Source organism: Carboxylicivirga caseinilyticus (assembly GCF_050589785.1).
GTDB classification, from domain to species: domain Bacteria; phylum Bacteroidota; class Bacteroidia; order Bacteroidales; family Marinilabiliaceae; genus Carboxylicivirga; species Carboxylicivirga caseinilyticus.
This window is the reverse complement of sequence record NZ_JBNGOX010000028.1, coordinates 1-57,671: the sequence shown is the minus strand read 5'-3', so window position 1 is coordinate 57,671 and position 57,671 is coordinate 1. Positions and strand designations below refer to the sequence as shown.

Annotated in this window: 44 protein-coding genes and 1 pseudogene (1 of these 45 running past the window's edge); 22 read left to right on the top strand and 23 right to left on the bottom strand. The window is 34.9% G+C overall.

Annotation, left to right across the window (positions count from 1 at the left end):
* From ACRD62_RS14440 to ACRD62_RS14430, 3 genes are all read left to right on the top strand, one after another.
* Positions 1-1,213, top strand: the end of a protein-coding gene (locus ACRD62_RS14440) for an RICIN domain-containing protein (RefSeq protein ID WP_430820817.1). It extends 1,352 nt beyond the left edge of the window; the window shows 1,213 of its 2,565 coding nt (coding positions 1,353-2,565); its start codon lies off the left edge, out of view; it ends in the stop codon at positions 1,211-1,213.
* Positions 1,214-1,967: 754 nt separating this feature from the next.
* Complete coding sequence (locus tag ACRD62_RS14435; protein ID WP_430820816.1) at positions 1,968-3,026, top strand: C10 family peptidase; 1,059 nt, start codon at positions 1,968-1,970, stop codon at positions 3,024-3,026.
* Between the two features lie 149 nt (positions 3,027-3,175).
* Positions 3,176-3,664, top strand: coding sequence for a hypothetical protein (locus tag ACRD62_RS14430; protein WP_430820815.1), 489 nt, complete (start codon positions 3,176-3,178; stop codon positions 3,662-3,664).
* Between the two features lie 66 nt (positions 3,665-3,730).
* Here ACRD62_RS14430 and ACRD62_RS22570 read toward each other — a convergent pair whose 3' ends face one another.
* Positions 3,731-3,943, bottom strand: a complete 213-nt coding sequence (locus ACRD62_RS22570) for a transposase (RefSeq protein WP_489672246.1) — start codon at positions 3,941-3,943, stop codon at positions 3,731-3,733.
* A 310-nt stretch (positions 3,944-4,253) separates the two neighbouring features.
* On the opposite strand from ACRD62_RS22570, the pseudogene ACRD62_RS14425 reads away from it, so the two are divergent.
* Positions 4,254-4,741 (top strand): annotated as a pseudogene (locus ACRD62_RS14425) (hydrolase).
* 66 nt (positions 4,742-4,807) lie between these two features.
* On the opposite strand, the gene ACRD62_RS14420 reads toward ACRD62_RS14425, so the two are convergent.
* Complete coding sequence (locus ACRD62_RS14420; RefSeq protein WP_430820814.1) at positions 4,808-5,527, bottom strand: hypothetical protein; 720 nt, start codon at positions 5,525-5,527, stop codon at positions 4,808-4,810.
* 192 nt (positions 5,528-5,719) lie between these two features.
* On the opposite strand from ACRD62_RS14420, the gene ACRD62_RS14415 reads away from it, so the two are divergent.
* The 4 genes from ACRD62_RS14415 to ACRD62_RS14400 all read left to right on the top strand — a co-directional run bounded on the left by ACRD62_RS14415 (position 5,720) and on the right by ACRD62_RS14400 (position 13,091).
* Positions 5,720-6,667, top strand: a complete 948-nt coding sequence (locus tag ACRD62_RS14415; protein WP_430820813.1) for an aldo/keto reductase — start codon at positions 5,720-5,722, stop codon at positions 6,665-6,667.
* Between the two features lie 101 nt (positions 6,668-6,768).
* Positions 6,769-7,767, top strand: a complete 999-nt coding sequence (locus ACRD62_RS14410; RefSeq protein WP_430820812.1) for an alpha/beta fold hydrolase — start codon at positions 6,769-6,771, stop codon at positions 7,765-7,767.
* 37 nt (positions 7,768-7,804) lie between these two features.
* Positions 7,805-8,644, top strand: a complete 840-nt coding sequence (gene prmA / locus ACRD62_RS14405) for a 50S ribosomal protein L11 methyltransferase (RefSeq protein ID WP_430820811.1) — start codon at positions 7,805-7,807, stop codon at positions 8,642-8,644.
* A 37-nt stretch (positions 8,645-8,681) separates the two neighbouring features.
* On the top strand, positions 8,682-13,091 hold the full coding sequence (locus ACRD62_RS14400) for a hypothetical protein (RefSeq protein ID WP_430820810.1): 4,410 nt from the start codon (positions 8,682-8,684) through the stop codon (positions 13,089-13,091).
* 60 nt (positions 13,092-13,151) lie between these two features.
* On the opposite strand, the gene ACRD62_RS14395 is transcribed toward ACRD62_RS14400, so the two are convergent.
* Together ACRD62_RS14395 and ACRD62_RS14390 are read right to left on the bottom strand one after the other, a co-directional pair.
* Positions 13,152-13,856, bottom strand: a complete 705-nt coding sequence (locus ACRD62_RS14395; protein ID WP_430820809.1) for an SAM-dependent methyltransferase — start codon at positions 13,854-13,856, stop codon at positions 13,152-13,154.
* Between the two features lie 23 nt (positions 13,857-13,879).
* Entirely contained in the window at positions 13,880-14,488 is a 609-nt protein-coding gene (locus ACRD62_RS14390; RefSeq protein ID WP_430820808.1) for a hypothetical protein, read from the bottom strand.
* Positions 14,489-14,600: 112 nt separating this feature from the next.
* Between ACRD62_RS14390 and ACRD62_RS14385 the strand changes: the two genes are divergently transcribed.
* Positions 14,601-15,506, top strand: coding sequence for a hypothetical protein (locus ACRD62_RS14385; protein WP_430820807.1), 906 nt, complete (start codon positions 14,601-14,603; stop codon positions 15,504-15,506).
* On the opposite strand, the gene ACRD62_RS14380 is transcribed toward ACRD62_RS14385, so the two are convergent.
* Entirely contained in the window at positions 15,503-16,681 is a 1,179-nt protein-coding gene (locus ACRD62_RS14380) for an MFS transporter (protein WP_430820805.1), read from the bottom strand. The genes ACRD62_RS14385 and ACRD62_RS14380 overlap by 4 nt on opposite strands.
* Positions 16,682-16,880: 199 nt before the next feature.
* Between ACRD62_RS14380 and ACRD62_RS14375 the strand changes: the two genes are divergently transcribed.
* Positions 16,881-19,088: a DUF3352 domain-containing protein gene (locus tag ACRD62_RS14375; RefSeq protein ID WP_430820804.1), complete on the top strand. Its 2,208-nt coding sequence runs from the start codon at positions 16,881-16,883 to the stop codon at positions 19,086-19,088.
* A gap of 44 nt (positions 19,089-19,132) precedes the next feature.
* Here ACRD62_RS14375 and ACRD62_RS14370 read toward each other — a convergent pair whose 3' ends face one another.
* The 12 genes from ACRD62_RS14370 to ACRD62_RS14315 all read right to left on the bottom strand — a co-directional run bounded on the left by ACRD62_RS14370 (position 19,133) and on the right by ACRD62_RS14315 (position 36,700).
* On the bottom strand, positions 19,133-20,035 hold the full coding sequence (locus tag ACRD62_RS14370; RefSeq protein ID WP_430820803.1) for a DUF6263 family protein: 903 nt from the start codon (positions 20,033-20,035) through the stop codon (positions 19,133-19,135).
* Between the two features lie 125 nt (positions 20,036-20,160).
* The gene (locus ACRD62_RS14365; protein WP_430820802.1) at positions 20,161-21,222 is read right to left on the bottom strand and encodes a uroporphyrinogen decarboxylase family protein; all 1,062 of its coding nucleotides are present in this window, start codon (positions 21,220-21,222) and stop codon (positions 20,161-20,163) included.
* Positions 21,223-21,412: 190 nt separating this feature from the next.
* Positions 21,413-22,147 (bottom strand): 23S rRNA (guanosine(2251)-2'-O)-methyltransferase RlmB, encoded by a 735-nt coding sequence (gene rlmB / locus ACRD62_RS14360; RefSeq protein WP_430820801.1) that lies wholly within the window; start codon positions 22,145-22,147, stop codon positions 21,413-21,415.
* 3 nt (positions 22,148-22,150) lie between these two features.
* The gene (locus tag ACRD62_RS14355; RefSeq protein ID WP_430820800.1) at positions 22,151-24,100 is read right to left on the bottom strand and encodes an ABC-F family ATP-binding cassette domain-containing protein; all 1,950 of its coding nucleotides are present in this window, start codon (positions 24,098-24,100) and stop codon (positions 22,151-22,153) included.
* A gap of 64 nt (positions 24,101-24,164) precedes the next feature.
* A complete protein-coding gene (locus ACRD62_RS14350) occupies positions 24,165-25,223 on the bottom strand; it encodes a hypothetical protein (RefSeq protein WP_430820799.1) in 1,059 nt (352 codons plus the stop codon).
* A gap of 75 nt (positions 25,224-25,298) precedes the next feature.
* Positions 25,299-28,784: a sensor histidine kinase gene (locus ACRD62_RS14345; RefSeq protein ID WP_430820798.1), complete on the bottom strand. Its 3,486-nt coding sequence runs from the start codon at positions 28,782-28,784 to the stop codon at positions 25,299-25,301.
* A gap of 150 nt (positions 28,785-28,934) precedes the next feature.
* A complete protein-coding gene (locus tag ACRD62_RS14340; protein ID WP_430820797.1) occupies positions 28,935-30,113 on the bottom strand; it encodes a TolC family protein in 1,179 nt (392 codons plus the stop codon).
* Complete coding sequence (locus tag ACRD62_RS14335) at positions 30,110-33,220, bottom strand: efflux RND transporter permease subunit (protein ID WP_430820796.1); 3,111 nt, start codon at positions 33,218-33,220, stop codon at positions 30,110-30,112. The genes ACRD62_RS14340 and ACRD62_RS14335 overlap by 4 nt, the downstream gene beginning before the upstream one ends.
* 14 nt (positions 33,221-33,234) lie before the next feature.
* Complete coding sequence (locus ACRD62_RS14330; RefSeq protein WP_430820795.1) at positions 33,235-34,734, bottom strand: efflux RND transporter periplasmic adaptor subunit; 1,500 nt, start codon at positions 34,732-34,734, stop codon at positions 33,235-33,237.
* A gap of 118 nt (positions 34,735-34,852) precedes the next feature.
* Positions 34,853-35,113, bottom strand: coding sequence for a hypothetical protein (locus ACRD62_RS14325; protein WP_430820794.1), 261 nt, complete (start codon positions 35,111-35,113; stop codon positions 34,853-34,855).
* A 72-nt stretch (positions 35,114-35,185) separates the two neighbouring features.
* Entirely contained in the window at positions 35,186-35,599 is a 414-nt protein-coding gene (locus tag ACRD62_RS14320) for a DUF6769 family protein (RefSeq protein ID WP_430820793.1), read from the bottom strand.
* Between the two features lie 84 nt (positions 35,600-35,683).
* Complete coding sequence (locus tag ACRD62_RS14315) at positions 35,684-36,700, bottom strand: DUF2027 domain-containing protein (RefSeq protein WP_430820792.1); 1,017 nt, start codon at positions 36,698-36,700, stop codon at positions 35,684-35,686.
* A 76-nt stretch (positions 36,701-36,776) separates the two neighbouring features.
* Here ACRD62_RS14315 and ACRD62_RS14310 point away from each other — a divergent pair, with 76 nt between their 5' ends.
* Positions 36,777-37,985 carry an S-adenosylmethionine:tRNA ribosyltransferase-isomerase gene (locus tag ACRD62_RS14310; protein ID WP_430820791.1) on the top strand — a complete coding sequence of 403 codons (1,209 nt, stop codon included), beginning with the start codon at positions 36,777-36,779 and terminating at the stop codon, positions 37,983-37,985.
* Positions 37,986-38,024: 39 nt separating this feature from the next.
* Here ACRD62_RS14310 and ACRD62_RS14305 read toward each other — a convergent pair whose 3' ends face one another.
* A complete protein-coding gene (locus ACRD62_RS14305) occupies positions 38,025-38,219 on the bottom strand; it encodes a (2Fe-2S)-binding protein (protein WP_430820790.1) in 195 nt (64 codons plus the stop codon).
* A 26-nt stretch (positions 38,220-38,245) separates the two neighbouring features.
* On the bottom strand, positions 38,246-39,100 hold the full coding sequence (locus tag ACRD62_RS14300; protein ID WP_430820789.1) for a histidinol-phosphatase: 855 nt from the start codon (positions 39,098-39,100) through the stop codon (positions 38,246-38,248).
* A gap of 385 nt (positions 39,101-39,485) precedes the next feature.
* Here ACRD62_RS14300 and ACRD62_RS14295 point away from each other — a divergent pair, with 385 nt between their 5' ends.
* From ACRD62_RS14295 to ACRD62_RS14260, 8 genes are all read left to right on the top strand, one after another.
* Positions 39,486-40,481, top strand: coding sequence for an AAA family ATPase (locus ACRD62_RS14295; protein ID WP_321410659.1), 996 nt, complete (start codon positions 39,486-39,488; stop codon positions 40,479-40,481).
* Positions 40,482-40,594: 113 nt separating this feature from the next.
* On the top strand, positions 40,595-41,461 hold the full coding sequence (locus tag ACRD62_RS14290) for a DUF58 domain-containing protein (RefSeq protein ID WP_430820788.1): 867 nt from the start codon (positions 40,595-40,597) through the stop codon (positions 41,459-41,461).
* On the top strand, positions 41,461-42,501 hold the full coding sequence (locus ACRD62_RS14285; RefSeq protein ID WP_430820787.1) for a hypothetical protein: 1,041 nt from the start codon (positions 41,461-41,463) through the stop codon (positions 42,499-42,501). The genes ACRD62_RS14290 and ACRD62_RS14285 overlap by 1 nt, the downstream gene beginning before the upstream one ends.
* A 10-nt stretch (positions 42,502-42,511) precedes the next feature.
* The gene (locus tag ACRD62_RS14280) at positions 42,512-43,504 is read left to right on the top strand and encodes a vWA domain-containing protein (protein WP_430820786.1); all 993 of its coding nucleotides are present in this window, start codon (positions 42,512-42,514) and stop codon (positions 43,502-43,504) included.
* 25 nt (positions 43,505-43,529) lie between these two features.
* Complete coding sequence (locus tag ACRD62_RS14275; RefSeq protein WP_430820785.1) at positions 43,530-44,585, top strand: vWA domain-containing protein; 1,056 nt, start codon at positions 43,530-43,532, stop codon at positions 44,583-44,585.
* Positions 44,586-44,609: 24 nt separating this feature from the next.
* Positions 44,610-45,572: a tetratricopeptide repeat protein gene (locus ACRD62_RS14270; protein ID WP_430820784.1), complete on the top strand. Its 963-nt coding sequence runs from the start codon at positions 44,610-44,612 to the stop codon at positions 45,570-45,572.
* A gap of 32 nt (positions 45,573-45,604) precedes the next feature.
* Positions 45,605-47,431, top strand: coding sequence for a BatD family protein (locus ACRD62_RS14265; RefSeq protein WP_430820783.1), 1,827 nt, complete (start codon positions 45,605-45,607; stop codon positions 47,429-47,431).
* Complete coding sequence (locus ACRD62_RS14260; protein ID WP_430820782.1) at positions 47,431-48,177, top strand: tetratricopeptide repeat protein; 747 nt, start codon at positions 47,431-47,433, stop codon at positions 48,175-48,177. The genes ACRD62_RS14265 and ACRD62_RS14260 overlap by 1 nt, the downstream gene beginning before the upstream one ends.
* 1,182 nt (positions 48,178-49,359) lie before the next feature.
* On the opposite strand, the gene ACRD62_RS14255 is transcribed toward ACRD62_RS14260, so the two are convergent.
* Positions 49,360-50,337 (bottom strand): hypothetical protein, encoded by a 978-nt coding sequence (locus tag ACRD62_RS14255; protein ID WP_430820781.1) that lies wholly within the window; start codon positions 50,335-50,337, stop codon positions 49,360-49,362.
* 160 nt (positions 50,338-50,497) lie between these two features.
* On the opposite strand from ACRD62_RS14255, the gene ACRD62_RS14250 reads away from it, so the two are divergent.
* The 3 genes from ACRD62_RS14250 to ACRD62_RS14240 are packed head-to-tail and all read left to right on the top strand — an operon-like array spanning position 50,498 to position 53,493.
* Entirely contained in the window at positions 50,498-52,111 is a 1,614-nt protein-coding gene (locus ACRD62_RS14250) for a sensor histidine kinase (RefSeq protein ID WP_430820780.1), read from the top strand.
* 5 nt (positions 52,112-52,116) lie between these two features.
* Positions 52,117-52,815, top strand: a complete 699-nt coding sequence (locus tag ACRD62_RS14245; RefSeq protein WP_430820779.1) for a response regulator transcription factor — start codon at positions 52,117-52,119, stop codon at positions 52,813-52,815.
* A gap of 51 nt (positions 52,816-52,866) precedes the next feature.
* Positions 52,867-53,493, top strand: coding sequence for a DUF4097 family beta strand repeat-containing protein (locus ACRD62_RS14240; RefSeq protein WP_430820778.1), 627 nt, complete (start codon positions 52,867-52,869; stop codon positions 53,491-53,493).
* Between the two features lie 58 nt (positions 53,494-53,551).
* On the opposite strand, the gene ACRD62_RS14235 is transcribed toward ACRD62_RS14240, so the two are convergent.
* From ACRD62_RS14235 to htpG, 3 genes are all read right to left on the bottom strand, one after another.
* Positions 53,552-54,466 carry a CPBP family intramembrane glutamic endopeptidase gene (locus ACRD62_RS14235; protein WP_430820777.1) on the bottom strand — a complete coding sequence of 305 codons (915 nt, stop codon included), beginning with the start codon at positions 54,464-54,466 and terminating at the stop codon, positions 53,552-53,554.
* Between the two features lie 167 nt (positions 54,467-54,633).
* Positions 54,634-55,209, bottom strand: coding sequence for an acetate uptake transporter (locus tag ACRD62_RS14230; RefSeq protein WP_430820776.1), 576 nt, complete (start codon positions 55,207-55,209; stop codon positions 54,634-54,636).
* 159 nt (positions 55,210-55,368) lie between these two features.
* Positions 55,369-57,423: a molecular chaperone HtpG gene (gene htpG, locus ACRD62_RS14225; RefSeq protein WP_430820775.1), complete on the bottom strand. Its 2,055-nt coding sequence runs from the start codon at positions 57,421-57,423 to the stop codon at positions 55,369-55,371.
* Between the last annotated feature and the right edge of the window lie 248 nt (positions 57,424-57,671).

The following is a 57,671-nucleotide window of genomic DNA, read 5'->3' as shown; positions in this document are numbered from 1 at the left end:
GATGAGTGAGGTGGGTGCCGGAGGTACCGGCATATATGGAAACCTTAATCTGGCTCAAAAAATAATGAATGACATTCGCTACATTCGTCCTGAAGCCTGGCTCGACTGGCAATATATTGAAGAAAACAACGACCAATGGTGCCTGGTACAAGGCGATTTTGCAGCACAAACGTATGCGCGCGTGAAGAATTTTTATATCCGAAAGCAATTTAGTCATTATATAAAACCGGGTTCTAAATTTCTATCCGTGCCTAATGACCAGATGCTGGCGGCTTTGAATGAAACAAATGATACCATTACCATTGTTTTATTGAATAATTCGTCTTTAACTACTTGTCATGATATAGATTTATCACTGTTTGGCTCCGTAGGAAATGAAAGTTTTGTTACCAGAACTTCTGAAACAGAAAATAACGTTGCTGTTTCGGCAGCAGAAAGAAATGGTGATAATCTTTTGATTACGCTTCCGGGTTATAGCATAACAACTGTTGTACTTCCGGTAAGTTACGCATCAAACGAAAACCAATTACAAACCAATGTTCCTTATTTAATATTATCACGTACTGCTAGCCATGTTATGCAATCTGTTAACAATAATGTTCAAATCAATAATTATCATTACACAGATTCCTCGCAACTCTGGACATTAACCTCCAATGAAAATGGATATACTATAAAGAATAAAAATGATGAATATCTGACCGATTCAGGTTCGTATTTTGCTTCTACATCAACAAATAACGATCCGACAAATCAAACTTTTCAAATAGAAAGCGTGGGCGATGATTGTTACAGAATTGTTTCAGTGAGATCAGGAAATTCATTGGATCTGGAAGGAGCCAATAATACAGCTGGAACCAATATTGGATTTTATGCATATGGTACCAGTCAGGCTGCAAGCCATCGTCAGTGGATGTTTGTATTGCCACCTTCCTACTCTGCTCCGGATATTCCTAACAGTATTAATGAGTTTGGAACAATAGAAGAAAAGGATTTAGCCCGTATTTTTGGTACTGAAGGAGCTGTTGTTATTTTACAAGCATCTGATTTAAGTGGCCAGGCAACGGTTTATTCATTATCAGGCATAGAAGTAACCCGCAAAGAAATTAGTGGATCAACAAATCAGATTGCCGTACAAAGAGGAATCTATATTGTGAAGTATCTATTAAAAGAGCAAAACAAAACAATTACTTCCAAGGTATTTGTGAAATAAAACATTCAATAGATCTTTAAAAATTAAAATAAATCAGACTGAGGACATAGAATATCCCTTGATAATTTATCTGCTTTCGTATAAAAATAAGGTTAGAGTATAAGTTTTCAACTAACCAAACGTGTAATTTATTATAATAATTTGACTTCACTATAAAAGAGTGACCTCAATAATCCTTAATCTTGCTTTCAGTATTCAGTCCAGACTATTATTCAAATGACCTAAACAAACAGGATTAACATGATCACACTATACCATATGTTAAATTAATAGCAAGAAAATACCAAATTACTGATTTTTTTGAGATAATATTATTAATGTAATTTCTAATTCTTTTTTCTTAAATGATTAACATATTTAATAGGTATATTAAGTGTAGCACTATCATTATATAAAAAAAATTGCCTAAAATAATCAGATTAATAATTAGTTGCAAAATTAGAAAATACTATTTATATTACATATGAGAAACATAATGGAATTTTGAAGAGATTAAAGTAAATTACCAAAACGTAATATTATAAATTCTTTCAAAGATGTTAGCTTTACTAATTTTTACTATACTTAATCTATATCGAGATAAGCATCAAAACGTATAATTAAAATGAAATTTACCACATTAAAATGTTATTGTTTCAATTTTAATCAACCAAAATAGAAATTATTAAATAGTAGTAATATAATAAAGTGTTCTTAATTTCAATGCACAAATTATTATAAAAATACCTTTAGTAATAACCAAAACCTAAACTCTATGAAAACAAACAAATTAGTTTTATATATCCTTATTTTATTTTTAACCATTTCATGCTCAAAGGAAAAAGAAATAGAAGATTCTGTTAACGTTATTGATAAGAATTTTATAGAATTATCGCTAGTAAGAAAAATTGCTGAAGAAGTTAATTTTGATAATAAAGATTATCCCAATTGTGTAATAAAAAGTACATCTTCTAAATCTACAAAAAGGACTATTATGACTGTGAACGAAGTGAAAAATGAAAATGAAAAAACTTCGTTTTATGTGATAAATTACATTGAGGGAGGTTTTATTATAGTGTCTGCAGATAAAAGAACCACACCTATACTAGCGTTCTCTGAAAATGGAGATTTTGATTTTAAAGAAAGTTCATTCCCGCCAGGATTGATACTTTGGATAAATGATACAAAAAAGCAAATTTCAACCATTCAAAATTCAGACCTAGAACAATCTAAAAAAGTTAAATTAGCTTGGGAAGAAGTAGAAGATGCACTTGGTATTTTGAGCCAAAGTACGTCGGTATTAGAACCACCAGTTGTATGTTATCAACATACAGAAACGGTTACTGTTGGACCTTTTTTGAATTCTACTTGGTATCAAACAGGAGGTTTTAATGATGCATTACCCTATATTCAATGTGATGGATATAATATGCAAGCTTTTGCTGGATGTGTGATTATTGCTATGGGACAGGTGATGAGATATTATGAATATCCAATAGATTATGACTGGGCATCAATGCCATTAACCTATGGAACATCTACAACTGCGAATTTTATTAATGATATTCACAATGCTATAAGTAATTCATATCCTTCTTATCCTGAATATTATTGTGATGGTACTTCTGTTTATACATCTGACATGGGAAATGTTTTAAAAAACCAATTTGGTTTTAGCTCTGCAGATTATTCAAATTACAACTATAAAACGGTTCTTAATAACCTAAATAATAATCGACCTGTTATTTTACGAGGTGATAATGGAGAAGTTGGTCATGCATGGGTATGTGAAGGCTACAAGCAAACATCTTATCAGTTTGATGATTGTACCTGAGGAACTTATTCTCCGTTTTTATATATGAACTGGGGCTGGGAAAATATTTCATTTAATGGTTGGTATCAATACAATGATTTTACCCCAGTACTTATAATTTTAATATTAATAAAGGAATGCTATATAATATAAGACCTTAAAAAAGAGTTATGAAAAAAATAATCATTTTAATAGCTATAATTACACTTTGGAGTTGCAGTAAATCAGATGATCAGACAGCAAGTGATGATCAATTTAATTTATATTCAGCCATAGAATTTTCACTTTATAATGCTAATCATGAAGATTTATTAGACAACACAACTACAAATCATTATAAGGAATCCGAAATTAAATTGTTCTATGTTATTGATCGACAAACAGAGGAAGTTTATAATACGAACTCTACATATCCACGAGGTATTATGATTTATAAACATGAAAATGAATATCGAATTAGAATTGGTTTAAACCATACAGAAACAGACGATAAACCAATTACTTATGTTCAATGGAATAAGAGCGATATTGATACCATTGAGGTATCATATAAAAGAACGCAATATTCAATAATACAGAATAATATCTGGTTAAATGGAGAACATATCTGGGAGTTGGGTGATAATATAATTGATCCTTATTTTGTTTTAACAAAATAAGGATTTAATAATATAAAAAGAAACTTCTGACTGAATCAACTAGGGCACTGAAAATCCCTTGATAATTTATGTGCTTTCGTATAAAATTAAGGTTATAACAAGAGATCTCAACAAGACTAAAAGTTGTAACCTTTTTAAAAGTAAATACTTTAACAATCTTTTAGGACTTTCTGCATTCCGCCAGTTATCGTGATAGTATTTCCTAAAGAGTTCACCATAAACAAAACTGAAGTTGATTAATTCAAAAAGTCGACGATGAATATTATCCTCAGGTACGATCTAAAAAATAACGATCTGATTATTAAATCAATGTAAGGCTTTGTTATTGAAATAACACATAAAGAATGTCTTGATTAATATTAAAATACGAAAAATCAGTAAATGGTTATCAATATACTTTTCTTTTACTGATTTTAATTAATATTTTCACTGTTATCATCAAACCTTAGTGGGATTTTCTTAATTAAGTTCCTTACGAACCATTTTCAATATTAATAATCTGTTACACTTGACATCGGCACCATTCTTCATAACTTGTAATATTAAAGATTAAACACAATAAAACTGCCTAACTAATCATAAAGAAGCTATGAAAACTCAAGAACAGGAATGCTGTCCAAAATTTGAGGTAACCAAGTGGGACCGAAAAACTTTTTCGTGGGATCATAAACCTTTTATTAAAGAGTCAATCCCTACTTTTCTCCATATACCTTTTCCTCCGATGATTGGTAAGAAAATGAAAAAGATGTTTGATTTGGCTGATAAAGCACATGCAAATTATCCCGATTTATCAGATGCTCTGGTTCTATTTCACGATCCTTCAGCATTTAAATCAGAAATATTTTATTCGGTTAATCATCCCATTGAAGGAGCAAATAATACAGATTTAACAGGTGAATTTATTGCTGGTGTCTTTGATGGACCATACAACACTGTTCCGGTTCATATAAAGAAATGGATCAAAGACTTTCTGATCAAAACCTAACTGCTAGTGACTATTTTGTGCATTATGCGTACTGTCCGAAATGTGTTGAAAAATATGGACACAACTATATGATACTATTTGCCCAGGTTTAGTTTTATCAAAAAATAAACATTTCCACTATAGCTTATGAGAGTATCATTTAAACGAAGGAATAAAACTTATTTGTTTAACGAAGATTCAAAGCTAAAACCCAAGGCTATTTCTACAGTTTGATACGGAGCTTTCACAGGCTTATAACTGATTCTTCTACTGGAAACAATAATGTTGTCCTTTTTAATGTATTCAAGTGAAGGACCAAAATTATACTTTACTTGTATAGATATGAGTTGTTTAATAACACAACCAACACCTAACATTGTATTGTAATTAGTATCGTAATGCTCAACCAGGGTCACTGTCTCAATCTCATCTTCCGCATTTAAAAAGAATTGTTCCAAAAATGTTGCTTCATCAACTATTTTGGTTGTAGTTGATGTGGCACCAAGATTAAGCCCAAACGCAGTTTCGATAAACGGACTAACCATAGCACCTTCGTAAAACTTGAATCGTGTAAACAAATTGGCTTTTATAATTGCACCTGTTGTGTTAATACGTGCCCCTTTCCATGTTTCATTTTTAACAACAGGAAACAGAAATTCAAACTGGGTGCCGGGTTGAAAAAAAGTGGCATGTTTAAACGGTCTGAATGCTGTATCGAAATTAAAACCCCAGATGGTATTTTTTTCAATAGCCTCACTAAACTCTGTTGATGGAACTGCCGTGAGTAAATTTAACGATGGGTACCACCATGAATGTCTTTCTGACTGTTCCGTAATCTCTTGTGCTAATATTCTATTACCAACAAGCAATAGCAAACATATTATACAGATAGTTTTCACATTAAATCCTTTTAATTAAAGTTACAACCAATCAAGTCTTAAATCAATTAAAAATATCTAATTCATTTTAAAAATGAAACAATTGATTCGTTAGGTTTCTGGTAAAGATATTGTTGAAGAATAAACGAACAAACACCGATATTAATCCTTTAATATTACATACCTATCCTTTAAAAATAAAAGAATAACATTATGAGTGAAAGAAGAAAAATTAAGAATACCGAGCTCATGGTTAGCAATATTAACCTGGGAGGTAATGTGTTCGGATGGACGCTGGATGAACAGCAATCGTTTAAGGTTCTTGATGCCTTTATTGATGAAGGTTTCAATTTTATTGATACGGCAGATACTTATCCCTGGTGGGTAAATGGTAAAGGTGGACTTTCAGAATCTATCATTGGTAAATGGATGAAGAAAAAAGGTATTAGAAGTGAATTAATTATAGCAACTAAAGTTGGATCAGAAACAAAAGAACACGGTTTTGATATTAGTAAAAAACACATTCTTAAATCAGTTGATGAGTCACTTCAACGACTACAAACCGACTACATTGATTTGTATTATACCCATTTTGATGATAATAAAACTCCCATAGAAGAGACCTTATCTGCCTATGATGAAGTTGTTCGAGCAGGTAAAGTAAGACATATTTCTGCTTCGAATATATCCCCAACCAGACTGATCCAATCATTAGAAATTGCCGAACAGAACAATTTCCCGAAATATGTTGCTCTTCAACCTCATTATAATTTGGTTGAAAGAACTAAATATGAAAGTGAATATCTACCACTAGTTAAGAAATATGATTTAAGTGTTTTTCCATATTGGTCGTTGGCATCCGGATTTTTAACAGGAAAATACAGAACAGATAATGATTTAAGCAAAAGTGTTCGAGGCGCAGGAGCTAAACAATATATGAATTCGAAAGGTTTTGCTATTTTGGATGCATTAGATCAAATAGCTGAAAAACATAACACGCAGCAGGCGGCAATATCTTTGGCATGGCTTCTGGCTCAAACCAATATTTTAGCACCTATTGCCAGTGCCACAAGTCATGTTCAACTTGAAACATTGTTTGAGTCTGCTCAAATTCATCTCGATAAGGAAGACCTTCAACTATTAGATAGTGTGAGTAATTAAGAACATTACAAAACAAATGGTTGTCGAAATTATTTGGCAACCATTTTTAATGAATTCATAGGCACTTCAGAATAAAAACAAAAAACATTAAACTACACTATATGAAACACTTCCTTTTCATACTCATTACATTTTTCACTTTCGGATTTACTTCTTCACAAACCAAGCAATTACAATGGCTTGACATAGAATTATCCAACTACACCTATCCATATCCTGTCTCAACCATTAATTTGTTTGTTCAAAATCAGGAGCTAAAAATGTCGTATATGGATGTTAAACCGGAAAATCCCAACGGTAGAAATATTGTTTTACTGCATGGTAAGAATTTTAATGGGGCTTATTGGAAAACAACAATTAATGCTCTTACAAAAGAAGGATACAGAGTGATTGTTCCTGATCAGATTGGTTTTGGCAAATCGTCAAAACCAGATCATTTTCATTACACTTTTCAACAATTGGCAAACAACACAAAGACTCTACTGGATTCATTGAATATTAATAAAACAGCAATACTCGGACATTCAATGGGTGGTATGTTGGCAACCCGATTTGCCTTAATGTATCCTAAAATTACCGAAAAACTAATATTGGAAAATCCTATTGGTCTTGAAGACTGGAAATTAAAAGTCCCTTATAAACCTGTTGAATGGTGGTATCAAAATGAATTGAAAAAAAACTATGAAAGCATTAAAAAATATCAATTGGTAAGTTACTACGATAACAAATGGAAAACTGAATATGATGAATGGGTAAACTTACTGGCTGGCTGGACTTTGAACTCAGAATACAAAACCATTGCCTGGAATGCTGCCTTAACATATGACATGATTTTCACTCAACCTGTTGTCTATGAATTTGGAAATGTAAGTTCTCCAACTCTTCTTATTATTGGAACACGTGACCGAACAGCTCTTGGCAAACCATTGGTTAGTGAAGATGTTAGAAAAACGATGGGGCTTTATAATATACTAGGTAAAGAAACAATGAAAGCGATCCCTAACGCTACACTTATAGAAATTGAAAACATTGGACACTTACCACACATCGAAGCTTTTGATCAGTTTATTCAGCCTCTATTAAAATTTCTAAAAGAATAATAACAAAGAATCTTTTCAGTACTTTTGCAAAAAAACGATGGAATATACAAAAGTAGCGGTAACACTTACCCCAGTCAATGAAATTGCCAGTGACTTGTTAATGGCACAAATGGGAGAACTTGGATTTGAAAGTTTTAGTGAAACTGAATATGGTTTCGATGCCTTTATTCCTTCAAAAGATTACAACTCTTCCTTAATAAAATCAATTCATAATCCACTAGAGGGCATAAAATTAAGTTTTAAAGACGAAGTTATGCCTGATATTAATTGGAACGAAGAGTGGGAAAAAAATTATTTTCAGCCAATTGTTATTGCAAATAAATGTGTTGTTCGAAGCCCTTTTCATATTTTAGAAGGCAACTATAAATATGAAATTTTGATTGAACCCAAAATGTCATTTGGTACGGGCCATCACTCAACAACCAGTCAAATGTTGCAATACATATTAGAATCTGATGTAAAAGGTAAATCGGTTCTTGATATGGGTTGTGGCACAGGTATTTTAGGAATGCTTTGTTCTATGAAAAAGGCTTCCTCAATTGTTGGAATAGACATTGACGAATGGGCTTATAACAATGCCGTTGAAAATCTTAGTCTTAACAAAATAAAAAACATGTCCATCGAAATTGGTGGAGCTGAAAGATTAGTCAATAGAACTTTCGATATTATTTTAGCTAATATCAATCGTAACATTCTACTCGAAGACATTAAACACTACCAGTCTTCACTTATTAAAGGTGGTCAATTATTACTAAGTGGATTTTACCAGGAAGATCTGGATATTATCAATCAGGAATGTGAAAAGTACAAGTTAAAGTACATTTCACATAAAAATGACAACAATTGGGTTGCAGCTTCGTATATATTGGCTGAATAGTTAGATTTATATGCCATTGCTGAAAAGTTATTAACTTATGATTAAACGTTTATTAGCACTATCTTTATTTCTATTTATACTTTTATCAATATCGGCACAAGTAACAAAGTTCAGTGATTCTCCTGATGTTTTTTTGGAAGAGCTGAATGAAAAGTTTACAAATGTTGCCAACAAAAAGGAAGCAAAAGAATACATGGAGAGTTTCGAATTATTCTGGAACAATCCTGAAATAGATGACTCCCTTAAGCATCTGGTTATTAAAACATGTAACAAACTGGCTGTAAAAAGAGCTCGCCCTTACCCTGATTACTATTCATACCTTTCAACAATCATGACATTTAAAACAAATGAGCATGATTTAAACAGCTTTAATGTATGGCATAGTACTGTTGATAGTCTTTTGGCAACACCACGATACGCTTTACGTCATTTAATCAGCTTTCTTAGCATTAGCAAAGATTTGATCTCCAGCAATATCATTTTCTCCACTCCTGCAGTAAATTGGCAATGTAATACAAAAGACTATCGATACTTTTTTGATGGCGACAAGTTGGCAATTAAGGTTGGCGAAACAGATCTTGTTTGTCACTCTAAAAATGATAGTATTATAATATTTGACACTAAGGGAATTTTTTATCCTTTAGATAAAATATGGAAAGGAGATAAAGGTAGAATTACATGGGAACGATCAGATTTTAAACCGGATATGGTCTATGCGACCTTCGATAGTTATCAGGTTGAGATGGATAAACCGTCTTTTGAAGTTGATTCGGTTCTTTTTTATAATAAACATTATTTCGATCATGCTTTGCATGGTAGAGTCTCTCATAAGGTAATGACGGTGACTTCACCGGCAAGTACTATTTATCCAAAATTTATTACAACCAAACAGCGATTTACCATCGAAAAAATTCACCCCAGCATTGATTACGAAGGTGGTTTTGCCCAAAATGGTGCAAAATTCTTAGGTGCAGGTACCGAAGATAATCCGGCAACAATTACCATATCGCGAAACGATACAGTTTTTATGACTGCCAAATCATTATACTTTGCTCTACGAAAAGATCAGATTCTTAGTAACGACACTGAGATTAAGATTAAGTTGGATACAGCCTTTGTTTATCATCCGGGACTGATTTTTAAATATATGGCCGACTTAAATGAAATCCATCTGATCAGGAATGGTGAAGGTCTTGCTTTAAGCCCCTACTTTGATACATTCCATAATATCAGTATGGATGTTGAGCTTATTAAATGGGAGATTGGAAGTCAATATATGGATTTACGAATGATCTCAGGAGCTGCCCAGAACCAGGCCTTTTTTGAATCATTAAGTTATTTCAGAGAAGAATTCTATAACCGACTCCAGGGAATGGATGCCATCCATCCATTACAGGGCCTTAAAAACTGTAGTAAATATTACCACGGTAGACCTTTTACTGCATCAGAATATGCTCAGTATATGGGTTTACCAGAGAGTCCTATTCGTCAGCAAGTTATTGAGTTATCGTTTTATGGTTTTATTGGATACAATGTAAATACCGATGAGATAACCATTCGTCAGCGACTGCAGGATTATTTACTATTCCGAATAGGTAAGAAAGACTTTGATGTGATACGTTTTAATTCTATCACTCCAGGAGAAATTGTTAATGCCCAACTCGATTTAAAGAATTACGACCTTAATATGAATGGTGTTGAATCCATTTCTATTTGTGATCATCAGAATGTTGTTTTCTTCCCCGAAAACAAGGAAATCATACTTAAGGAAAACCGGAACTTTGTCTTTAACGGAACCATCAATGCTGGTATGTTAAACCTCTTTGGTAATGGTTTTAAATTCTCTTACGAGGACTTTAGGATTGATATGAGTAATATTGATTCATTACGTATGAAAGTATTATCAGGTGAAACAGACTACTTTGGTCAACCACTCCTTAAAACAGTTAATAATACTATTGCTCACTTATCCGGCTATCTTCAAATTGATGATTCCGATAACAAATCCGGTGCGAAGAAAAATCCCCACTACCCTATCCTTAACAGTAAAATTGAATCGCAAGTATTTTTCGATCGAAAAGACATTCAGAATGGAGCATATGACAGGGAAAACTTTTTCTTCACACTCGATCCTTTCGAGATGGATAGTATCAATACCCTTACACCAGATAACTTTAATTTCGGTGGGGTTTTTGAATCAAATATATTCCCCACATTCAGAGACAGTTTAACCATTCGTCCTGATTATTCACTTGGTTTTACACGTAATACACCCGAAGAAGGATATCCGATTTACAATAATAAAGCAACCTTTACCAACCATATCGACCTAAGTAATGCTGGTTTAAAAGGTAACGGAATTCTTGCATACGTAACAACTACATCTCACTCAGAAGAATTTACATTTTTACCAGATAAAGTTACCGGTCAGGCTCATAAGTTTACCGTGGATAAACGTGTTGAAGGAACAAAATATCCCGATGTTCAGGCTAACTATGTTGTTATTGAATACTTGCCTGAGCAGGAAGAGATATGGGCTAAAACACAGGAAGAAAACTTCACGATGTTTAACAAAGAAGCCCAGTTAAAAGGCCGAATGAAGGTAACACCATACGGATCAACCGGAGCCGGTACTTTCTATATGCGAAGCGCAAACCTGGTATCAAAAGAAATGGACTTCAGCGATCATGTTGTGGTAGCTGACTCATCTGACTTTAACCTGGCTGGTGCTGAAATGGAAGGAGTTAGTTTCTCAACAACCAATCTTATTTCGAATATAGATTTTGAAACCCGTCAGGGTACATTCTCATCACGTAGTGGTGGTAGCCGTGTAGATTTTACCGATAACCGATACATTTCATTTATCAGCGAATTCTCATGGGATATGGACAAAAATGATATCTACATGGGAGCCCGGGGATCAAAAGGAAACCGCTTTATTTCAACACATCGCCGCCAGGATTCACTGTCCTTTTATGTTCCAATGGCCAGATACGATGTTGAGTTGAAGACCATCTATGCTGAAGAAGTCAAACAAATTGATGTTGGAGATGCCAACCTTATGCTGAGTGACGGTTTCGTTACGATTCGTGAAGATGCAGCAATTGATCCACTCGACAGTGTACAGATAATTTTACAGCAAGACAGTGCTTTTACTCATGTTTTATATGATTCAAGAGTGAATGTTATTGGTAAATATGAATACAATGGGTATGGTAAATATGACTACTTCAATGGCGACGGAAAGAAACTAACCATTGATATGCATAACATTGGTCTGGATAAAGAAACCAAAACTTTTGCAGAAGGTAAGATAACAGAAAAAGACCTGTTTACTTTTAACAGTCATTTTGCCTTCAAAGGCGACATTAAACTGGAAGCATCTTATAAGGACTTAAACTTCAGTGGTGGAGCACAAATGCTACATCGTTGTCCAACAGGCCCGCAAACATACGTACGATTTGATTCACGTATGGATGCCAATAATGTTAGAATTCCTATAACAGAAGAGTCTCAAAGTTTTGAATACAGTAACATTTACAAAGATTTCTTCATCACAAAGGATAGTACGCATGTTTACAGTTCTTTTCTCGAAAGCAGGGAAGATTACAGCGACATTCCTATGATCACAGGAGATGGATACTTGATTTATAATGATAAGAACAAGTCTTTCGACATAGCCTCTGAATACAAGCATGCAAATCCTGATTCAATAGGCAAAATTATCAGTTTCCGTGAATCAGACTGTAACATATTGGCCGAAGGTAAATTTGATATGGGTATAGATCTGGATCAGATAAAACTTTTATCATCGGGTACTTTACTGGACCAAAGAGACAAAGAAGAAATAACTGTCAGCACTATGTTAGGAATTGACTTCTTCTTTAATCAGGAAGCTTTAGATGTACTTTATACAACCATATTGAATTCATCAGCTAAAGAATCAAAACTTACTAAAGACACCTTTACAAAACGATTGTCTGAACTAGCTGGCCGAAAAGAAGCTGAAAAACTGGAAGCTGAACGTAACGGTACAGGTGCTTCAGAGAAAATACATGAAGAATTAAAACAAATGCTGTTCTTTAGTAATATTGATTTTATTTGGGATTCTGGAGAAAGAGCTTTTAGAGCAGATGGAGAGGTTGATCTTGCCTATTTGAAAGAATATATCGTTAATCGAAAAGCAAAAGTTAAAGCTGAAATAATGCGAAAAAGAAGTGGTAATTCACTTGATATGTATATTGAATTTGATGAAAATACGTGGGTTTATTTCACTTACAAAAATGGTATGATGCAAACCTTATCATCTAATAAAGAATACAATCAGATTGTTCAGGCTTTAAAGGCAGATGATCGCAAACAAAATGTTGGTATTGGGGAAAAATCATTTACCTTCATTATGGCACCAGAAAGTAAAAAGAGTCGATTCCTCGCTCGTTTTGAATAAAAACTAAATCATTATAACAAAAAACTCCGTTGAAGAATCTCAACGGAGTTTTTTGTTATGTTATGCTAAAATTAAGAATATTGCGGGCCGCTTATTAATATCAGGAACCTTGCCTTTCCATTGCGCAATACTTTTTGTAACGATGTATTCTGTTTCCAGCGAAATGTCGCATGCAATACACAAACGTGTTTTAGGACTACAAGTCTGAATTATATCCTGTAACATTCTCATATTTCTATATGGAGCCTCAATAAAAAGTTGTGTCTGATTTTCTTTTCTCGACCGGTCTTCCAAAGCTTTTATTGCTTTTGGCGCCTCTCCCTTTTTAACAGGTAAATAGCCATGAAAAGCAAAACTCTGACCATTCAATCCCGAAGCCATCACCGACATCAGAATAGATGATGGTCCAACCAAGGGTATCACTCTAATATTACTCTCGTGTGCCAACTTAGCAATGTCTGCACCAGGATCAGCCACTCCCGGACAACCAGCCTCTGAAATCATTCCCATATTTTTACCATCATGTAATGGCCTTAAAAATGATGGAATATCATTCGTTTGTGTATGTTTATCCAGCACAAAAAAAGTAAGTTCTTCAATTTCAATCTCCTTATCAACTTTTTTCAGGAAGCGACGGGCTGAACGAACATTTTCAACGACAAAATATTTTAGCGACCTTATAATCTCGATCACATCGGTTGGCAAATTGTATTCAATCGGACTCTCCCCTAATGTATTGGGGATCATATAAAGCTGACCTTTCATTCGTAAATTGTAATTTTGTTGTACTAAAAAATCATTGGTGTTCGTGTCTTAAACAACTCCCTGTACTGTGGTGGCAAATCAATTATATCCGTCATTAAGTCATTTAAAATATCCAGACTTTTATTTGATAACAATTCCATTACTTCTTCAATAGCTTCTCCACAAACCATATATGGTGCCTGATGAAACAACAACTCGTTGCCAATACATAAAGCATAAATCTGAAACTCATCAACCTCGTCGATTGATTTGTTTTTGACTATACAATTGTTAAGCCATATATCTATTTCAAATAACTCATACTTCTTTAATTCCTTATCTCTTTTATCCAGATTTGTATGTGTTTTGAAATAATTACTTATCCTCTCTCTGGATTCTTCCGATAAGGATTCATTGATCTCCTGTATACAATCCAAACAATATACCACTTCGAAAATCATATCACGCTTACCTTTGATCAAATCCTGGCCATAAGCCTTTTCGATTATATAAGGTTCACCCGTCTGAATGACATCCTTTTGACAAACTTTACAGTGAGTAAATGGCTTCTTTGTTGAATCAGAATAAAAAATTTCAGGTATGGAAGAAGTATGAAAAGTGTTTTCAGACATATTGGTTGATTTATTCTTCAAAAATAGGAAAGGTTTTGCAATAACTTCATAGGAACAATAGATATATATCATGTTTTCTTGCCTGCAAAGCCATTTTCAATTTTGTAAGTTTGTTTATACCAATCATCATAAAATGAGAAAAGTTCTTTCATTCATTACCAATCGGAATGTAATTCTAATATTAGCAGTTATACTTGGACTATGGATAGGCGATTATGCCATTCATTTGAAAAAACACACCACTTATATACTGGCTCTGGTAATGACTTTTTCAATGACAAATATACGTACCCAAAGCCTCTACCCTTTTAATAAACTTTTGTTTCCGATGTTGAAAGGAGCTTTATTAAACTACATTTTATATGCTGCCATCATGCTTGCATCAGCGCGTTTATTGATTTCTGATGAGGAACTATTTTATGGTTTTGTGATCATCGCAACAACAGCGCCCGGGGTAGCTATAATACCTTTCTCTTCCATTTTGAAAGGTGATATTGAGTATTCGATTAAAGGTGTTTTAGGAGCCTTTATCTTCACCATAATTCTCACTCCATTTGTTGTAGGATATTTAACCGGCAATAATGAAATATCATCTTCCAAGTTGTTTTTATTAATGGTTAAAACCATCATTATACCATTGGCTCTATCACGGATATTACTGATTGGAAAAATCAGAAACCCGGTTAATGAAGTAAGAGGTAAAGTTGTCGACTGGGGTTTTGCCATACTTATTTTTATTGCTATTGGCGTCAACAGAGCAGTGTTCTTCCATCAAAGCAACATGCTCATCGGTATCTCAGCAGTACTTCTTATATCCCATTTTATAACAGGCATATTACACGAAAACCTATTCAACAGAATTTCAAAAAACAAAGCAATTATAACTTCCGACAACCTTTTAATTACCGTTAAAAGTTCAGGCTTTGCTGTTGTTACAGCACTTGAGTTGTTTGGCCAAAAAGCAGCAATTCCAACGGCAGTTTTACCTATTTTTGTATTGTTTTATCTGCTTTATCTATCATTTCGAAAAGGAAGCTAATCGTTCGAACCTTCTTCCAGTGATTTTAAGAAAAGAAAAATACTGGAACTTGTAAGAACCATAAAAACTGCACCTATAATCATAAAGGCCTGACTCAATGACAAACGGTCTGTTACATACCCAAACATTGGTGCAAGAATAGAAAAGAATGCCCTGATCAACAAGCTTCGGATAGACAACACAGTGGCCCGAATTTCAGATGATGTTATACGATTGATATAATCTTTCAGCACAGGAGTAGCAATTCCTCTCGAGAAATAAAACACTACTAAAACCGGCAGTACCCAATATGAATGGATTACTCCTGCCAGGATAAAGGCTGCAGTTATAATTATTGTGGTTCCAAAAACAGTTGATTTTGGTTTAAGTTTTCGTTCAATTTTATATGCCGCCAGGGTTGTAAAACCAACAATAAGATTTAATACTGTACTGGTGGTTCCAATGTGAATCTCTCGAAACCCAACTTCTTTAAGATATAGTGGATAAACCCACGCCATGCTTAATGTTGCAGAACCAATTATAGAAGAATAAATTATATTGTATCGAAGACTCTTGTTTTTAAGCATCGCATATTTTACAACATTCCAGATATCCGCCCAGGTAGCTTTTTGCGTGCGTGTATATAATTTAGGTTCTATCAGCATAAAGGCCGCAGGCACAGCTATAAATGCAATACCTGTCTGAAATACAAAAGGCATCCGCAAACTCCATTCAGCAAGTGCTCCTCCCATAAACCCTGCAATAGCCTCACTAAAATTACCAACCGAAAAGTTTCTTCCCTCATACTTCAGATATTCTTTTTCTCTCCCATCGGCCTTTAAACTGTCGTACAACAAAGCAGAGTCAGCACCGCTAATAAAGCTTTGACCGACACCTAAAATTAACTCGGCTGCCATAAAAGCATAAAAAGAACTGGTTACAGAATAGATTGCAAAACCTAATGTGCCCAATATACTTCCTATAATTAAAGTTTTCTTTCGCCCTAATACATCGGCTGCGTAACCTGAAGGTATTTCAAATATGACAATGGCAATACTGTAAATAGCTTTTAACTGAAATGACTCTTCAACTGAGAAACCTAAATCCTGGTAAAAAAGTAACAGAATAGGCATGGTCAGCATAAACCATTTGGCTATTTTAATCAGATATAACTTGGTGATATTGCCTGAATACATTGAAAAAATTTTCGCAAAAATAGTCTTTCAGAAACTTCTATACAAAATCAAACTATTACAACTCATTCTAAATAATTAGCTAGTTTCAGTAAACCATTCTGTATTACAAATAAAAATGTTTTATTTAATGTAGCCTTTTAGCAATCTGTTAATTCAATGATTAACAAACTTTAAAACCGATTAGAAAACTTAATATCGAATGAAAATAGTAAAATACTTCCTTCTTTTCATTGCAATAATTGTGTTAGCCATCTTAGGCTTTTTTATTTACCTGCAATTTATTAAAGTTGAAAAACTCACACCGCTTCAAGCCATACAACCGGAATCAGTTATCGTTATTGAAACCAAAAATCTAACTTCTGCATGGCGCGAAATCAAAAACAGTGAGCTTTGGGAAAGCATGATAGAAGCAGATTATTTTGATGAATACGAAGCCAATATGATGATCTTTGATTCATTAATGACAGAAAACGCACTGATTAGAAGTATTTTTAAAGATCGTCCGATGGCTTTATCTATTCAGATGCTGAATGATAAAGATTTTGAAACCGTTTTTGCTGTTGATATTGGTAAATATGGAAAGTTATCCATTCTTCCACAACTTTCTAACTTGATGAATTATCAGTTAGAAGAACGTATTGTTGACAGCACTTCTGTTTATACCTTGTGTTACGATCAGCCAACTGACATCATTCATCTATGTATTCACGAAAATCTTTTGATTGGTTCATTGTCATCACAATTAATAAATAAAACTGTTAAGGCAATTAATACAGAACAATGGTTCAACCATGATAAATTCAATGAAGTTCAAAACGAAACAGCAAGTGGGATGGTTAATTTTTATATTAACTACAGTCAGATCGCAAATTTTGCCGGAAGCATTGCACCTGAATTAAAGGAATCTCTCAAAAGTATTAGTAAAGTGCTTGCATTCTCTTCATTGGTTACCCATTTAGAAGATAAAAACATTCGTCTTTCAGGTTATACTAATTATTATGACTCTATTCCTTCCATTGTAAATGCGCTTGTAAAAGCTGATGGTGGCAAACTTGAAGCGCAAATTATTTTACCAGCTGAAACAGCACTTTTTATGTCGATCAACACATCTAATTTTCAATTATTTTATAACGACATATTAGCTCAGTACAAACTGGTTGATTCAATTGGTTATAAAACCTACCTATCAGGAATTGAAATGACTGAAAATTGGTTAAACCTGGAATTCAACGATATACTTTTCTCATGGATGGATGGTGAATTCGCCTTAGCAAAATTACAACCTCAATCCAACGCTCGTGAACTTGATGTTCTGATGGCAATTAAAGCCAATGATATTGACAATGCTAAGGAACAAATGAACCTCTTTTTAAAGCACATCAAAAAACGCACTCCTGTTAAATTTGATGAAGTCGAATATCGTAATCATCAAATTCACTTTCTGCAAATGAAAGGTTTCTTTAAAATGTTTTTGGGTAAATTTATGAATGGCATTGAAAAGCCTTATTTCACTTACATTGATAATTACGTTGTATTCTCAAACTCAGTAAACACATTAATGAATACCATCGATGATTATTTGGTTGGAAATACAATTGCACGTTCGGCTTCGTTTAAATCGTTTTTTGAAGAATTTAATGATGAAAGTAACTTTTCGTTATTTGTGCAGATGCCTAAAGTATATCAGCATTTATACTACTATAGCGATGCAAATACCAAGAAAAGTCTGAAGAAAAATAAGAATCTGTTGATCAACTTTACCAATATAGGTTGGCAGCTTAATGCCAACGGGCAAATGTTTGAAACAAAACTTTTGGCTCAACATGATGAAGATGCCCTGTTGTATGAAGAATTGGAAGCTATGCAAAATGCTGCTGAAGATTTATACATTGATGAATACAGAGATCTTAAATTTAAAATGCGATTAGATGATACCTTCCCCTGGAATGAAGGAACCATTAATTACTGGCTTACTCATCCACAAAATGTTCAGGATAGTGTACTTATACATGAGGGCGAAATGAAAGACAGCTTACCACAAGGTTTATGGCGTAATTATTATTTTTCCGGCAATATTTCATCCGCAATACCTTATGATGACGGAAAAGCTGATGGTACAGCTATTTTCTATTTTGAAGATGATGAACACACTGTGAAAGCTGAAGTTGATTTTGATGATGATGTATTAGATGGCAAATACATTGAATATTACAGTAACGGCCGTAAAAAGGCAGAACTAATACTTGAAGATGGCTTATTGGATGGTGATGCTTTCTATTATTATAGAAATGGACAAATTAAAATAGAAGGTAGATACAAAAACGGTTTACGACATGGTAAATGGAAACATTATACCAAAGCTGGTGATCTCATTAATAAAGAGAGTTGGAACAAAGGCAAAGAATAAGGGGCTTAAAGCCCCTTTCTTTATTCTTATTGTAAGCTATTCTTTTACAATGCTGTATATGTCGACTCTCCTTTAATAGACATTGGCACTTCCATAGGAGCAGGCAATTGTGGCGATTCAATTGAAATATTCCCTTCCAAAGTCTGAGTTTGTTTAATGCTCACTGGCCAACCCGTTTTTGCATCAATTTTTGCTGTCATTGAAATATTACCATTCAAATCAAAATGCTGAGTCATACCCATAGTTTCCTGTGAAAAACCTTCTTTAGTTGTCATAGTTCCCGTGCCTTCCATTTCAACAACTGTACCAGTAGCTGAAGTAACTTTATAATTAAACACACTCGTAACAGGCAATGCTCCGCTCTGTTCCATGGTTTTATTCCAGGTTAATCCCGCAGCAGGTTTATCATTCGGATATACGATAAGCATTGTGCCCATATTTTGCTTCATGCTTTCATCACTAAATTGTCCTTTCAGGCTTTCCTGAACTGCGCCAGCCATTGACTGACCAACAGCTTCTGATTGCATCTTTTCCAGAACATCAGCAAAACCAGTTACCTCCAGTACTTCACCTTTATGATTAAATTTCATGGAAAACACATGACCCACCATGATTTTAAACATTCCCGACATGGCATTTTCTTCCTGATTTTCATCGGTTGAATCATACCCCATTGAAAACATAGGGCTTTCCATTTTAAATATCAGACTTTCATAAATCAAATCCGATGTATAAACATCTCCATCTTTCGATTTAATGGTTACAGTAATATCACCACCAAATGTGTTTTTTATATTCTGGGCCATACCCTGAATTGATTGTGTGATGTTTTGGCTGGTTAGTTGCTTTAACCCATATTTCTTTCCAACCTCAAGATTATAACGAAGTTGGGCTGATCCCACCAACGAAATAGAAAACAAGCTTAAAGCCAAAATAAGTTTCTTCATAATTTATAGGTATTAATTTATTAGAATACGAATCTAATACTTATTAAACAATAATTCTATAGACAAAAACATAAAAAAAGCCTTATCCCAGTGAGATAAGGCCAAGTAATGCGATTATTCAATGACTAATAGGTCCATTCTTTTGCTGCCTCATACATGGCAACCACATTTTCTACCGGAGTTTCTACCTTTAGTTTGTGCGACGGACCTAACACAAACCCACCTTTAGGAGCCATCATATCCAAAAGGTGTTTAACTCCGTCTTTTACCTCTCTTGGTGTACCTTTTCTCAGAAGCAATTCTTCATCAAGTGCACCACAGAAAGTAATGTAATTACCAAAATCCTCTTTCAATCCTAACGGCTCCATACCAAAGGCACGGGTTTGTATCGGATCGAGAATACTTGCTCCCAAGCTGATAAATTCTGGTAATAATTTACGCACTCCCCCGCAGGAATGCATGTAAAACCTCACTCCATGTTGTTTTGGGATTTCGGTAAAAGCCTCAATTGCTGGTTTACAATATTGCTCCCAAATATCGTTGCTGATTGCTAACCCACTTTGGGTTCCAAAATCATCAGCGATACGAATGAAATCGATTTTATCACCTCCATTATCAAAGAACTCAGCAATAAAATCAGTGTAAAAACCAACAATCTTTTGAGATAATTTCTCGAAGAATTTGGGATGATACATAATGACATCCAGAAAAGCTTCACGTCCCAGCAAACGCTGTATAATACGGAACAGGCCAGGCGAAGAATAACCGGGTGCGGTCATAATAGCGTAGTCTTTATACTTTTCAATCTTGGATGACAATGTTGTGAAATCAAACAGACTTGTGGTTGGCCAGTTATAATCATCGAGAAAGGCAGGGTCAGTAATTCCTTCCAAAGGAAATTTGGTTGCTTCCCAATATTCAAAATCACCATTTTTAACTTTTGAATATCCAACACCCCATATATCAACCTTCTTCTTGCCTTCTTCTTTTATTAATTTTTCGCCAACATAGTCTGGTTCCACCCATCGAAAATCAACATCTAAATACTCAAGTAATTGATCACGATTTTCTAACCCCAGGTGTTTCATCAACTTAACACCAAATTCGGGTACGTCCCAATAAAAAAACGGCACTCTATCCGGTTGCTCGTTATTGAGGGCCTTTAGGACTCTTTCCTTGTGGATCATAAACGATGTTTTTGATTAAAAAATTTGATTTTTCTTCATCGCAAAACCTTTCGAATTTAGAAACATTATGAGAAAAATCAAATTTATGGTGACAAAATTCATGAAACCTTACACCAAAAACACCGTATAAGTTTGCCTTTTTACCAGTATTTACAGGTATTACTAACAAAAATAACGTTAGTCAAAAAAATTACTGTCTCGATTTTAGGATCTCATACATTAAAACCCCTGCTGCAACAGATACATTCAATGACTTAATATCACCTTTAATAGGTATACAGCTCTTATAATCAGCTATTTTCAATAACTGATTAGAGATACCTGTATCTTCTGAGCCCATAATAAGTGCTACCGGACCGGAATAATCTATTTTATCGTATGCCTCAGCACCTTTTTCGGTAGCAGCAACTAATTTTAAACCACTATTTTTTAAATACTCAACTGTCTTAAACAAATTAGAAGTACGACAAACAGGTAATGTATGCAATGCTCCGGCAGAAGTTTTTATGGCATCTGAATTAATAGGAGCACTTCCTTTATCAGGAATAATAATAGCATCTGCACCAACACATTCGGCAGTTCGTGCAATGGCACCAACATTACGTACATCCGTTAACTGATCAAGAACTATTACAAAAGGTTCTTTTCCTTCATCATATAACATCTGAATTAATTGCTCAGCATCCTGATATACTACCGGAGAAATAAAAGCAATTACTCCCTGATGATTTTTACGGGTAATTCGGTTTAATTTTTCAATAGGAACAAACTGAAAAGGTACATTATTAGCTTTCACTTCATCCAGAAACTCCTGAAAAAGGTCGCCCTGTAATCCTTTTTTTATAAATACCTTATCAACTTCTTTACCTGCTGCAATAGCTTCAATTACTGCACGTATACCAAATACCATTTGATCTTTAGCCATATTTTAATCCAGTTTATTTTTTTGTTCCTGTAAATCCTCTAATTCCAGTTGGGCATTTTCCCATTCCTCCATTTTCGATTCCAGCTGCTTTTCCGCCTGATGGTAATCTTTGAACAATTGCTCATCACCTGCATTATCAGGCAGGTTCATAGCTTCGGTCAATTGCTCCAAATCACCCTCCAACTTAGCAATCTTAACTTCATAATCAGCTACCAAACGTTCAGCTTTTTTCACTTTCTTATTGAGTTCTTTTCTTTCCTCATATGATAGCTTGGAAGCAGTTTCTGTTTTTTCATCATTCTTTTTAGAAGAATCAGTTGACTTAAGATTTAAATCATTCAGATTTTCAAGCTTTTTCTTTTCAAGGAAATAATAGATACCACCCAGGTATTCTTTTATTTTTCGATGACGAAACTCATATACTTTATCCACCAATCCATCCAGAAATTCACGATCGTGAGATACCAGTATTACTGTGCCTTCAAAATCGCGTAGAGCTTCTTTTAGAATATCTTTTGAGCGCATGTCAAGATGGTTGGTTGGCTCATCAAGAATTAGCAAATTAACCGGTTCTAACAGCAATTTTACCATTGCCAATCGAGTACGTTCACCTCCTGATAAAACACTAACTTTTTTATCAACCGTTTCACCACTAAACATGAAGGCACCTAACAAATCCCTTATTTTGGTGCGAATGTCTCCAACAGCTACTAAATCGATGGTTTCAAAAATAGTATGATTGTCATTTAGTCGTTCGGCTTGATCCTGTGCAAAATATCCGATTTTCACATTATGTCCTAAATCCAACTTTCCCTGATGAGCAAGTTCACTCATAATGATGCGGGCCATGGTTGTTTTTCCTTCACCATTACGACCCACAAAAGCAACTTTTTCACCTCTCTCAATGGCAATATCAACCTCATCCAAAACCAGCAAATCACCATACGCCTTACTCAATCTATCAGCCTTTATTACAACTGTTCCAGAACGTGGTGAAGGTGGAAATTTTATATTTAAAGCAGCTTTATCAAACTCATCAACCTCAATCCGATCTATTTTCTCCAATTGCTTAATACGCGACTGAACCTGAACCGACTTAGTGGCTTTGTATCTGAATCGCTCTATAAACTTCTCGGTATCTTCAATTTTCTTTTGTTGATTTTTGTAAGCGTTTAACTGCTGCTCTCTCCTTTCCTGTCGTAATTCCATAAAGCGCGAATAGTTAGCCTTATAGTCATAAATACGTCCCAACGATATTTCGATACTTCGTTTGGTAATATTATCAAGGAATGCTTTATCGTGAGAGATTAGAACAACTGCTCCACTATAATTTTTCAGGAAATCTTCAAGCCACTGTATTGAATCAATATCCAGATGGTTTGTTGGCTCATCCAGAAGAAACATATCGGGCTGTTCCAAAAGAATCTTAGCCAACTCAATACGCATTCGCCAACCTCCACTAAACTCACCGGTATTTCTTGTAAAATCGGACTGTTCAAAACCCAATCCTTTTAGTGTAGATTCAATTAAACCGGTATGATTAGCCCCACCCATAAGGTTGAAACGTTCTGTTTTTTCGTTTAATCGGTCGAGCAACTTCATATACGATTCTGATTCGTAATCAGTTCGTTCCCCAATCTCTATATTAATTGATTCAATCTCTTTTTCCAGATCTTTAATTTCAGAAAACGCCAACTCAACTTCGTCAACAACATTGCGGGTATCAGTGTAATTCATATGTTGAGGCAGGTAACCAATTTTAAAATCCTTCGGTTTAGTTACCAAACCCGAGGTTGGTTCCATCTGACCTGCAATGATTTTTAACAAAGTTGATTTACCTGCACCGTTCTTACCAATCAGACCAATACGATCTTTGGGATTGATCAAAAACGAAACATCCTCAAATAATTTAAAACCTCCAAAATCAACAGTTAACTGATTAATCGATACCATTCGCAAAAAAATTTGTGCAAAGATAGTGCTTTTAAAGGCATATAGAGAATAACGGGGTGAAAGATTAATCTTCCAATATTTCCTTTCTATTTAAAAACTTCAGATTCCAGATTTTTTCAGCATTGTTACCTATCAACCAGAATGTACCTGCTAAAATTAAAAAGAAGATGGCTTTATGCATTGCATCCCAGAAGTATTCAAAATATTTGGTATATAAATTAATAAACAGGAACGTAAGACCAAAACTACGACTCGTATAATCATCCTGTTTTAGTCCCCACCAAATGGCTATGATTGCAACCAAACCAAATATTACACCATACCAAATCAAACTGATTTGCTTTACATCAAACCATTCATCAACATCTCCATAGTTTCCAAAAATAGATAGAATCCACAATGCAATGAAAAGATAAAGAAGTCCCAATATGTAAGTACTTTTTCTAAAGGTCTGTAAAAAGCTTATCCGATCAAACAGGAAACTTAATCCTGTAAGGATAGCACCAAATACAACAAATCGCAGCGGATAGTTCATTCCTAAATAATAGGCTCCCCAACCGGATACATAACCCGTTTCGGCACCAAACCATGCACCTAGCGAAAGTATTGCAAATATCCAAACCAGTTTAGAAGGAAAAAGAAGGCCAATGAGTGCATATATGATAGCTGCAATCAATAACAAAACCGAAAAATGACCATTTCCATTATCCAATGTCATCCCCAGGTATCCAATAGAGGTTGCTGTCGATAAAATGGCCATTATTAAAATAAATTCGTTGCTATATACTTTATTTGGATATTTATGGCTGCGTTTATAAGCCCAATAATAAATTGCAAGTGCAATAACAGCAAACAGAATACACAATGTAAAGTTTGAAGAAGAAAATATCTTTTCTACTAAATCAATCAATAATTTATCAGCAAACATAGCCCCGAAAGCAATAACAATGCAAACCATTGCAATCCAAAATGAATATTCAGCCAGTTTTTTCCATTCAAATGAGCGAATTTCGATGGAGTCTTCAAGCTTCTTTTTCTCCGACTCATTTATCACCTCATCCTCTTCCCACTGATCAATTACTTCTTTTAGAAATTTTCCTTGTTTTTTACTTAAGCCTATCATGATAATCAGGTAAATAATAAACTTAAATCTAGTTTTTTTGATTGAACTTTTAAAATAAGTCAAACAAAATGATTGTTAGTCATTCAGATTGATAATTGTTGAATCGAATTTTTTATTTATTTTCCGATAATTTCTTACAACAAAACTAAAATTACTACCCGCTCCCGGTACTGATTCAACTTCAATTGTACCACCCAATAATTCAACAAGGTACTTTGAAATAGACAAGCCCAATCCACCACCTCTGTAAAGATTTTGGGTATTTTCTTCTATTTTTCGAAAACGATCAAAGACTTTTCCCTGATCAACTTTATTAATTCCTATTCCGGTATCTTGCACATAAAATCCGAAATACCACTCAGATGCATAACATACCCCAAAAGTTATTTCACCCTGATGTGTAAATTTAATGGCATTACTCAGTAAATTACCGATAATCTGTTTTAATCGGGCCCTATCAGAGTAAACAACATCACCAAAATCATCAACCAAATGACTGATTTTTATTTGAACTGATTGCGCCGAGTCTTTATTGTGTTTTATCAATTCACTTTCATAAAATTCGAGTAATTCACCCAATAAACTTTGTACTGAAGTTGGTTCAATATACACACTTATCGCATCGGTTTCTATTTTAGCATAATCAATCACATCTTCTATTGTTTTCATAAGAGTGTAACCACTGGATTTGATAATTTCAAAATAGTTTTGATTATCCGGATTGCTTAAATCATCACCAATCACATTAATAAAACCGATAATGGCATTAAGTGGAGTACGTATTTCGTGACTTATATTCTTAAGAAATGATGTTTTTAAACGATCGCTTTCCTCTGCTTTTTCTTTAGCCCTATCAAGATCTGCAGTACGCTGAGCAACTTTATTTTCAAGTTCATTGGCATACTCTTCCAACAATCTGTTGTTATGAAAAATGGTATCCCGCTGACTTACTATTTCTTCTTTTTGTTCTTCTATCTCTTCCTTTTGTTTACTCAACTCCTCGTTTCTTAAAACCAACTCTTTTGTTTTCAGTTGAACTATCCTTTCAAGGCGTTGTTTTTGTTTTATCAACCGTCTTTCCCGCAAATAGATGATAACAAACACCATTACTGTAAGTAGCACAACTAATAATAAAATAAACCAGGTATGACGCCAAAGAGGCGGATGTACAACAACTATTAAATCAACAGGATGTAAACTTTCTACACCATCTGAATTGATTCCATAAATTATCAAGGGATGAGTTCCGGGGGCCAGTTTTCTGAATGTTATGTAGTTATTGGTTGCATCGGCATATGTCCATTCTTCATTCTCATCAATTTTATATTTATAGCGATTGGATTTAGCATTTGCAAAATGTAAAACATCAAAAGACAAGGTAAATGATCTTACCTGATGACTGAGATATATCTTTTTTGTTTCATAAACAGATTGATTTATAATGACTTCTCCTTTTAATTTGGAACCATAAAACACTTCTTTGCCCTCAATATTAATTGAAGACAAATATATTTCAGGTGGATAAGGGTTTACAACAATACTATCAGAATGAAAGACATTAAAACCGTTATCTCCACCAAAATAGCAATATCCATCTTCATCTAAAAAATATGCATTATAGTTAAATTCCCTGCTTTGCAAGCCATCATCTGCAACAAAAGTATTTACTGATTTTCCTGAAAGATGCTCAATATCATTTATCCTTATCAAACCATTGTTTGATGATATCCAAAGTGTATTTTGTTTACCTACGATGCCATAAATCTCTTTTGCTCCAAGGTCGAGCTCCTTTGATACATCAATAAACGTGTCCGTTTTAAAATTGTATTGGGATAAGCCTTTGTAACTGCCCACCCAAATAATATCATTGTTATCAACAAACAGAACATCCGTCCTGAATATTAACGTATCGTTCGTAAACGCAATAAAATCATCAGACTTCCTATCATACTTATAAAAGCCTCTATAGCCACCAACATATAATTCTCCTGAAGAAGATTCAGTAAAACCCATAAAAAATGGCTTACGGTAATGTATAAAACGATCATTTTTCCTGTCATATCTGCTTACCACAGAACTTAACCTATCCCAATCGTCATTAGAAAGAACCCAAATATCCTTTCTACTATCAAGAAATACATTGTAAATATTATCCGATGGCAATGAATACGGATTGGATTTATCATGTCTGAAGAGTTTAATAACTTTGCCCTTACTATTTAATAAATTCAATCCACCCCGATTGGTAGCCACCCAAATCGAATCTTTTGATTCAATGGCTATATCTTTAACATCATCATAGCTTAATGAATTTGGATCTTCTAAATCATTAACCCAGTAACTAAATCTTCTATTGGATTTATCAAATACATTAATCCCTTTTTCTGTGCCAATATATAGTTTATCACCATACTTTGAAAAGCAATGAACTGATCCTGAATTTAAAAACCGGGAATCATTTTTTACCTGCTTTACATGATTAAACTTTTTTTGAAGCGTATTAAAATATGACACACCACCAGAATGAGTTCCAAGCCAGACATTATCATGCTTATCTACAAAACTACAAGTCACCGAATTCTGACTTAACTTTGAAATACTGTGATCCTCCAATGCATAAAGACTTGATTTACCTGATACCTTATCAAAAAGAAACAGACCTGACCGACTACCTATATACATATTGCCTCTGGTATCTTCAAAAATAGTTCGTATGCGCCTGGTAAACTCTTCCTTCGGATTAATGAAGTAATGCGTAAAGGTACTATCTGATGGATTAAACCTGGCGAATCCTGTATTATAGGTTCCAACCCAGAGACTATTTACCTTATCGATGTATAAATAATGAATCCAGTTATCCGGTAAACCTTTTTCATCAGTTAGTTGATATACATAACTTTTAATGCTGTTTTGCTTTCTGTTATAATAATGCAAACCTGATTTATAAGTAGCTATCCAAAGATTATTTTTATCATCTACTCTTATACGATAAATAGAATCATTAGGTAATCCTAGTTGTTTCAATTCTATTTTTTGAAATTCACGAGTATCTGTAGAACCTGTATAAAGTCCGCTTGAAGTGCCTACCAACAATTGATTATCCAAATCTTCAGCTATACAAAAAACTTCGCGTGAGTTTATACCATCCGGAATTGGAACATTAATGAAATTTTGTGTTTGATAATTAAATTGTTGAAGACCTTTATCAGTCCCAATCAGTAATTGCTTTTGAGAATCGATAAACAAAGACGAAATATAATTTGAGTTTAAAGAAGATGAATCTGATTCTGAATGATAAAAACATTCGATACTTAACCCATTAAAGCGATTTAACCCAAAAGTTGTGGCAATCCAGATATATCCATATTTATCCTGATTAATAGCCTGCACAAAGTTATTGGATAATCCATCGTCTACTGTTAAATGATTAAAATGCCATTGCTGATGTATCGTATTCTGAAACTCTTGTCCATGAGCACTAACAACTCCAAGGCTCCACAGTAATAAAATACTGCAAAAAATATCTAGTCGGTATAAAAATGTGGCAGGACCGATTTTCATATATTCAGATACTATTATACTTTTCTTAACAACTTTAAACTACTATAAGTTTAAGTCAAAACTCTCAATTAATCAATCCTTTCCATTTTCTAATAAAAAATAAAGGCCCATTCAAAAAAAGAACAGGCCTGAATTATCATTGGGATTTATTTATTTGTAATGAAAATAATTCAAACGAGCCATTGTTGTATCGTATTGAAGTTGAACAGATACAAAGTTTTCAATTGCTTCGTAATAAATAGATTGTTCAACAATAAAATCAAGTACAGATATTTCTCCGGCATCCAATGCAATCTTAAGTAATTCATTACTATGCAATTTATCAAGCACCTGCTGATAATCATCAATCGTACTCTTCAAACTCTCGGCTTTATTATACAAAGATTTTAATCCATGATAAGCCTGTAATTGTAAATCTTCCATCTGATTCTCCAATGAGACAATCTTTAACTGCACCTGTTTAACTGTATTTTTATTCTCCCACAACGGAATACTAATCCCCATATTAATCCCTTTAAAACTATCCGTTAATCCTTTCTCGGAGCTATAACCTCCTGAAAGCTTGGGTAAAGACAATGCCCTATTCAATTGTTCCTTTTTTCGGTTTGCTTCAACACCTTTCTGCAGACTAATCATTTCAGGCATTACCTCTTTCATATTTGTAAACCATGTATCAAAATCTTCAGGTAATGTTGCATGAACAATCAATAGTTGGGTGATATCAATAGGTAATCCGCCATTTATACCTGTGAGTTTTTCAATTACTGCTTGTTGATCCGCTTTTAAAACAACCAGATTATTCTTTGCATTCAGCAGATTTAACTGAGCCTTATTACTCTCAATAATATTAACATCACCAGTTTCAAGCTTGTACCTATAAACTTCGGCAATACTCTCTGCATGATCTAACCGCTTTTGATATTCATCTATTAACATTTTGCCATAAAAAGCCCGATAGCAAAGCTCAACAGCATTCAACATTACTTCATTAAAAGCAATTTTATAATCTATGTCAGCTTTATTAATTAATGCATTAGCCATTTGTCCCCGGTACAAATAAGCAGTTGGAAAATCTAAAGTTTGAATTATACTTAACTCACTTCTGGTTCCCATTGATTCATTCTTTCCCCACTGATATGTATACTGTACTTCAGGATTTGAAGGATTTAGTCCGACTTTATTCTGCATTTTAACAACATCTGCTTCAGCTCTTAATACCTGTAGTGTTTTATTATTATTTTCGATATTTGCCAAAACCTCCTCAATTGTATTCTGCGCATTGGAACTTATCGCATAAATACAAGCCATTACAATCAATAGTATTCTCATGCTTTAACTCCTTTCATATTGTCAGCTTCCGACTTTCTATTTACCAAATAATAAACTATCGGAATAACATACATATTTAAAAGTGTTGAGCTTAATAAACCGCCCAATATTACTTTTGCCATCGGACTCTGTATTTCGTTACCGGCAGCATTGCCATAAATAGCTAATGGAATCAATGCCAATGCAGCGGTTAGTGCAGTCATTAGTATAGGATTTAAACGATCAATGGAACCTAACCTGATCTGTTCGCTTAACAAATAATTCTGTCCTTTTAAATGCTGATAACTCGACACCAATAAGATTCCATTTCTGGTAGCAATACCAAACAAAGTAATAAACCCGATTATGGCAGGAATACTAATTATTCCGGAAGTAAACTGAATAGCAAAAACTCCGCCAATTAAAGCCAACGGTAGATTAAGCAAAATTATACCTGCCAGCTTACTGTTTTTAAACTCCTGATAGAGCAATAAAAAGATTATTCCAATGGCCAAAAGAGTTGTCAACAATAATGTTTGTGAAGCTTTGGCTTCACTTTCGAACTGACCACCATATTCAACTCGATAACCTTGAGGAAGGTGTACCTTATCGTTTACAACCTCTTTAACATCATTCACAACACTTCTCAAATCTCTTCCTGCAACATTTGCAGAGACAACAATTTTACGTTGCACATTTTCGCGACTAACCGATCCTGGTCCTGCAGCTGAAACCACATCGGCAACCAATTCCAATGGCACTTTCTTTCCGTCTTCAGTATCTATCAACGCTTTTTTAACACCTTCAATGGTTTGAGTATAATCCTCATTATATCTCAGATAAAGATCAAAACTGCGCTGTCCTTCGTAAATATCAGCCATTTTTTCACCTGCAAAGGCAACTTCCACAAACTCATTAAACTCCTTTAGACTGATACCATACATGGCTAGTTTACCACGATCTGCTTTTATCTGTAATTGTGGAATTTCTCTTTGTTGCTCAACATTAACATCCACTAAGCCATCCACACCATTAATTGCTGAGGAGAGCTGATTGCCAAGCAGGAATAATTCATTCAGATCCTGACCGAATATTTTAATAGCTATATTAGCCCGCGTACCTGATAGCATATGATCAATCCGATGCCCCAATGGCTGACCAACGGTAGTGGCCACGCCAGGTACATTTGCCAGTTTATGACGAACTTCTTCCATAAATTCTTCCTGGCTCCGATCTTTTAATGTGAAGTTAACATCAATTTCAGCGCTATTAGTAGTTTGCGAATGAGCATCCAATTCTCCTCGTCCGGTTCTTCGTGCCGTACTTTCCACTTCCGGAATGGATAATAATTCCTGCTCCAAAAGATTACCCAGCTTATTACTTTCTTCTAACGAAACCCCTGGTTGACTGACTGCAGAAATGGTTAAAGCTCCTTCGTTGAATTCAGGTAAGAAACTTCGTCCCATACCACTCATCAACAAAACAGATACAATAAACATAGCTACCGAAACAACTAATACTGATGTTTTATGATTCAATGCCCAACCTAATGATTGATGATAATGCTTTTGCAACCATTGTGTTAATCTTCCTGATTTTTCTTTCTTGCCCAGATACTTATCATCTGATAACAATAAACGACATAACAACGGTGTCAGCGTCATGGCAATGATAAGCGACATAAATAACGATACGATGTAGGCTATACCTAATGGACGCAACATACGTCCTTCCATACCCGAAAGGAAAAACAATGGTATAAAGGCAACTATAATGATAAATGTTGCATTTAATATAGATGCTCTGATTTCTTTCGAAGCTTCAAAAACAATGGTAACTGCACTACCCCTGTCTTCCCTTGGCTTTTCATGGTTTTGTTTCAACCGCTTATATACATTCTCTACATCAATGATGGCATCATCTACCAAAGAGCCAATGGCAATAGCCATACCTCCCAAACTCATCGTATTAATGTTCAGGTTAAGGTATTTTAATGTGATTATGGCACCCAGCAACGACAATGGAATTGCCAGTAACGATATAATGGTAGTACGAAAGCTTCCTAAAAACAGAAATAAAATAACTACAACAAATAAACCTCCTTCAATCAACGATTTCTGAACATTATTAACGGATGTTTCAATAAAATCAGCCTGACGAAATATTTTGGTATCAAGAGTCACATTCTCAGGTAATGTTTTTGCCAGTTCATCAAGATTAGCTTCTATCCTTTCTGTCAGGTCCAGTGTATTGGTATTAGGCTGTTTGGATACAGATATGACAATAGCTGGATTGGCGTTCTGTGATGCATAACCCATCTTTACGGCACTGCCAATTTTTACCTCTGCGACGTCATCCAGATAGATGGGTAATCCATCGTTTTGCTTGACTAATGTTCTGCCTAATTGATCTATATCAGCAGTACGCGCCATTCCCCGAACTACATATTCGTTTCCATATTGACGAACCACTCCACCCGTGCTATTTCTGCTTACCGATTCACAAACTGCAATCATATCATCTAACGAGACATTGTACTGCATCATTTTATATGGATCGGCCAACACCTGATATTGCTTATAATCGCCACCAATAATTGTAACCTGAGAAACTCCTCCGGTCGCCAACAACAAAGGCTTAATTTGCCAGTCAGCAATCGTTCTCAAAGTCATCATATCTGTAGAGTCAGAATGTAAACCGATAAATAAGATCTCGCCCATAACACTCGACTGGGGTGCAAGCACCGGTGGCGATATCCCAAGAGGTAACTCTCCTGCCAGAGTCACCAATTTTTCACTCACTATCTGTCGGGCTTTAAACACATCTGTTCCCCAATCAAACTCAACCCAAACAAAAGAAAAACCATGTGAACTATTGGAACGAACCCTACGGACATCTGTGGCTCCATTAACAGCCGTTTCGATTGGAAAGGTTACCAAACGTTCTACTTCTTCAGCAGCCATCCCATGTGCATCTGTCATCACAATAACCGTGGGTGCTGTTAAATCAGGAAATACATCCACGTCCATTGTTCGGGCACTGTATAGGCCCCATATCATCAAAAGGACAGCTCCCAACAACACAATCAATTTGTTATGAAGGGAAAAATAAATAATTCTATTCAGCATTTTTCTCCTCCTTTCTAATGAACATGTCCTGCATGTGGATCAATAGAATTTGAAACCGCAGCCAGCTTAACTAACACAGCCCCTTTTGTTACCACTCTTTCCTCATCTTTAAGTCCTTCGGTAATTGCCCTGTATCTACCATCACTTGCACCTACCTTAACCTGACGTTTTTCGAACAGCTCAGGAGTTATCTGAACATAAACAAAAAATACACTTTGCTCTTCGGTTAATGCTGTTTCGGGAATAATGAGCGATTCCTCACCTTTTGTTTTGATATACACATTGGTAAATCCACCACTTAGCAATTCATTGTGCAAATCAACTTCAAAAATAACCGGTAATAAATGATTCGACTGACTGATGGATTTACCCACAGAAAGAATCTCTCCATTCAATTCAGCTAAGGTTAAAAACTGATCTCCTACCTCAATATAAGCGTCAGAAATACCTTGCAACTCTTTTAAATATCGTTGGCTGACCATGGAAGTTATCATTAAACGTTGATTTTCAACCATACTAAAAACAGGACTACCAGCCTGAACAAACTCACCATTATTCACGAACACCTCATTCACATAACCTGAAACAGGTGCCATTATTATTTCACCCTCTTCAGTGATGGTTTTAATAAGGTTATTATACTCACTTTGTGCTTTCTGATAACGAGCTTGCGTCTCAAGCATCTCTTTATTGGAAACAATCTGCTTTTCTGCCAACAGTTTATCTCTATCAAATTCTGCTTTCGACAATTCCAATTCAGCTTTAGCCTTTTTCAGCATCACCTCTGCGTTGTTGTCAGAGATTCCATCGCCCTTTACCAAAAAAACACGTTCACCTTTTTTAAGCTCTTTACCAACACTTATGATTCCGTTGGAAAAATTTACAAAACCACTTGTTTTAGCAGAAACAACAACCCCGTCGATAGGTGAAACATCAACCGATGCTGTTGTTTTAATTACAGTTCCAAATTCTTTAAAAACTGGATTAGCTGTTGCAAAATCAACTTTCCAGCTTTTTTCTTTAGTAAAAGAAATGGCACCTGCCACATGTGGTACTTCCTCTTCTGCTTCATGAATAGCATCATGAACATCGGGGTAAACCTTTACATTATCAATTTTTATTTGTTGATTTCTGCCTTCATATTCTAATTCAACCAACAAATAACCATGGCCACTCTCAACAGGTTTTAAATCAAATTGGTAAATACCAACTGAGTTTGCTTTATCCTGAGTTTGCTTAACTCCTTGTGAACCAACTACAAGTTTGACAATTACCTGATCAGTTGATATGGGTTTGAAATCCTTGAGACTTGTTAAATGCACCAAAAGTGTTGATACACCATCTTTGCCTAACGGTTGAGCATCAATAAAGACTTCCACATCATCATTATAACCTGTATATGGAATCATAACTGATTCATGATCGTGTTCATGTTCATCCTCAGAATGAGAGTGATTTACACAAGCATTGGCAAGAAACAATAAACTCAGGAGAATACATAAATTCTTCATCATAGTTTATGCACTTTAAAATGGATTCTATAAATCCTTTATGTTTTTTTTTGAGAAATTCAATCATAAAATCATTAGGAAAGGTGCATGACTACACCTTTCCTCGAATACCTTTGGCTAATTAGTTTGTATGTTCACATCCACTACACGAATGATCGCAAGACTCTTTGTTGTCAGAACAAGCCGCTGATGTTGCTGCACTGTCAGGTGTAACCTCAAAAGTTTCTTGTTTACCAACAGTATGCTCATGATCACTGTGATCATGCCCTTCATGCACTGATCCATCTGCATGTGTATGCGTTTCTTCAGTAGATTGCTGTTTTGATCCGCAAGATGTTAATACAAAAGCCATCACAGCTAAAGCCATAAATAAATTCTTCATGATTTGTCGATTGAATTGATTATTAATAGAATCAGTCTTTTCTTCTACAGAATGACTGATTTAAACAAAGAATCATGAAATATAAGGTGGTGCGCGCAGCGGTACTGCCGAACGATAACTCTCAAGGAGTTTTTGAGGATAATATTGACAATTGGTTTTTACATTTTGGTTCTCTGGAGTATTAAATTCAATAAACTGAGAAACCAAATAATATGCGGTAAAACTTAATTCATTGTTAACAACAGGTTTAACATCAAACTCACAAACATGATGTGTTTCACCCTCACAATTATCATCAGCTATTTCAATGTCGTGATGATGATCACACAAGCTGCTATGGCTATGCTGCTGACTAATTACTGTTTGAACATCACAGGAATCATGTCCACCCTCATAGTGATGATGATGTGGAATAATATTATGAGCAAATACAACACTATAGACCGCTAATAATATTATAGAGAATATTTTTCTGTAACTATTCATTGCTACAATGATACAAAAAATGGATAAGTAATTTAACTGTACTTATCCATTAATTGTTAAAACCCCAACAATTTGGGATAATTTCTATATAATTACCATTGTTGCACCAAATCCATATTCACGAAATGATGCATCCTGATAGGTATGTTTTTTATATTGACGTTCCAACAAACGACGAATTTCATTTTTAAGCGTACCGGCTCCAACACCATGAATGAATACTAGTTTCTTACCTTTAAATTTCTCGTTCTCTTTCATTACTTGTTTGAATTTATCAACCTGAATATTCAGAATCTCTCCCTTACTTAAACCAGCAGTGGTATCAATCAATTCATCAATATGCAAATCCACTTCCAGTATTCCGGGTTCGTCACGACGAGCAAATTTCTTTCTTGCAGGTTTAGCCTCTTTTTCTTTGACTACCTGATCCACCTCCTTCTGACTTAACTGTTCGAGCTTCATTTCAAACTCGCCTTTGATAATGGACATTAATACAGCTTTCTCGTGGTAATAATCATTATCAGCAAAACTATTTTCTTTAAAGAAACGTGCTGCTTTTATCTTGATATCTGTTGAAACAGATGGTAATTCTTTATATGCCCGCCCTTTCTTAAACATCATTATATTCACCTTCCACTGACGATCATCCAGTTGTAAAACAGTCATCTTATCCAAACCAATCTTAGTATTAGGCTCTATCAAACCGTTAAACATCAGTTCCAGAGTCGCATCCTTATTGACTTTTGATATCGTGTAATATGAAAAATAATTACTGTCGTTAATTAACTGAACTCGTAAATGACCTGATTCAACTCCCTGTTTCTCTCCTGGTAAGAATGCAACAAAGAACTTCGGATTATCATCATTACCTTCTTCTTCAATATATTCGTAAGACTCTTCCTCAGCTTCATCCACAGCACCTGTCGAAGCATTTGATACAGTAGGTTTTTCGTCTTCAATAACAACCACCTCATGTGTCATTACAGGAATCTCAAAGCCATCCTCATCTTCCACAAAGGCCAGTTTACCTTCCACTCTTGTTACGGTTCCGCCTCCACTGATATTTAAAAATCGAACTATATCGCCTGCTTTTACTTTCATGATTGTATTTTAGAATTATCATTTCAAAAAATCGCATAAAGTTAACTAAATTTGCGGCCTCAAAAACAATAAAAAAATGATTAAGCCGGATATTGCCATTGAAGATTTCAATTATAACCTTCCTGATGAACGCATTGCCAAATACCCGCTTGAGAATCGTGACTTGTCGAAGTTGCTAATTTTCAGGAATGGTGCGATCACTCAGAAGCAATTTCCGGAAATAAAATCAGAACTACCAGATAATGCACTATTGGTATTTAATAATACCAAGGTGATTCAGGCAAGGTTGAAATTCAAAAAGGCCACTGGCGCCGAAATAGAGATTTTTTGTCTTGAACCATTAAGCCCTGTTGAAGTACAGATGGCTTTTGACAGCAGAGAAACAACTACATGGAAATGTATTGTGGGTAACGCCCGCAAATGGAAGAACGACCCCCTTACAAAGAATATAGAGATTGAAGGAGAAACAGTAAATATTAAAGTAGAAAAAGGTGAACAACTAACAGATGCCTATTCCATAGTATTTAGCTGGGATAACTCTGATTATTCATTTGCTGAGATTATTGAAAATATTGGACTTACTCCTATTCCTCCATATTTGAATCGTGAAACAGAGGAAATTGATTTGGACCGCTATCAAACTGTTTATTCCGAACACAAAGGATCTGTAGCTGCCCCAACTGCAGGATTACATTTTACCACCGGCATACTAAATAATCTTAAGGCTGACGGACACGAACTTTTATATATTACTTTACATGTGGGTGCCGGCACCTTCAAACCTATTAAATCAGAAAAGATTGCCGGACATGAAATGCATACCGAGCATTTTGTAATTACTCAACAAGCGATAAAGAGTCTGATCAATAATACAAATCCAACCATTGTAGTTGGAACTACATCCGTTCGAACACTCGAAAGTCTTTATTGGTATGGTGTACGTCTTTTGGAAAAATTACCTATTGATCAAGGTGTTCAACAATGGGACCCATATAATCTGAATGGTGCATATAGTCGATTAGAAGCTTTGGCTGCACTACTTGACTTTATGAAGAAAAATAAAATTAATACTCTTTCGGGTCGTACATCTATTATTATCGTAACAGGCTATCAATTTAAAATGATAAATGGATTGGTAACTAACTTTCATCAACCACAAAGCACCTTATTATTGTTAATAAGTGCTATTGTCGGAAAAAGATGGAAAGAAATTTATCAATACGCACTGAATAATGATTTTCGCTTTTTAAGTTACGGAGACAGTTCTTTATTAATGATTGACTAATAAATAGCTGCTGGCTATTGGCTAGCAGCTATCAGCTTATTAGGAATCTCTTTTTGCTATCTCTTCTTCCAGAATTTCTTCAATATCAGCAACACAGCTTCCACAGATGGTGGCCACATCTGTTTCGTCCTGTAAATCATCAAATGAAGTAATATTCTTTTCGCGGATTACTTTTATTATTTCAGCTTTGGTCATTCGCATATGGCGACAAACAAAATCATTATCTTCAAACATATCGTATTTAATTTTTTAATTAGCTATTAAACATCACCAATTGGTAATTGTTCCCAGTAACCTTTATTAAAGAAAGAGACTGAAGTACCCCCACACTTTTTAATTGTCTCCACTGCATTATCAAATTCACTTTTTAATTCATCCGAATGATGAGCATCCACCGAAACAGTTAATGGTATTTTTAATTCAATACATCTTTTAATAATTCTTTCATTCGGAAAGAAAGTATGGTATTTACCTCTGTAAATTCCTCGGGTATTCACTTCTACAATTGTACCCTGCTTTGCTATTTCCAACAAAGTTTCTTCAACCAGTTTTTGATACCAATCATCCTCTTCTGTAAAAAAACGATTTTTGTTGTTCATCACAACTTTATCCATATGTGCAATTACATCAGGCTTTTGTGTGATAACCATCTCCTTTAACTGGTTGTAGTATTGAGTAACTGCTTTACGGATATCACCACCAAAACACTCAATTACACCTTTTTCATAATTTTCTGCAGGTCCATCCAGAAACCAAAGTTCATTAGGAACTTCAGGATTAAAGACCAGATGTACTGATCCAATTATATAATCTAAATCAAGCATCTTTCGCCAGGTATCAAAACTAAGCGACTTATTCAACGGAATATAATCTGCTTCCAAAGCAGCATATATTTCCATCCGATCGGCATATTCCAACTTTAACTTTGTAATCTCATTCCTGTATTTTAATCCGTCTTCAAATTTTAAAGCCCACGAAGTTTCAAAAGGAACAGGTGCATGACTGGAAAAACCAATAGCTGCTAATCCAATCTTTGCTGCCTCTTCGCATACTTCTGACATGGGTACTTTTCCATCACAATAATGTGAATGGGTATGAAAACTAAAATATTTCATTATTAATTCGTTTTATAACTTAAATTAAAAGGTATTTAAGAATGAAGAGTTTAACCGAAAGGCAAAAGTGTTAATATTTCCTTAAAAGACCAATCATCTTTAAATATGATTTGTTTTTATCCAAATATGACTATCTATTTTGTATGAACTATCTTAAAATCCTGCTATTTTTGTTCGATTTCCAAAAAACGAAATGTTAAAATCTACCTGTTTTATTGAAAATAATAATCGTTAAAGAGAGGTTAAAGTCCTTTTGCATTAACATATTTTAACGAGCTTCGAATACTGAAATCACCTGACATATTGTTATTTTGAAGAAGAAGGCTTATTAAAGCAACTAAAATTAAAATCAGAATTAAAAATTAAAGTATAAAACCATATTATCATGGATCAGAACGTAGATATAAGAGCTATCAATGAAAAGATTCAACAAGAGAGTTCGTTTGTTGACATGCTAACCATTGAAATGAACAAGGTTATTGTTGGACAAAAACACCTGGTTGAAGGTTTGTTGATTGGGTTATTATCAGATGGACACATCTTGCTGGAAGGTGTTCCCGGGTTGGCAAAAACATTAGCCATTAACACCCTGGCAACCATCGTTGATGCTAAATTTTCTCGTATACAGTTTACTCCTGATTTGTTACCTGCCGACCTTTTAGGAACCATGATTTACAGTCAGAAGAAAGAAGAATTCATTGTTAAGCATGGTCCTATTTTCACAAACTTTGTTTTGGCTGATGAGATTAACCGTGCCCCGGCAAAAGTTCAGAGTGCTTTACTTGAAGCAATGCAGGAACGCCAGGTTACCATTGGTGAGAATACCTTTAAATTGGATGAACCATTCCTGGTAATGGCAACACAAAACCCGATTGAACAGGAAGGTACTTATCCATTACCTGAAGCACAGGTTGACCGTTTTATGCTGAAACTTGTTCTGGATTATCCTAAGAAAGATGAAGAGCAAATGATTATCCGTCATAATCTGGCTAAAACATTCCCAAAAGCTTCAACCATACTTAAACCGGAAGATATCATCCGTGCACGTAACGTGGTGAAAGAAGTTTACATGGATGAAAAAATTGAGAAATATATCGTTGATATCATTTTCGCTACCCGTTTCCCAGAGCAATATGGAATGGAGAAATTCAAGGATATGATTTCGTACGGAGCTTCTCCTCGTGCAAGTATCAGCTTGTCGATGGCAGCCAAGGCTTATGCTTTCATCAAGCGTCGCGGATATGTTATTCCGGAAGATGTACGTGCTGTTTGTCATGATGTAATGCGTCACCGTATTGGATTATCATATGAAGCTGAAGCCAACAACATCACTTCTGTGGAGATCATTAGCGAAATCCTTAACCAGGTTGAAGTACCTTAAAAAGAGCTGATAGCTGCTAGCTTTCAGCTGCTAGCTTTCAAACAACTAACTATTGTAAAATTATCTGGCTAATAGCTAAAAATCTAGCCACCAGAAGCTAAAAATACAGAGACTTGGAAGCAACGGATATCATAAAAAAAGTTCGTCAGATCGAGATAAAGACGCGTGGTTTATCCAGCAATATTTTTGCCGGTGAATACCATTCAGCCTTTAAAGGTCGTGGTATGACTTTTAGTGAAGTACGAGAGTATCAGTATGGAGATGACATCAGAAATATTGACTGGAACGTTACTGCCCGCTTCAATCATCCATTTATCAAGGTTTTTGAAGAAGAAAGGGAGTTAACAGTTCTATTAATGATTGATGTTTCGGGTTCGCGTGAGTTTGGTACTTCTTTCAAATTCAAAAAGAATGTGATAACTGAAATTGCTGCTGTTTTAGCATTTTCGGCTATTCAGAATAACGATAAAATTGGGGTGATCTTTTTCAGCGACAGAATTGAAAAATTCATTCCTCCTAAAAAAGGTCGTAAGCACATTTTGCACATTATACGCGAACTGATTTCGTTTACTCCTGAACATCGTCAGACCAATATTTCGGAGGCATTAAAATACCTTACCAACGCCATCAAAAAACGTTGTACCGCTTTTGTTATCTCCGATTTTATTGATGATCGTTTTGAAGATGCACTTAAAATTGCCAATCAAAAGCACGATGTGGTTGCCTTAAAGGTATATGACAAGCGCGAAACGGAGATTCCTTCTATCGGTTTAATTAAACTGAAAGATGCCGAATCAGGTCAATATCATTGGGCTGACACATCGAACAGAGCTGTAAGAGAAGCTTATTCGAAATGGTGGCGCGATACCGATGCTGCTACGAAAACATTATTCAGTAAATGTGGAGTAGACAATGTATCGGTAAGTACTGACGAAGACTATGTTAAAGCACTGATTGCTTTATTTAAAAAGAGAATATAATGGTTAATGCTAAATTGACATATTTCAATATTAAGGTTCGCTTACTACTGGCGTTGATTGGATTGACTTCTTTCATTCAATCCAACTATGCACAGAATGTAACAGTATCGGCCGAAATGGACTCGACTATGATTTTTATCGGTGGTCAGATTGATTTGCGTCTGCAAATGAGTCAACCTGCTGATTTAGAAATCGCGTTTCCACTACTGACCGACACTATTATTAAAGAAATAGAAATTGTAAAGGCGGGTAAACTGGATACACTCAGTCGAGAAAATCAGCGACTACTGATACAACAGACCTTCACAATTACCTCTTTTGACAGTGGTTTGCATTACATACCACCAATTGTTTTTGAAGAAGCGAGTAATAAACTGAGCCAACAAATCGAAACCAATCATTTGTCGTTAATGGTAGTTAATCCATTTGAAGAAGTGGATCCTCAAAAGGGCATTACCGACATTAAAATGCCACTAAATACACCTTTTCATCTGTCAGAATTATTAAAATACTGGCCATGGATTTTAGGTATGTTTGTTTTGGCTGGTATCATAACTTTGGTTATCATGAAACTGACCGGCAAAAAAATGCCTGTTAACATCTTTAAGAAAGAAGAACCACAATTGCCTCCTCACGAAATTGCTTTGAAAGAATTAGACAAGATTAAAGAGGAAAAATTATGGCAACGAAACCTGGTTAAGGCTTATTATTCGAGAGTTACAGATACGTTACGCCATTACATTGAAGAACGCTACGAGATTAATGCAATGGAACAAACTTCTGATGAGATCATGTCTTCATTTAAAGGTAGAGAAGATATTGATAATAAATCATTGGATAATTTGAGAACCATTTTAAATACAGCCGATCTGGTAAAGTTTGCCAAACACGAACCCCTTCCGGATGAAAATGACCTGAATATGATTAACGCCTATTTCTTTATCAATCAAACAAAACAGGAAGAAATAAAAACGTTGGAAGAGGAGAAAGAAGCCTTAATGAAAAAAGAAGAGGAAACAGAGGCTGTAACAAATAAATAGAAGAATTATCATGAGTGATATAACATTTTTACATCCCTATTTTTTCTGGTTACTACTGATAGTGCCATTATATATTGCTTGGTATGTTTGGAAACAAAAAGGCTTACAGGCCTCTTTGCAGATTTCGAGCATTAAGGGATTTGCTAAGGCTCCTACCTCAAAAAAGGTATACCTGCGTCATTCACTTTTTGTATTTCGTATGCTAACTATCATGTTGCTGATAATTGTTTTGGCTCGTCCACAATCAAGCAATAGTTTCCGTAACGAAATAACAGAAGGTATTGACATTATGATGGCTCTGGATATTTCAAGTAGTATGCGTGCCGAGGATTTCAAACCCAATCGTTTGGAAGCCGCCAAAGATGTTGCCAGTGATTTTATCAAGGGACGACAAAACGATAAAATAGGTATGGTTATTTATGCTGCCGAAAGTTTTACACAATGTCCGCTGACAACTGATCATACTGTGTTGCACAACCTAATGAATGACATCAAGTTTGGTATGCTTGAAGATGGTACAGCTATTGGTATGGGACTGGCAACAGCTGTACAGCGAATTAAAGACAGTGAGGCCAAGAGTAAGGTAATCATTCTTCTTTCAGATGGAGAAAACAACCAGGGAGAAATTGCTCCACGCACAGCTGCTGAGATAGCCAAGACCTTTGGTGTGAGAGTTTATACCGTTGGTGTAGGTACTATTGGTATGGCTCCGGTGCCATTCGAAACTGTTTTTGGGACAAAATACCAGGAGGTGGAAGTTAAGATCGACGAAGAACTTTTGCAGGATATTGCAGATATGACCGATGGTCAATATTTCAGGGCAACCAACAAAGAAAAGCTTACTGAAATTTATTCTGAAATCGACAAAATGGAGAAAACACGTATTGAGGTAAAAGAATATACCAAACGAAAAGAAGAATATCTGCCTTTTGCTTTACTGGCCGGTTTATTTCTTTTATTGGAAATATTCCTTAGAAATACAGTTTTCAGAAATCTACCTTAATTGTTAACGAATTAAAGTATAAAAAATGGATATTTTCAGGTTTGAACATCCCATATATCTCTATCTTCTGGTTCTTATACCGGTGTTGGCTTTTATTCATTTATTTTTAACCAACCGCCGAAAAAAAGCACTGGAAGAATTCGGAAATTTGGAATTATTGGATGAACTAATGCCAAATGTAAGTTTCAAGCGTCCGGGTGTTAAGTTCTACTTCCTTTTGTTGGCGTTTATAATTTTGATTTTTGCCATTGCAGGACCACAATTCGGATCGAAGTTGCAAACAGTCAAACGCAAAGGTATTGAACTGATCATTGCTCTTGACGTTTCGAACAGTATGATGGCTGAAGACATTCAGCCGAACCGCCTTGACCGCGCTAAAAGAGCTATTTCGAGACTGGTTGACAAATTGCAGAACGATCGTGTTGGGTTTATCTTATTTGCAGGTGATGCTTACGTTCAGTTACCCATTACAACTGATTATGCATCAGCTAAAATGTTTCTGAATTCAATTACAACCGATGCTGTTGCCAGGCAGGGAACTGCTATTGGTTCAGCAATATACAAGGGGATTAATTCTTTTACCTCTGACGAAAATGTTAATCGCGCTATTATTGTAATAACCGACGGAGAAAACCACGAGGATGATCCGATTGCTGCTGCTGCCGCTGCCGCTGAAAAAGGCATCAAAGTATATACGGTTGGAATGGGATTACCCAAAGGAGCTCCTATACCGGCACTAAGCGGGAAAAGCAACGACTTTATGAAGGATAAAGACGGCAATGTAGTGATCACCAAACTGGATGAAGCCACCTTACAACAAGTTGCGATAACAGGTAATGGTGCATATATACCAGCAAACAACATTCGTAATGGAATCAACAACCTTATGGATGAACTAAGCGGAATGGAAAAGACCGAATTTGAAGCAAAAGTATATGCTGATTATGAAGATCAGTTCCAATGGTTTGCAGGTATCGTGTTATTATTGGTGATTGGTGAATTCCTGATACTGGAGCGTAAGAACAGAAAGTTGAAACACATCAATATTTTTGAAGTGAAGAAAGAAAATAAGGAAAACTGATGATGATTCAATAAAGATTAAGATATGAGATATTTTATAGTTACAATATTACTGGCTCTTTCGTTCACTGCTTTGCATGCACAGCAGGAACGCAAACTGATACGTGAAGGTAACGCACATTTTAATGATGAAAATTACCTCGAATCAGAGATTGAATACAGAAAAGCCCTGGATAAAAAGCAGGAGTCATATGAAGGTCAGTTTAACCTGGGTGATGCTTTATTTAAACAAGAAAAGTATGATGAGGCATTAAGTCAGTTTCAGGCGCTGGCCGGAACCGAAAAAGATCCGCAAAGGTTAGGGTCCTTATATCATAACATTGGTAACACGTACATGGCAACCGGAAAAATAAAGGAAGCCATTGAGGCATACAAAACCAGCCTTCGTAATAATCCAACAGATAATGATACCCGCTATAACCTGATTGCTGCTCAAAAAATGCTTCAGCAACAACAGCAGGATCAACAGAATCAAGATCAACAAAACCAGGATCAGCAAAATCAAGACCAACAACAAAATCAGGATCAACAGCAACAGCAGGATTCAGATAACGATGGTATTCCGGATAAAAAAGAACAGGAAAATCAACAAGGTCAGCAAGATAAAAACCAAGATACTGATAAAGATGGTATACCGGATTATAAAGACTCTGATTCCGATAATGACGGTCGACCAGATAAGCAGGAAGCTGGTCAGGATCCAAACAATCCGCAGGATACTGATAAAGACGGAATACCTGATTACCGTGATTTAGATTCAGATAATGATGGAACACCTGACAAGGATGAACCTCAGGAACAGAACCAGGATCAAAATCAGCAACAACAACCGAACCAACAGCAACAGCAGCAACAACCACAGGATCAAATGTCGCAAGAAGATGCTCAACGTTTGCTGAACGCTATCCAACAGGATGAAGATGCTTTACGCAAGAAATTAGAAAAAGCGAAAGCAGCTCAACAAACAAAAACTGAGAAAAATTGGTAGAAGTACTATTTTTGCACAAACGAAAATAAAAAATGAGAATAATCTTCCTTTTAACACTACTTATTGCCGGCATATCAAAGCCTTTATACGCACAAAATGCTGAATTCACAGCACGTGCACCTCAGGCCGTTGTTGCCGGTGATAAATTTCAGTTGGTGTATACGTTAAATAAAGAAGGATCTGACATTAGACTTGGGAATACTGATAATTTCCAAATTCTTATGGGTCCCAGTACGTCCTACTCACAAAGTACCTCCATTATTAACGGTAAGGTAACCCGCGAAACAACCTATTCATTTACATATGTTTTAAAAGCGGAAAAAGAAGGATCTTTTACCATTCCTTCAGCCACTATATTGGTTGATGGTAAAAAAGTATCATCTAACGCTGTTGATATTGAAGTTATAAAATCAGGCACAACGAATCCGCAACAAGGTCAGCAAAACGACAACGTACCGGCCAGTGCTGCTTCGGAGGACGAATTATTTATAACTGTTACACCTTCTAAATCTTCGGTTTACCAAAACGAATCATTGGTATTAACAACCAAGATATATACGAAGGTTAATTTGGATGGATTATCAGATATTAAGCAACCCAACATGAGTTCATTTATAACCCAGGAGCTTAAACAACCTGATGGTATTAAATGGACAATGCAAAACATTAACGGTCGAACTTATAATGTTGGTACCTATGAACAAAAATTATTGTTCCCTCAAAAATCGGGTAAGATAACCATTGAGCCAACCGAAATTGAATTTTTGGTTCGTCAGAGAGTGGCGCGTCAATCACGCAGTATTTTTGATGATTTCTTTGAATCAAACTATCGCAGTGTAAAAAAGAAGGTCAAATCAAAACCTGTAACCATTGATGTAAAGCCATTACCTGCAGGCAGACCGGAAGGTTTTTCAGGCGGTGTTGGTAAATTGAGTATGAACACTTCTGTTACTAAAACAGAAGCCGAGATTAATGATGGTATTACGCTTAAGGTAACAGTTAGTGGAACAGGAAATCATAAATTTATTGAAAATCCGGAAATTAAATTCCCGGCTGATTTTGATGATTTTGATCCGAAAATTTCCAACTCAGGTATTACTACTTCCATTGCCGGAATGAAGGGTAGTAAAACTTATGAGTATTTGCTGATTCCCAGACATGCCGGAACCTTCACCATACCATCCATTAAGTTTAGTTATTTCGATCCTTCATCCGGAACCTACAAAAGCAGTAATTCGAAAGAAATTACCATTACGGTTGCGAAGGGAGAAGGTGGTGAAACCGGTAACAGTACTGTAGTAAGATCTACAATTACCAAAGAAAATGTTAAATTTATCGGTAAGGATATCCGTTTTATAAAAACAGGTGATTCAAATCTGAAACCAATCGGCACTTTTATAATAGGTAGTTTAAGTTTTTACTCACTTTTATTGGCCCCATTATTCTTGTTTATTCTGTTATTCATTATTTATCAGAAACGAATTAAAGAGAATGCCAATATTCAGTTAACCAAAACAAAACGAGCTAATAAAGTTGCCAAAAAACGATTAAAGCAATCCGCTCATTTCCTTAAAACAGGCGAAAAAGAAGCTTTTTATGAAGAATTGCTACGTGCCCTTTGGGGGTATATGAGTGATAAACTGAGTATTCCATTATCGAGTCTGTCAAAGGATAATATCAGCGATGAATTGGGTAAGTCGAGTGTTGAGAGTGGATTAATTTCTGAGATTATTGATATCATGGATACCTGTGAGTTTGCCCGTTATGCTCCGGCTTCAGGAACCAGCGAAATGGACAAGCTTTATCAGAAAACCATCGACACCATTAGTAAGTTGGAAAACCAAATAAAAAGAAAGTAATGAAACGATATATTCTATCCATACTCTTAATGCTTCCGCTTGCTGTATTTGCTCAGGACGGAAGATTTGAAAAGGCAAACAGCTTATACATCAATGGTGAATTTCAGGAAGCCATTAGTGCCTATAATGAAATAGTGCAGACAGGCATGGAAAGTGGTAACTTGTATTTCAATTTAGGTAATGCCTATTATAAGAATGGTGAATTAGCTAATGCTATTCTAAACTACGAAAGAGCTTTGTTACTGAAACCACATGATAAGGACATACAATATAACCTGGAGTTAGCTTACAGTCAAACAACCGATAAAATCGAAGATGTTGGTGAATTCATAATCTCAAGATGGATTACTGAATTTAGAAATAAGGCAACATCCGACTTTTGGGCATACGTAGGTATTGGTTGTTTTATTTTAACGCTGATAAGTGCAGCCTTATTCATTTATTCCCGCTCAGTAGTTGTGAAGAAAGTTGGCTTCTATTTTGGAATTATTTTCCTTTTTCATGTTATCGTAACCCTTTCGTTTGCCTACAAACAAAAAAGTAAACTTATTAACCGTGATCATGCGATTGTTTTTAGTCCTTCGGTTACCGTTAAAAGTTCACCTGACGAAAGTGGAACAGAAATATTTATACTTCATGAAGGCACTAAGGTAAAAATAATAAACACTTTAGGTACCTGGAAAGAAATAGAAATGGGTAATGGTAATGTTGGTTGGATCAAAGAGGATGCCGTAACTATCATTTAACAAATTGCCCTAAAGCATAATAATTTCAAGATTATCTGAAAGCCGAAACTACAATGAACAGTTTCGGCTTTTTTTATGAAACCTCTAATAATAAAATATGGATGATCAAATGGATTTAAATAGAAATAGTTATTAAAAGCAAAAAACCTCTTTCATCCGTTGATGAAGAGGTTTTTCATAAAACACCCAAACTACCGATTGAGGGACCACGAGCGTGGTCGGCCATCAATCTAATTATCTTCGTTAATAATCAGCTCGTCTATTAAGTACCAACACACACACATACCTAAAACTATACTGACTATTGTTATTGCAATCATTCTATTATTGTTTGATATCAATTAATCAATAGCCTTGCCAAATATTTTATATCATTGATTATCTATAACATAGCTATTTTCACTCTTTATGCTACATCCATTTAATGGAAACCTGTTTGAAATTTGGAATTTTTATAAAAAAAACATGTTGATGAAAAATCTTATTTATTTAATACCCAAATTAATAAGAGATAATAGACTGCATTAAAACAAATATAAATCTGATTACCATCTCATTAAAGAGCATGCGAACGAATATTAAAATGATTAGAGAGAAAAATGGAAGGTTGTGAATCCACTACCCACCGAACCTTGCTAACGTAATATAAATTTATCCAACTTGAGCTGTAAGTTTGTAAAACTTCATCTAAATAACCATATTTCCAAAGTCAATATGTTTCAACACCTTAGAAAAACATTAAAATGAAAATTCAGAATCATTATAGCATATTACCATAAGTTCGACCTTATAAAGAATAACCCTGAAACAATTATTGAGCATACCCTTTACACATCATATTTAATTGTTATTTAAACACTTATTTTAAATTCCATTTTTCGGAATTTAATTCGATCTCAATATCTGGTCTAATTGATTATTGAAATGATTTATTCCTTTATCAACTTCATACATATAGAGACATCCTCCTGAACCATAGGATCAGATAGACATGATTTATAAAACTGTCTTAGAATCAATGTTTTCATATTTCAGTTCCTATTAAAATAAAGCTTGAATGTTTTTTTGAACGTGCTAATTCGAATGAAAATGGAATTAATTACTTCAATTAAACTCATAAAAAAACGTTTGTAAATTCCACTAAGGATTCACAAACGTTCTTTCTAAACTTAAACCAAAAACCTATAATGAAATTTTACGTCCGAATATTTTGTTATTTTTTGATAATATTAAATAGTAAGGTGCTTCTTCATCTTTCACTTCATACTCCTTTTTCAATTGCCCGGAGGGAATGTTTTCTTCTTTATCAGCTATCTCACCATCCTTTTTAATCATTTCTATATCATACTTCCCACCTTCCGATAATTCACACTCAATCTGCAGTAATGTATGTTTTAAATCATTTTCAACAGTCTTTTTCAACTTCACCTTAAAATCTTTTACCTCTAACGGCTCGTTAAGTAATTTTTTAGTTGAAATACCAATCTTCTGTAGAAAAGCAACTTCTTCAATTGGAATCGGTTCAACCATTATTGTTGCCTTGGTATGCCATTCAACAGGTTCACCATCTTTTAATGACTTAATGATAACCTTTTTTTCACTACCATCATTGTCTCCTTCTTCATCATGGCCTCTCACCACAACGCTTTTTTTAATCACTTTTACATGATTACCATTTTCATCAATAAAACTCTCAACGTCAACAGTATTCTCCCCCTTTCCTTCTCCAATAAAAATCATCTTATGTGGATCATCAAAATCAAAACCTTCCAGATCTTTCAGCTCAATTCCCTTCTCCTTCATAATCCTTTCAATTTCTTTATGCATTTCTTCCATATTTCCATCGAAATCAAAATTGAAATTAAAATCCATGTCGGCCAGAGAATCCATTTTAAAGGCCATGACTTTCATCTTTTTATCCAGATCTTTCGTATGAATCTGAATGATACTATCAATATTCATTGAGTTGAATTCATCAAAATCAAGAACCATAACTTCATTAGTTATAGTTGTATCCACCGCCACGGTAGTTGAGTCACCATCGGTAACCACTTTTACCTTAACAACTTTTTTTTGAGCCATTGTTGAGAAACAACTAATAGTCAGCATAGATAGAACCATGAATGACCAGAGACTCGATTTTTTGTAGTTTATTGCCATAATTTTGGAGTTTAATTGGAATCACTTCCTATTGCATTACAAAGCTACAAACACACTGATTTCAATAGGGTTAAGCTTCGGTTAAAAAGAGTTAATGAAAAGTTAAGTTCTTTCTGACACATAAGGTAATCTATTATCTTTACATCTGAAAGAATTTGATATGAAGAGGAAATCGATATTAGGTTTAATTTTATTAATGAGTCTCTCTATGCTGGGAATCATTGCCGCTCAATACTTATGGATCAGGCAATCGATTAAGGTTCAGAAAGAGAAATTTCATGTTAGTGCCTATGATGCACTGGATAACACTGTTAGAAGACTCGAAAAAGAATACAATGCGCAGTTTTTATATAATAGCTTTTTTCCAAGTTTAAACACAATTCGTCCGAGCAAGAAAAAGGCAGATTCTACAAAGGTTATAATTAAACCCAAACTTAAAGAGAAACTTTCAAATGGTGTATATCAATTCAAGCAGGATACAGTTTTTAATTCGAATGGTGCACGCATTGAAGCGCATGTTGAAATAGGGCCCAACAGTACAGAACATAAAGTATGGATTAGTGCTGGAGGTCCTTCTATTGATATACAGGATCTGGAAATTCAAATGGATCAGATTGAGGATTCAATTACCAATGCATTAGGTGGAATGCAGGAAGAAAGTAATGCTTTGATGGAGATATTTAACCAAATGCAATATGAGATCAAAACCCGCCATAATCCTTTACAAAACAGACTTGATTTAACCAATATTACCGAAGTAATTAAAAACGAATTAGAGCAAAACGGAATTGATACGGATTTTGAATATGGTGTTTTTGATCAACTTTCGAGGCGACTACTAAAATATCATTCAGATAAATTTGATCTATCAAAAGCTAAACAAAATTCAGCCATTGCAGTAAACCTCTTTCCAAGAGATGTGTTTCGGGGCATTTCTCCATATGAGTTAGTGGTTTACTTCCCTGATATGGCAACCTATTTGTATAAAACACAAGGTTGGTTACTTTTTCTGTCAAGTATATTCACGCTTTTTATTTTGATAACCTTCTTTCTAACTATCAGAATGATTCTGAATCAGAAAAAAGTTTCACAGATAAAAACCGACTTTATTAATAACATGACGCATGAGTTTAAAACTCCTATAGCCACCATTAGTCTGGCAACAGATAGTATTTTAAACCCAGTTATAATGGGAAACGAAAAGCAAATGAAAAGTTTCCTTAAGATTATCAAAGAAGAAAACAGCCGGATGAACAGTCATGTAGAAAGGGTCTTGCAAATGTCACAAATCGAAAAGAAAGATTTTACTGTAGTTAAATCCTCACAAGACGTTCATGACATTATTCTGCAGGCAATCGACAGCATTCAGTTATTAATGAACGAAACTGGAGGTAATATAACTCATCAATTAGATGCAGAATTATCAGTTTTTAAACTGGATCAGGTACATTTTGGTAACTTAGTAGTCAATTTACTTGAAAATGCTTTAAAGTATTCAGAAAAAGCACCAGAAGTACATATTTCAACGCATAACGCAAATGATGGTATTATCATTAATATAAAAGACAAAGGCATTGGAATGAGTAAAGAACAACAAAATAAAATATTCGAAAAATTCTATCGGGCAACCGGTGGTAATATACATAACATAAAGGGTTTTGGCCTGGGCTTAAGCTATGTAAAAGCTGTTGTTGAAGCTCATAACGGAACCATTTCAGTTAAAAGTAAAATAAACCAGGGGACAGAATTCAGTATTTATCTACCCTTTAATTAATACACATGGCAGAAGTAAAGAGAGTATTTATGGTGGAAGATGATCGTAATTTTGGCACGGTCATGAAAGCTTATCTCGAAATAAACGGTTTTTTAGTTACCTGGGTTAAAGACGGAATGCTTGCTTTTACCCGCTTTAAAGAATCGGAATTTGACATTTGTGTTTTAGATGTAATGCTTCCAAATGTTGATGGTTTTACCATCGCACGTCAGATTAAAGAAAGTAACCCTGATATTCCGATTGTATTCTTAACTGCAAAAGTGATGAAAGAAGATGTATTGGAAGGCTTCAGAACGGGCGCTGATGATTACATTACCAAACCATTCGATTCTGAAATATTAATTTGTAAGATTAATGCTATTTTAAACCGACATAAATCCTCAGAAAATAAAGAAAACAAAGAAATTTATGAGATTGGAGAGGCTAAATTCAATCATATGTTACGCACAATTGAATTCAGAGACCAGTTTTATAAACTTTCGCCCAAAGAAGGTGATTTACTAATGTTGCTTTGTCAGACAGAAAATAAAGTTTTAGCTCGTGATACGGCCTTAAAACAAGTTTGGGGCGAAACAGGTTATTTCACAACACGAAGCATGGATGTTTATATAACCAAACTGAGAAAATACCTGAAAGACGTACCTAATGTTGAAATCATTAACATACATGGAAGTGGGTATCAATTAAGAACATCTCCCTTGTAACTTTTAGATAGTATCAGGCGTCCTAACTCTATAAATTAAAACTTAGGAAAGATGCAAAAATATTTATTCATTACCCTGCTATTAAGCTTTAGTACCTTAATTAATGCACAGGAAGTTACCATTAATGAAAGCTTTGAGAATGTTACTAATGTTGAAGTGAATACTGTTTTTAGTGATATTGAGATAGTTGCTATTGAAGGTGAAGCAGTTACCGTAGATGGTTATGTTCGTTATTCAAATCCTAATCAGGAGTATGAAATAAAAGCTTATAAAAAAGGTACAACTCTTTATGTAACTGTTGAACATCCTAAACGATCAAAAGGTAATGCATCAGGTAAATTTAATATTAAAATGCCTGCAATGACTGATGTTAATATCAACACAGTTAGTGCTTATGTGATGGTACAGGGTGTTGGCCAAAAATTTGTAAAGATAAACACTGTTTCGGGCGATATCTTAGCGGAAAAAATTGGCAGTGACATGAAAGGCAATACCGTTTCCGGAGATATTGAAGTGAAAGACTTGAAGGGCAATCTTAAGCTTAACACCATTTCTGGTGACATGTCGATTTCTGATGTTGATGGAAACTTTAACGGAACATCCATTTCTGGTGACTTTCACATCGTCAACCTGAAGGGAGACAGAAGCATATCAACTATCTCAGGTAGTATCAGATAAACAAAACATCATAAAAAAAACCGACATTCTAAAGTCGGTTTTTTTTATCCTTTTCAACTTATATCTGAATTCGTTTTATAAAAGTTTTAATTGTCCATTTGTATTTAAAACCGAAGAATCCAATAAAAACAGCTCCAGCAAGCAATACTGTATACAGATCACTCCAACTAACTACATCATTCATATTTCGTAGTAAAGAATCAGTTTGAAGGGCACTACTTTCGGTAGTCACAAAAATACTGATAAAGATATTATTGGCGGCATGAGCTCCCATAGCCAATTCCACTCCATCATCCAATACCGAAGTTATGGCAAGAATTAATCCAATAGAAAAATATTGAGACATCATTAACCAGAATCCGTGTTTCTCAACTTCCGGATTTAGAGTATGTAATAAAGCAAATGCCATTGATGGAATTATCAATACTGCAATTCTGTTGCGGGTAAGAGCTCCAACCCCCTGAGCCAGATAGCCTCGTACAAAGATCTCTTCAAAAAAAGTTTGAAACGGTAAAAACAGAAACGAGACCAAAACAAGGGTTAACAACTTTTGAATATCAAAACGCACCTGATAGTTACCAATATTCATATAGTAATCGTAAAAAGTAGCGAACGTTATTATGATACCCCAAATAATAAACCCATATATAATACGACGAATTCTAACCTTATTTCTTCCGTTAATAACCTGAATAAATGTACGTTGATGCAGTGATTTAACCAATAACATCAGAGTAAAGAAGGATGCAATAAAAGGAAGTACAACAAGAGCCAGGCCCAATGAAGAATTGATGCCTATCGCATTAAAATCAATTACTCCATTTGCAACGCTACCTAATCCACCTTTTAGAGCAATAATAACTAATAAGGGAATGCCTCCAATAAACTGTGCAACAAACATTGCGGCAATTATAATGACAAGATAAGCCCACCAATAATTTTTAGTTTTCAGGGCACTTTCAAGATGTTTCATAAATTATTTTACTATTAGTCAAAGTAACTGAAGCATAAAAATAAACAAAGTTAACATAGACTAATTGATCAAATCCTGGTAATTGATAAGTAGCCATTTTTTTGAGATTAACACAAAATAAAAACGCCCGAAGTTTCCCGGGCGTTTCAATTTAATAATATTTTGATTTATGGTAAAGGTAAAACCTTTCTGCCGTATGTTTCTAGTAACAAAGTTGCTATGGCAATGTATAATGCACTTGCACCACAAACAACTCCTTCTATACCTGCAATGGTATGAATCAAATGACTGCCTGTAAAACTGGCTAAAGACAATAGAGCAAAAAGAAGCACTACGGTACCAAAAAGCCAAATCATTGTCTTCGACATTTTTAAAGTTGCAATCCATAAACCTAATGTAAAAACACCCCAGACACCAAGGTAAAATCCCAATGCTGTTGATGATGGTGCTTCACCTAATCCCATTTTTGGCAGAATCCATACAAAAACCAGTGAGATCCAGAATGCACCATACGATGTAAAGGCCATTTGACCGAACATGTTATTCTTCTTCCACTCCATTACACCAACAATAATCTGTATCAAACCACCCATCATGATTCCCATTCCCATTATCATTGTATCCAATCCAAATAAGCCTGAATTATGCAGGTTTAAAAGCATTGTTGTCAAACCAAACCCTGTTAAACCAAGAGGTGCCGGGTTATTAGTTACATCCTTCGCGATGAAAACGTTTTGTTCCATTTTATCCATTTATTTTTTGAAGGCGCAAAAATAGATAATTCCCTTATTTAAAATACATCTTAAGCATAATTGAGATAAAAATTTTTCTTCTTGTTATTGTCAGAATAAAAAAAACCGGCAACAAAAGCTGCCGGGCTACCTATTTCAAATTGCTTTTTATTAGATTAGTTCGATACTTCGTTTAACAAATTTGGTTAAAGCCTCACCTTTCAACATATTATTCGATAATAAAGCCAAATCAATTAATTGAGAAACAACTTTATTTTTTGAAGCAAATCCTGAAAGTTCTTCGTCTTTCTTCTTGTTTAACTCTGTTATCTTTTTGGTCAAGTCTTCCAACTCATCCTTATCAGCCTGAGGGATTTCTTCATCTTTCTTGCCTTCTTTCGCTTTTTCAAGCTCAGCCTTTTTCTTCTCCAGGCTTTCCACTTTACTGCGAGTTGAAGCGACCTTCTCTCCTACTTCCTTCTCCTCTGCCTCCAAAACTTGTTTTACCAATGCATGATTTCCGTTAACTACAAGGTTATAACTATCTGGCATTTCGCCATAGAAACTCATTGGTCCGCCTCCCATTGCACTCATTTCTTTCATGCGTCGCATGAACTCCTGTTGAGTAATCATTACCGGAGCATCTTTTTCACTCAAAGCTTCAAAAGATACAATGAAATTTGCCTTGTCAACATTAGGAACCTGAGAGCTGAAAATAGTTGTTAAATCTGATTTTTGAGCTTCTGTCAAGTCCAACTTTGCGGTATCTTCTTTCTGAATTAACTTATCAACAACATCTCCATCAACACGAACAAAGCTTGAATTTTCGAACTTACTTTCCAGGTGATTTATAAAGTGACTGTCTAATTGTCCATCCATCACCAACACATCGTAACCTTTGTTTTTAGCAGCCTCAATAAAACTGTGCTGTGCTAAAAGGTCTGTAGTGTATAGGTATATTAATTGCTTGTTTTTGTCAGTCTGGTTACCCTTGATGATATCTTTATATTCATCGAAAGTAAAATACTTACCTTCGGTATTTTTCAACAGTGTATATTTCTTAGCACGATCGTAGAATTTCTCTTCGGTAAGCATACCATACTCAACAAAAATTTTCAGATCATCCCATTTCTCTTCGAATATCTTACGATCTTTTTTGAAGATCTCCTCTAAACGATCAGCAACCTTTTTTGTTATATGGCTTGAAATCTTCTTCACATTGCCATCACTCTGAAGATATGATCGGGATACATTTAATGGAATATCAGGTGAATCCAACACTCCGTGTAATAAAGTCAGAAATTCAGGTACAATTCCTTCTACCGAATCAGTTACATAAACCTGGTTGCAGTATAATTGAATTTTGTTTTTCTGAACCTCAACATTGTTTTTCAACTTAGGGAAATACAAAACACCCGTTAAGTTGAAAGGATAATCCACATTCAGGTGAATATTAAACAACGGATCTTCCGACATAGGATAAAGATCGCGATAGAACTTACTGTAGTCTTCATCTTTCAGTTCAGAAGGTGTACGCGTCCATAAAGGCTTGGTATCATTGATAACATTGTCCTTATCAGTATCAACTTCTTTACCGTCTTTCCATTCTGTTTCTTTTCCAAATACAACCTCCACCGGTAAGAAACGACAGTATTTTTTAAGCAACTTATCAATCTCTGATTTGGTTGCATATTGTTTATTTTCATCATCGATATGCAAAACAATATCAGTACCTCTATCTTCTTTATTTGTTTCTTCCAAAGTATACTCAGGACTTCCGTCACAGCTCCATTTTACAGCCTGTGAATCATCCTTGAATGACTTTGTAATGATATCCACTTTTTTAGATACCATGAAGGAAGAATAGAAGCCTAAACCAAAATGTCCAATTATGGCATTAGCATCTTTCTTATATTTTTCAAGAAACTCATTGGCTCCTGAGAATGCTACCTGATTGATGTATTTATCAATTTCCTCAGCTGTCATCCCCACTCCTCTATCGGAAATGGTTACTGTTTTTTTCTTTTCATCCAAAATCACTTTTACAGCTGTTTTACCTAATTCACCTTTAAATTCTCCAACAGAAGCCAAAGTTTTTAGCTTCTGAGTAGCATCTACAGCGTTTGAAACCAATTCACGCAAGAAAATTTCGTGATCTGAATAAAGGTACTTTTTAATGATGGGAAAAATGTTCTCGGTAGTAACCCCAATATGTCCTTTTTGCATCGTTACTATTATTTAAGTTTTTTAATGAATCTTATTAACGGCTCAAAAATATCAAAGCATATGCCAAATGGCTATTTATGCCAAAGCGACAGTTATGCCAAAACGCATCAGAACAAATGACAGTCTCTTTTGCATTTTTGTCAATATTTTTATTCATTGGTGGGCGCTTAAAACCCACTGATTATTAATTGTTTATTTTTAAGTTCTTTGACATTTTTGTAATCGTATTTCGTAAGCACCTCTCTTAC

Coding starts and splice junctions, on each gene's coding strand:
- ACRD62_RS14435 (WP_430820816.1), top strand. CDS start 1,968: ATGAAAACAAACAAATTAGTTTTATATATCCTTATTTTATTTTTAACC.
- ACRD62_RS14430 (WP_430820815.1), top strand. CDS start 3,176: ATGAAAAAAATAATCATTTTAATAGCTATAATTACACTTTGGAGTTGC.
- ACRD62_RS14415 (WP_430820813.1), top strand. CDS start 5,720: ATGAGTGAAAGAAGAAAAATTAAGAATACCGAGCTCATGGTTAGCAAT.
- ACRD62_RS14410 (WP_430820812.1), top strand. CDS start 6,769: ATGAAACACTTCCTTTTCATACTCATTACATTTTTCACTTTCGGATTT.
- prmA (WP_430820811.1), top strand. CDS start 7,805: ATGGAATATACAAAAGTAGCGGTAACACTTACCCCAGTCAATGAAATT.
- ACRD62_RS14400 (WP_430820810.1), top strand. CDS start 8,682: ATGATTAAACGTTTATTAGCACTATCTTTATTTCTATTTATACTTTTA.
- ACRD62_RS14395 (WP_430820809.1), bottom strand. CDS start 13,856: ATGAAAGGTCAGCTTTATATGATCCCCAATACATTAGGGGAGAGTCCG.
- ACRD62_RS14385 (WP_430820807.1), top strand. CDS start 14,601: ATGAGAAAAGTTCTTTCATTCATTACCAATCGGAATGTAATTCTAATA.
- ACRD62_RS14380 (WP_430820805.1), bottom strand. CDS start 16,681: ATGTATTCAGGCAATATCACCAAGTTATATCTGATTAAAATAGCCAAA.
- ACRD62_RS14375 (WP_430820804.1), top strand. CDS start 16,881: ATGAAAATAGTAAAATACTTCCTTCTTTTCATTGCAATAATTGTGTTA.
- ACRD62_RS14370 (WP_430820803.1), bottom strand. CDS start 20,035: ATGAAGAAACTTATTTTGGCTTTAAGCTTGTTTTCTATTTCGTTGGTG.
- ACRD62_RS14365 (WP_430820802.1), bottom strand. CDS start 21,222: ATGATCCACAAGGAAAGAGTCCTAAAGGCCCTCAATAACGAGCAACCG.
- rlmB (WP_430820801.1), bottom strand. CDS start 22,147: ATGGCTAAAGATCAAATGGTATTTGGTATACGTGCAGTAATTGAAGCT.
- ACRD62_RS14355 (WP_430820800.1), bottom strand. CDS start 24,100: ATGGTATCGATTAATCAGTTAACTGTTGATTTTGGAGGTTTTAAATTA.
- ACRD62_RS14350 (WP_430820799.1), bottom strand. CDS start 25,223: ATGATAGGCTTAAGTAAAAAACAAGGAAAATTTCTAAAAGAAGTAATT.
- ACRD62_RS14345 (WP_430820798.1), bottom strand. CDS start 28,784: ATGAAAATCGGTCCTGCCACATTTTTATACCGACTAGATATTTTTTGC.
- ACRD62_RS14340 (WP_430820797.1), bottom strand. CDS start 30,113: ATGAGAATACTATTGATTGTAATGGCTTGTATTTATGCGATAAGTTCC.
- ACRD62_RS14335 (WP_430820796.1), bottom strand. CDS start 33,220: ATGCTGAATAGAATTATTTATTTTTCCCTTCATAACAAATTGATTGTG.
- ACRD62_RS14330 (WP_430820795.1), bottom strand. CDS start 34,734: ATGATGAAGAATTTATGTATTCTCCTGAGTTTATTGTTTCTTGCCAAT.
- ACRD62_RS14325 (WP_430820794.1), bottom strand. CDS start 35,113: ATGAAGAATTTATTTATGGCTTTAGCTGTGATGGCTTTTGTATTAACA.
- ACRD62_RS14320 (WP_430820793.1), bottom strand. CDS start 35,599: ATGAATAGTTACAGAAAAATATTCTCTATAATATTATTAGCGGTCTAT.
- ACRD62_RS14315 (WP_430820792.1), bottom strand. CDS start 36,700: ATGAAAGTAAAAGCAGGCGATATAGTTCGATTTTTAAATATCAGTGGA.
- ACRD62_RS14310 (WP_430820791.1), top strand. CDS start 36,777: ATGATTAAGCCGGATATTGCCATTGAAGATTTCAATTATAACCTTCCT.
- ACRD62_RS14305 (WP_430820790.1), bottom strand. CDS start 38,219: ATGTTTGAAGATAATGATTTTGTTTGTCGCCATATGCGAATGACCAAA.
- ACRD62_RS14300 (WP_430820789.1), bottom strand. CDS start 39,100: ATGAAATATTTTAGTTTTCATACCCATTCACATTATTGTGATGGAAAA.
- ACRD62_RS14295 (WP_321410659.1), top strand. CDS start 39,486: ATGGATCAGAACGTAGATATAAGAGCTATCAATGAAAAGATTCAACAA.
- ACRD62_RS14285 (WP_430820787.1), top strand. CDS start 41,461: ATGGTTAATGCTAAATTGACATATTTCAATATTAAGGTTCGCTTACTA.
- ACRD62_RS14280 (WP_430820786.1), top strand. CDS start 42,512: ATGAGTGATATAACATTTTTACATCCCTATTTTTTCTGGTTACTACTG.
- ACRD62_RS14275 (WP_430820785.1), top strand. CDS start 43,530: ATGGATATTTTCAGGTTTGAACATCCCATATATCTCTATCTTCTGGTT.
- ACRD62_RS14270 (WP_430820784.1), top strand. CDS start 44,610: ATGAGATATTTTATAGTTACAATATTACTGGCTCTTTCGTTCACTGCT.
- ACRD62_RS14265 (WP_430820783.1), top strand. CDS start 45,605: ATGAGAATAATCTTCCTTTTAACACTACTTATTGCCGGCATATCAAAG.
- ACRD62_RS14260 (WP_430820782.1), top strand. CDS start 47,431: ATGAAACGATATATTCTATCCATACTCTTAATGCTTCCGCTTGCTGTA.
- ACRD62_RS14255 (WP_430820781.1), bottom strand. CDS start 50,337: ATGGCAATAAACTACAAAAAATCGAGTCTCTGGTCATTCATGGTTCTA.
- ACRD62_RS14250 (WP_430820780.1), top strand. CDS start 50,498: ATGAAGAGGAAATCGATATTAGGTTTAATTTTATTAATGAGTCTCTCT.
- ACRD62_RS14245 (WP_430820779.1), top strand. CDS start 52,117: ATGGCAGAAGTAAAGAGAGTATTTATGGTGGAAGATGATCGTAATTTT.
- ACRD62_RS14240 (WP_430820778.1), top strand. CDS start 52,867: ATGCAAAAATATTTATTCATTACCCTGCTATTAAGCTTTAGTACCTTA.
- ACRD62_RS14235 (WP_430820777.1), bottom strand. CDS start 54,466: ATGAAACATCTTGAAAGTGCCCTGAAAACTAAAAATTATTGGTGGGCT.
- ACRD62_RS14230 (WP_430820776.1), bottom strand. CDS start 55,209: ATGGAACAAAACGTTTTCATCGCGAAGGATGTAACTAATAACCCGGCA.
- htpG (WP_430820775.1), bottom strand. CDS start 57,423: ATGCAAAAAGGACATATTGGGGTTACTACCGAGAACATTTTTCCCATC.